Below are 56,229 nucleotides of genomic sequence, written 5' to 3'. Positions count from 1 at the left end.
GATGATGCCGACGGCCTCACCGTGCCGGACGACGAACGACACGTCCTTGACGGCGTGGACGCGTCGGACGTTGCCGACCCCCGCCGGGTTGCGACGGCGCGCGAGCACCCGCTCCACGAAGGGCTGCTCGCCCTCGGTCGACGTCGCGCGCTTCTTGGCGCCGAACACCGAGTAGACGACGTCGAGGTTGGAGCACACGACGCTGGGACGGGCCCCGCCGGTGGTGTCAGTCGCTGCCATAGCGACCCTCCCCGCGCCAGAAGAAGACGATCCCCGACGCGCAGAGCACGACGCCCCAGACAGCCGCGGCGACCCAGCTGGACCACGAGAGGGGGTACTGGTCCATGAGCGCCTCGCGGGCGGTGGTCATGCCGACGGCGAGCGGCTGGTAGAGCAGCACGGCGCTCATGAGCCCGTGGCCGGCGTAGTGCGGGATCGAGAAGAAGACCCCCGACACGTAACGGGCCAGCCGTACGACGACGGGCACGAGGTTGTTCGTGTCGCGCGCGGCGTTGACGATCCGGGCGAGGAAGAAGACGAGCCCGAGGTTGACGAGGCTCTGCAGGCCCAGCGCCACGGGGAAGAGGAACCAGTGCCACGAGAACGGCTCCCCGGTGAGCGGCACCATGACCATGAGCACGAGGAACGCCGGCACGTTGACGAGGAACTGCGTCAGCGTCACCGACACCGGCAGCACGGCCCGCGGGAAGCGCAGGGCCCGGACCAGGCCGATGTTCGCCGTGACGGCCCGCGCGCCCGCGGTCAGGGCGGAGGCGGTGTAGCCGAAGACGAAGATGCCGATCGTCAGGAAGGCGATGTAGTTCGACGTGCCGCCGCGGGTCTTGAGCAGCAGGCCGAAGATCAGGTAGTACGACCCGACGAGCAGCAGCGGGTTGAGCACCGCCCAGAGCTGGCCGAGGTGGTTGTTCTGGTTCGTCGCGTACGCCTGCGACGAGGACAGGTGCCACACGAGGTGGCGGTAGCGCCACACGTCGCGCACGTACCGGCGCATCGGCGGGCGGACGCCGAGCTCCTCGAGGCCGCCGGCGCGGGCCAGGGCCTCGGCCTGGGCTCGCGTCAGCGTCGCCGGCGCGTACGGCGTCGGTGGTGGTGCGGTGGTCACGTCGGTCATGCGCCCTCGCAGACGGATTCGTAGATGTGCTGGTAGGTGCGGGCCGCGGCGGACCACGTGCGCTCGGCGGCGACGTGGTCGCGCGCCGCGCGCCCGAGCCGGGCGCGGAGGTCGGGGTCGTCCGCGAGCCCGCGGATCGCGTCGGCGAGCGCACCGGCGTCGCCGGCCGCCACGAGCCGTCCGCGGTCCTCGCCGACGAGCTCGCGCAGCGGCGGCAGGTCGCTGGCCACGACCGGACGGGCCAGGGCCATCGCCTCGACGGGCTTGAGCGGGGGCACGAGGCGGGTGACCGCGGTGGCGCGGCGCGGCAGGCAGAAGACGTCGACGGCGGCGTGGTGGTCGCGGCTGCGGGCGTGCGGAACGCGTCCGGTGAGGACGACGCGCGTGCGGGTTCCCTTGCGGGACAGCTCGTTCGCGCGCGCCGCGAGGCGGTCTCGGGCCGGTCCGTCGCCGACGACGAGCACGACGACGCGCGGGTCGTCGAGCAGGGCGGCGGCCTCGACGAGCACGTCGACGCCCTCGTAGTCGTTGAGCGTCGTCACCGTGCCGACGACGACGGCGTCGGGGTCGATGCCGAGGCGGGTGCGCACCGCGGCGCCGTGCGCGGGGTCGGTGAGGTACGCGTCGGGCACGCAGTTGCCGACGACGTGCACGCGGTCGGCGTCGACGCCGCGCGCGAGGACGTCGGCGCGCATCGTCTGCGACAGGGTGACGACGGCGGAGGCCAGGTGCAGGCAACGGGTCTCGGTCGCGCGGGTCCAGCGGTAGAAGTCGCTGGCGGTGCTGCCACCGCGGCTGGCCCAGGTGTCCTCGAGGAAGCCGCGCGCCTCGTAGACGACGGGCACGCCGAGCCGTGCCCCGGCCACGAGCGCGGCCTGGGCGTTGTCGTGCTTGGAGTGGGCGTGCAGGACGCCCGCGCCGACACCGCGCGCGAGCGACTCGACGGCCGACGCGTACGCCTCGAGGCGACGGTCGGGCAGATCGAGGCGGCCGAGCGGCAGGCTCCGGTGGTACGGGACGCCGCCGAGCACCGACTCGCGGGCCCGGAGCACGTGGCCCTGCGCGACGGGGTAGCCCGGCGGCGTGCAGACGTGCGCGTCGATGCCGGCGCGGCGCTGGGCGGCGACGATCCCCTGGGTGCGCACCGTGTAGCCGGCCTGCACCTCGGGCAGCGAGTTCGTGACGACGTGGACGACGGCCCGCCCGCCGGTGCGGCGCGAGCGGCTCGGCTCGAGCGTCTGCACGGCGGCACCTGTCAGCACCAGCCGTTCACCCGCGAGCCACCGACGGTGCGCTCGGTCGAGCGGGCCGCGGGCGCCGTCGAGGGCCTGCTCGGCCGCGGAGAGGTCGCCCGACGCGTGGGCGACGTATGCGGCGGCGCCACCGGTCGCGGGCGCCCGGTCCGCGGTCTCGGCGTCGACCTCGGTCCACTGGCCGGTGGCCGCGGCGGCCGCGAGGAGGCGGCGGGCCCGTGCCGGCGGCGCGCCGCGGAGGCCCTCGGACAGGCGTCTGCGGGCGAGCTCGCGCTGGCCCGACGCGGCGGCCGCGATGACCGACAGCGGGCCGCGGGTGCGCTCGCCGAGCCCGCGGGCGACCGGCCCGGGCAGCAGTCGCGTGCCGACCCAGACGGCCTGCCACGGGTTGCGGGCCACGTGGCTGCGCGCGACGCACGCCGCCACCGGCAGGTTGGCGAGCATCAGCGCCGTCGTGGACGGGATGTCACCAACTGTTCGGCTGCGCGTTGCGCCGCGGGGGGCGGGGGCGCCGAGGGCGGATGCCACAGTGGCGCCGAGTCCAGGTCTCACGGGACGAACGTCGCAGCGCACGCGAAACGTCGATGGGGCCGGGGCGGAACGCCAGTCGAACAGAGAGAGAAGTTTGTGAACACGAGGCAGCGGATCCTCGGTGACCTCGGCCGCGCGCGGACGGCCGCGCGTCGAGCCCTCGGTGACCCGCAGGCGCGGGCTGACCTGCCCCGCAAGGTCCGTCGCGAGATCGAGCGTCGGCTGCCGCGGGTGCGGGCGGCCCGGCTGCGCGTCGACCTGCCCCGGCCGGAGCTGCCCGACGGGCCCGTCGCCCGGCCGGACGTCCTCGCCGCGGTGATCCTCGACGACTTCTCCGACCTCGCCTTCCGGTACGAGTGGGACCAGGTGGCGGTGCAGCCCGATACGTGGCGGGAGACATTGCGGCGCAGTCGTCCCCACCTGCTCTTCGTCGAGTCGGCGTGGAACGGCAACGGCGGCGCCTGGCGCCTCGCGATGACCGCTCCGGAGGCCCCCTCGCTCGAGCTGCGCGACCTCGTCGCCTGGTGCCGGGCCGAGGGCATCCCGACGGTCTTCTGGAACAAGGAGGACCCGCCGAACTACCACCGGTTCCTCGAGACGGCGCGGCTCTTCGACCACGTCCTCACCGTCGACGCCGGCCGCATCCCCGACTACGAGCGCGACCTCGGCCACTCACGGATCGGCCTGCTGCCGTTCGGGGCCCAGCCTCGCGTGCACACGCCGGTGCGGCACGGCGCGGGCCGCACGCGCGAGGTCGCCTTCGCCGGTAGCTACTTCGCCGACAAGCACGACGAGCGACGCCGCCAGATGGAGTACGTGCTCGAGCCGGCCCTGCCGCTCGGGCTCGAGGTGTTCTCGCGGATGGCCGGGCGCGACCCGCGCTACCAGTTCCCGCGCCGTTACGCCGGCTCGCTCGTCGGCAGCCTCCCGTACGAGCGGATGCTCGGGGCGTACACCGCCTACAAGGTGTTCCTCAACGTCAACTCGGTGACCGAGTCGCCGACGATGTGCGCCCGCCGGCTCTTCGAGCTGTCGGCGGCCCAGACGCCCGTGCTGTCCGGGCCGGCCGCGTCGATCGAGCCGTTCTTCGGCGACACGGTGCGGGTGACCCACGACGCCGAGCAGACCGACCGCGAGCTGCGGGCGCTGCTCCAGCACGAGGACCACCGCGACCGTCTCGCGCTGCGGGCCCACCGGAGGGTCCACGACGAGCACACGTACGGCCACCGCGTCGACGCCGTCCTCGCGACCGTGGGGCTGCCGGTGCCGCGGCGGGACCGCAGCGTGTCGGCGGTCGTGCCGACGATGCGTCCCGGCCAGGTCGAGCACGTCCTGCGGTTCGTCGCGGCCCAGTCGCACCCCGACGTCGAGCTCGTCCTCGTGACGCACGGGTTCGAGCTCGACCCGGGCAAGGTCGGCGTGCTGGCCGACGCTGCGGGCCTCGACGCGTCGCGCGTCGTCGTGCGAGCGGCCGACGCGTCGCTGATGCTCGGGGCGTGCATGAACCTCGGCGTCGACGCCGCGTCCGGCCGGTACGTCGCGAAGATGGACGACGACAACGTCTACGCCGAGCACTACCTCCTCGACCTCGTCCGCGCCTTCGACTACACCGACGCCGCCGTCGTGGGGAAGTGGGCGCACTACGCGCACCTGACCGCCACCGGCGCGACGCTGCTGCGGTTCCCCGACGCCGAGCACCGCTACGTCGACCTCGTCCAGGGCGGCACGCTCCTGCTCGCGCGCGACCTCGCGACGCGGCTGCGGTTCGAGGACCTGCCCCGACGCGTCGACACGACGTTCCTCGAGAAGGTGCGCGCCGAGGGCGGCCGCGTCTACTCCACCGACCGCTTCAACTTCGTCTCGGTGCGCGCCTCGACGCCGGACGGGCACACCTGGCCCGTGTCGGACGTCGAGCTGCTGGCCCGGCGCGGGGTGCTCGCCTTCCACGGCGACCCGACCGAGCACGTCACCGTCTGATGGGAACCACCGTGAGCACACCTGCCCGCCGACTCGTCACCTCGTACTGCTTCCCGCCGTACTCCGACACCGCGGCGATCGTCGCGGCCAAGCGCGTCCACGACCGCGGCGAGCCCGTCGACGTCGTGTGCAACGCGATGGACTCGATCCGCCACCAGGACGCCGGTCTCGTCCAGCTGACCGGCGGCCTGGTCCGCCGGTTCGCGGCCGTGCCGTCGAAGACCGCGTTCAGCTCGTGGGGCTCGATCGTCGACTATCAGCGGCTCGGCATCGAGACGTTCCAGCGCTGGGAGGCCCTGCAGGGCGAGTACGAGTCCGTCTACAGCAGAGCGCAGTTCGCGGCCTCGCACTTCCTGGCCGCCGAGGTCAAGCTGGCCCGGCCCGGGATCCACTGGGACGCTGAGTTCTCCGACCCGCTCTCGCACGACGTGCTCGGTGGTGTCCGGGCGGCCCCGGCCACCGACGACCGGGTCCTCGGCCGGCTGCGCGCCGCGGTCGAGGCTGCCGGGTTCCGGGCCCCCGAGGGGCTCAACGCCTTCGAGTGGTGCGAGGTCATCGCGTTCGCGCTCGCCGACGGCGTCATGTTCACCAATGAGCACCAGCGCGACTTCATGCTCGAGCACTGCCACGACCGGCGCCTTGCCGAGCGCGCCGCCCGGGTCGGCGTCGTGTCACCGCACCCGACGCCGGCGACGCGCTTCTACGAGAGCCGGCCCTCGGCGTACGAGCTCGACCCGAACCGCCGGCACGTCGGCTACTTCGGCAACTTCTACGCCAACCGTGGCGTCACCGGCGTCCTGGACGCCCTCGAGGTGGCGCCGCGTGCGGTGCGCGAGCGCGTCCTGCTCCATGTGTTCACCTCGAAGCCCGAGGAGCTGCACGACGTCGTCGTCGGCCGCGGGCTCGGCGACTGCGTCCGGGTCGGGCCGTTCGTCGGCTACCTCGAGTTCCTGTCCCTGGCCCGGCGCATGGACTGCCTCCTGGTCAACGACGCCGTGAGCCCGGCCGGGGCGCAGAACCCGTTCCTGCCGTCGAAGTGGAGCGACTACCGGGGCAGCGGCACGCCGGTCTGGGGCGTCGTCGAGGAGGGGAGCGCGCTCGATGCCCAGCCCCTCGACCACCGCTCGCCGATCGAGCACGCGAGCGCGGCCGTGCAGGTGCTCTCGCGGATCAGTCGTTCCTGAGGACGATCTCGCGCAACCGGGCGCCGGCGTCGTTGCCGCTGAAACGCTCTCGCGTCGCGGCCACGGTGTCGGCGCTCTCGTCCTCCCACGCGTCGCCGTCGGAGACGGCCAGGATCCGGGCCGCGGCCTCGGCCGGCGTCGAGACGACCCACTCGCTCGGGTAGAGCAGGCCGGCGCCGCCCTCGCGGGCGTACACGGGCCAGTCGCGCACCACGGGCACGGCACCGCTCGCGGCCATCTCGACGAGGCCGACGTGGAAGCCCTCGCGGCGGCTCGCGCTGACGGCCCAGCCGACGTCGCGCAGCCGCTCGGGCAGGCGCGAGGTGTAGCCGACGTAGTCGATGCCGTCGTGCAGGTCGGGGTCGGCGGCGAGGCGGGCGTGGAAGGCGTGGGCGAGCTCGCGCTCGACGGGGTTGCCGGCCCCCAGGTCGACGTCGGCGCCGATGAGGGCGAGGCGCCACTCGGGGTCGTGGCGCCGCAGCTCGGCCAGCACGTCGAGCGTCCACAGCGGGTCCTTGACCTGCTGGGCCCAGCCGACCATGCCGAGGCGCTTGCGGGCCGACGGGCGCTTGGGCAGGACGTACCGCTCGACGTCGACGGGGTTGGCGACGACGTGCTGGCGCACCCCGTCGAGGCGGCCCCCGAGGGCGCCCGCGGCGGCCCGGCGCAGGTGCTCGCTCGGGAAGATCGCGTCGGTGACGCGCGACCAGTCGGCCGTGTGCAGCCAGGCGCTCAAGGTGTCGACGCCGTGGAGGCGCACGACGACGCGGGTGCCCTCGGGCACGACGTCGGTGGCCCACGTCAGGCCCTTGTCGGCCCAGTCGACGAAGACGACGTCGGCGCCCAGCGCCTCGGCCGTCGCAGGGTCGAGCGCGGGCGCCCGGCCCGTGGCGGCGAGCAGCCGCGCCCGCACCGTGCGGGGGTCGATGCCGGTGTTGGTGAAGCGGGACTCGCGGGCGCCGAGGTCGAGCACCTCGACGTCGGCGGCCGGGGCGAGCTGCTCGACGACGGCCCTGGCGAACTTCGGGTAGGCGCCGGGCAGCACGGTGACGCGAGGCCGAGGCCGTGCGGCGGCCGGGGGCACCACGGCGTCGCGCCGTCGGGCGGGTGCGGCCAGCAGGCGCCCCGTGACGGTGTCGCGCAGCGGGGCGAGGAAGGTACCCGGGTCGTCGACGAGCGGCGTCGTCACCACGGCGGCGTGCAGGCGTCGGGTGAACAGGACGTCGAGGGCGACCGTGGCGAGGAAGGCGACCTCGTCGAGGGTGGCGTCGTCCGGGTCGCCGTCCTGGGCGGACAGGGCGGCGTCGGCCTCCTCGAGGGCGCCGCGGACGGCGGCGACGACGGGCTCGATGTCGCGCGAGCGCCCCGTCTGCACGTCGAGGAGCGCGCGCAGCGCCGGCACCCCGTGCCGGTCGAGCGCGTCCGCGCCGAAGACGGCGCCGAGGTCGTCGAGCACCTGCTGGGCCGCCTCGAGCCGGTTCGAGCGCAGCAGCCGGTAGCCGACCATGGCCCACAGGCGCGCGTCGAGCCCCGACCGCGTGCGCGCCGGGGCGCGGCGCAGGACCCGCGACGCGCCCCGGGCGGCGTGTGCGTCCTGCAGGTGCCCCCCGACGCGGCTCGCCGCGACCCGCATCACCGTGACGGCGAGGTCGTGGAGGTCCCCGGCCTCGGGTGCGGAACCGCCTGTGGCACAGGCTCGCAGGAGCGTCGAGCCACCGCGGTCGAGGACGACGACGCTCCCCGGCTCGGTCGCGAGGTCGATGGCGCGCTGGTCGACGCGTCGCCACGCAGGGGCCGTGACCCGGGGCGGCAGCACCTCGGGCACGACGCGTCGGCCGACGCGCAGGGCCTCCTCGGCGGCCCGGACGGCGACGCGACCCCGGCGCGACCGGGTGCCGGCGAGGCGCGCCTCGAGCCAGGCCGACGACGCGGGCAGCACCTCGACGCGGTGGGCGTCGGGAAGCCGGCGCAGCATCGGCTTGAGGCGCCCGCTGTAGTGCACGACCCGCACGCCGACCCCGTTGCGGGACAGAAACGACAGCATCCGGGCGTGCCCGTTGACCGCCCCCGCGCTGCCCGCGACGACGACGACCGAGCGCACGGCGTCGTCCGGCTCGCGGAACAGCGACCACGTGTCGTCGTGCGAGGTCGTCGTGCCGAGCCCGCGGACCCCGCGGATGCCGGCGGCGCGCAGGAGCCGGTCCGCGAGCGCGGAGGCGTCCGCGTCGCCCCAGACGTCGCGTCGCAGGTCGGCCAGCTCGGCATCGACCAGGGCGTCGGTCAGGGCCGAGCGGTCGGCGGGGTCGGCCTGGGTGCCGCCGGTGAGGGCCACGAGCGCCGCGACCCGGTCACGGACCACGTCGGCCGGTGACCGGGCGCCGTCGTCGGGGGAGACGAGGTAGGTGGCGCCGCGCAGCGCGGGCGCGGGGTCGACCGTCGTGAAGCGGTGCTCGAACCGGCTGAGCAGCGCCCCCGAGCGGACGGCATCGGCATGCTCGGCGAGGGCGTCGGCCCAGGGCACGTCGCGCAGCCAGGCGGTCGGCACGAGGAACCCGCCGCGGGCGCGGGCGAGCCCGACCGCCCGGTGGGGAGCCGTGGTCGGTCCCGCGTCGGGCGCCGGCTCGTGGCCGGCTCCCACCTGCTCGACGCGGGCCGCGGCGACCCGCTCGGTGGAGCGGGACGCGTGGAGGGCCTCGAGCAGGTCGGGGCCGGGGAGGTCGCGCCCGTCGACGAGCGTCGTCCACGTGCCCCGCGCGAGCTCGACGCCGACGTTGCGGGCGGCGGCGGAGGTGGAGGCGACCGCGTCGGCGAGGACGACCTCGTGACCGGCGAGCGGGCCTTCCAGCGTGCGCTTCAGCGCCTCGCGGGCCGCCTCGCCCGGGCCGTGCAGCACGACGACCACCTCGAACCGGTCGGCCGGCATCGTCTGCGCCGCGAGCGCCCGCAGGCATCGCTCGAGGGAGGCGCACGATCCGGGGGCGGACACGACGACGGTCAGGTCTCGCACCCGGCGAAGGTAGTGGCGCGGGTTGAATACGCTGGCCCTGGCCGGCGCCCCGGTGGTGAACGCGAGGTGAAGGCCGGGTACGACACGCACCGGACGAGTGGTCGGGAGGTGGCAGGTGCCGGAGGGCGACACCGTGTGGCGCACGGCGCAGCGGCTGCACGCCGCTCTCGCCGGACGCGTCATCGTCGAGGCCGACCTGCGCTGGCCGGAGATCTCGACGGCCGACCTCCGTGGCCGCTCGACGCTCGAGGTGGTCAGCCGTGGGAAGCACGTCCTGCACCGCATCGAGGGCGGCGTGACGCTGCACTCGCACCTGCGGATGGAGGGCCAGTGGCGCGTCGAGGCGACGCCGACGCTGGCCGAGCGGTGGCGCCGCAACCCGCAGCTGCGGGCCCTCGTGTCGGCGCCCGACTGGACGGCGCTCGGGCTGCGGCTCGGGATGCTCGACCTCGTGCCGACCGCCCGCGAGGGCGACCTCGTCGGCCACCTCGGGCCCGACGTCCTCGGCCCCGACTGGGACCGCGACCGCGCCGTCGGCAACGTCCTCGCGGCCCCCGTCCCGATCGGGGCGGCCCTGCTCGACCAGCGCAACCTCGCCGGCGTCGGGACCATGTGGTGCGCCGAGACGCTCTTCCTCGAGCGCGTCCAGCCGTGGGCGCTGCCGGCCGACCTCGGGCGCGAGGGCGTCGAGCGGGTCGTCGACCGGGCCCACCGGCTCATCGACCAGGGCCGCCACCACGCCGTGCAGTCGAGCACGGGCAGCCGACGCCTCGACGAGGCGCACTACGTCCACGCCCGGAGTGGGCGTCCGTGCCGGCGCTGCGGCACGACGGTCCGGGTGGCGCCGATCGGGGTGCCACCGCAGGAGCGCACGATGTTCTACTGCCCGACCTGCCAGGGCGGCCTGGGGCCCACCGACGACGGCCGCCGGCAGAACCCGCTCGGATCGAGCGGTGGGGCCCGGCGCTCACGGCGCTCGTACTGATGAGGGTTCCCGCCGTCGGTGCACGGTCCTAGGCTGCTGCGCGTCCCGTTCCGCACCGGAGCGACCTGCGAAGGAGCATGTGATGACCTCTCGGCTCAACCCCTACATCTCGTTCAAGGACACCGCCCGCGAGGCGATGGAGTTCTACAAGTCGGTCTTCGGCGGCGAGCTGACGCTCAGCACGTTCGGGGAGTACGGGCAGGAGGGCGAGGGCTCCGACGGCATCATGCACGCCCAGCTCGAGACCCCGTCCGGCTTCACCCTCATGGCCGCGGACACCCCGCCGCAGATGGAGTACCGCTCGGGCTCGAGCATCACGGTCAGCCTGAGCGGCGACGACGAGTCCGACCTCAAGGGCTGGTGGGACGGTCTCGCGGACGGGGGCAACGTCCAGATGCCGCTCGAGAAGCAGATGTGGGGCGACACCTTCGGCATGCTCACCGACAAGTACGGCGTCGACTGGATGGTCAACATCGCCGGCGCTGACAACGCCGGCGGCAGCCAGGGCTGAGCTCAGGCGTCGAGCCGGGCCAACTGGCGGTCGAGCTCCGCGGCGTCGACGAGGTCGGCGTGGGTGCCGGCCGTGCCGCACGCCCACGCACCGGCCACGGCGCCGGCGCGTGCGGCGTCGTGGACGCTGCCGCCCGCGAGCCACGTGCGCAGGTAGCCCGACACGTAGGCGTCGCCGGCGCCGTTCGAGTCGACGACGGTGCGCCCGGGAAGGTCGAGGGCGGGCATCGCGAAGCGGTCGCCGTCGCGGACGGTGACGCGGCTCCCGCGGGCGCCGTCCATGACGACGACGGTGTGCGCGCGACCGTGCTCGAGCACGTCGGCGACGACCTCGTCCTCCCGGCCACCGAGGGCCGAGCCGGACACGAAGACGACGTCGGCGGCCTCGGCGAAGGGGCGGTGGTGCGGGTTGCGGCCGTCCCAGTCGTGCAGGTCGGTCGAGGTGCTCAGCCCGCGCCCGGTGGCCTCGTGGAGCGCGTGCACCGTCCACGGCATGATCGACGCGTGCACGTGCCGGGCGCCCGGGCCGGCGTCGAGCGCGGCAAGGGCGTCGAGCCACAGCGACGCGTCGGGCACGAGGTCGTACGGGTGCCGCGGGTCGTAGAGCGAGAGGCGGCGACCGGTCGGGTCGACGAGGTTGACGGCCCGGCGGGTGCCGCTCGCGTGGACGACGGTGTCGAACGGGATGCCTTCTGCGGCAAGGCGACCGCGCACGAGGCGGCCCTCGTGGTCATCGCCCACGACGTCGACGATCCGCGTCGGCACGCCGAGCCGCTGCAGGCCCAGGGCGACCCCGGTGCCGGTGTGGCCGACGTGCGTGTCGATGGGCGGCACGACGTGCGAGTCGGCCACGGGGACCGGCAGCCCGGCGACGCGCACGATGGTGTCGACGCCGGTGCCGCCGACGACGAGGACGCCACCGGTCGACGCGTCGGTCACGGGACCTCCTGCGGCCGGCTGACCGGGATGCGGCGCACGTCGGGGGCGGCGAGCCGCTCCTCGTTGGCCTCGGAGTCGACGAGCTCCTTCTGCGACTCGAGCTCGGCCTCGACGCGGGCGAGGTAGGCGGCGACCTCGGCGTCGAGACGCTCGGCGTCCCAGCCGAGCACCGGGGCGACGATCTCGGCCACCGCGCGGGCGCAGTCGACGCCGCGGCTCGGGGTCTCGATCGAGATGCGGGTGCGCCGGGCCAGGAGGTCGTCGAGGTGCAGGGCGGCCTCGTGGGTGGCGGCGTAGAGCACCTCGACCTTGAGGTACTCCTCGGCGCCGGGCAGCGGCTCGTAGAGGCTGCGGTCGCCCTCGGCGAGGTCGAACAGCTCGTGGACGAGCGAGCCGTACCGCTCGAGCAGGTGGGTGACGCGCCACACCGGGAGGTCCTGGTGGCGGGCGAGCCGGTCGATCTGGTTGACGAGGGCGACGTAGCCCTCGGCGCCGGACAGCGGGATGAACTCGGTGACGCTCGGCGGAACGTCGCCGCCGACGTCCTCGGCCGCCGCGTCGACGGCGTCGGCCGCCATGACGCGGTAGGTCGTGTACTTGCCGCCGGCGATGGAGATGAGCCCCGGCTGCGGGCGGGCCACGGCGTGCTCGCGCGAGAGCTGGCTGGTGTCCTCGCTCTCGCCGGACAGCAGCGGGCGCAGGCCGGCGTAGACGCCCTGGATGTCCGCATGGGTCAGCGGCACCTTCAGGACGGCGTTGATGTGCTCGAGGATGTAGTCGATGTCGGCCTTGGTGGCGGCCGGGTGCGAGCGGTCGAGGTCCCAGTCGGTGTCGGTGGTGCCGACGATCCAGTGGGTGTTCCACGGGATGACGAAGAGCACCGACTTCTCGGTGCGCAGGATGAGGCCGGACTCGGAGTTGATCCGGTCGCGCGCGACGACGATGTGCACGCCCTTGCTCGCCCGCACGTGGAAGCGGCCGCGGCCACCGGCCATCGTCTGGATGTCGTCGGTCCACACGCCGGTGCAGTTGATGACGACGGACGCGCGGACCTCCGTGCGCTCGCCGGTCTCGACGTCCTCGACGACGGCCCCGACGACGCGCTCGCCGGCGCGAAGCAGGTCGACGACGCGGGCGCTCGAGACGACCGTGGCCCCGTAGGCGGCCGCGGTGCGCACCGTCGTCAGGGTGTGCCGGGCGTCGTCGGCCTGGGCGTCGTAGTAGAGCAGGCCGCCGGTGAGCGACTCCCGCTTGAGGGCCGGGGCCAGCTTGAGGGCCCCGGTGCGGGTCAGCTGCTTGTGCCGCGGCACCGAGCGCGCGCCGCCCATGGAGTCGTAGAGCGTCAGGCCGGCCGTGACGTACGGACGCTCCCACCCGCGGTTCGTCAGCGGGTAGAGGAAGGAGACCGGCTTGACGAGGTGCGGCGCGATGCGGCTCAGCATGAGCTCGCGCTCCTTGAGCGCCTCGCGGACGAGGTCGAAGTTCATCTGCTCGAGATAGCGCAGGCCGCCGTGGAACAGCTTCGAGGAGCGCGAGGACGTGCCGGAGCCGAAGTCGCGCTGCTCGACGAGGGCGGTGGACAGCCCGCGCGTCGCCGCGTCGAGGGCCGTGCCGGCACCGGTGACGCCACCACCGATGACGAGGACGTCGAACTGCTTGGCGGCCAGGCGCTTCCACGCCGCGGCGCGGTAGTCGGGGTCGAGGCGGACGGGGCTGGTCATCGCACCCCCTTCGAGTCGGACGGGCCCGCACCCACCCTAACCGTCACGCGCCGCGCCCGGCCGGGTCGTCCACCCTGCCCTCGAGTCGGGCAGCAGCGGCGGGTCCGCCACGTCGAACAACCGCAGGTCACCGGTGGCCACGACCGTTGCCGCGCCAGGTGTGCGTCACCCGGACAGTCTGGCGCTCTCGGTCAGTCGGGCTGCCGGGGCGTGCCCGCGACCTCGGTCGTCGTGACCGGCGCCGGGGCGTCGAGGTCGGACGGGGCCACGGTGGTCGGGGGCACCGCGGTGGGGTTCGTCGTGCCCTCGGCGTCGGTGCGCATCCCGGCGATCTCGGAGCGGAAGACGCGGATCGAGCGGCCCAGGCTGCGCGAGGCGTCCGGCAGCCGCTTCCAGCCGAAGAGGACCATCGCGGCGATGGCGATGATGAGCATCTCGGGCCATCCCAGATCGGCCATGGCGTCCTCCCCTCGACGGCGGCCGGGCACCGTGCCGCGGGCCGCTCAGCGGCAGGCTAGAACCGGAGTCTGGACGTGGCCTGTGGGCGGGCGAGGGAGTCGCTGTGACCCGTCAGGCGAAGGTCACGGGCAGCGCCAGGGCCGCCCGCAGCCGGTCGGCGTGCTCGGCGCGTTCGGACGCCGTGACCCAGCGGGGCTCCTCGTGACGCTGGTACAGCCGGTCGTCGGTGAAGCGCGGGAACACGTGGACGTGCAGGTGCCAGACGTCCTGGTTGCCGGCCGGCTCGTTGTGCTGCCGGGTCGAGGTCCCGTCGCAGCCGTAGGTGTCCCTCATCGCGACGGCGACGCGCTGGGTCAGGTCCCAGACCGCGTGGCCGTCCTCGGGCGAGATCGCGTAGAGGTTCTCGACGTGGGCGCGAGGCACCACGAGTACCGCACCCGGGTTGCCGGGCCACCACTTCGGCGCGACCCGCGCGAACGCACGGTCGGTGACGGCGACGACGTCGGAGGGCTGGTTGTGCTCGTTGACCTCGCCGCGTTGCAGCCGGCAGAACGGACACGAGTAGTCCGGGGGCTCGTGGGAGATGGCGCGCACGCCCGGGAGTCTGGCACGTGCGGGTGGCGTCTCACCCGCCCGACGATTCCTGTCAGCGTTCCCTGTCGGAGCCGGCTGTCAGAAGGGCGGCGGCTCCGGTGCCGGATTTGGATCTGGCTCCGGATCTGGCTCCGGATCTGGATCCGGGACTGGTTCGGGCGGCGGGTAGACCGGGACGGCCTCGGGTGGGTCGGCGCCCGGGTCGGTGAGGGCTTCGCGCCAGTTCCTGGGGTGGGTGACGTAGTCGCGCCCGGCCAAGGTGGTCCAGTGCACGGCGCCGCCGACGCCGACGGGGCCAGGGCCGCTCGGGCTGGTGTGGTCTGGGCCTTCGGGACGGTGGGCGGTCCAGGCTCGGGCGGTCTTGGGGTGGTGGCAGCCGCGGGACAGGGACTGCAGGTTGTCCACGTCGGTGGGGCCGGCGGGCCAGGGGGTGATGTGGTCGAGGTCGCAGCGCTCGGCGGGGACGGTGCAGCCGGGGGCGCGGCAGACGCCGTCGAGGGCGCGGACGTGCTCGACCATGGCCCGGGTCGGGGTGTAGCGGTCGGTGGAGAGCTGCAGGGCGGTGCCGGTGTCGAGGTCGACGGCCAGACGCTGCCAGGTCGACCCGGGCGCGGTCATGATCTGGCGGGCGTGGGCGGCGGTGACCCAGCCGTGCCCGGGCAGCTCGCACGCCGCGTCGGAGACCCCGGCGGCGACCTCGAACGGGACGACGATGCGCACCACCCCGGCGGGCGCGGTGGCGGTGGGGCCATCGGGCGTGGTGCCGAAGAGCGCGAGGTCGGTGAGCAGGTCGCTGCGCAGCTGGTCCAGAGTCCGCTCGTCGCCGGCGGCCCGGGCCGCGCGGGCCAGGGCCTCGACGCGGTCCAGCACGCCGACGACCCGTTCGGCCGAAGCGGTGACGGTGAGGACGCCCATCCCGTCCTCGACCAGGCGCCCGAACACGCCCCGGCGGCGCCTGGCAGTGATGTGGCGCTCGTCGGTGCCGCGATGGTCGGCGGCGGTCACACAGCGGCGCAGCCGGGCCCGGAACAGCCGCTGCGAGGCGACCGACCCGTCCGGCGCGGGTGCCAGCGCCACGGCCTCGAGGGCTGGCAGGGCGTCGTCCGGCAGGGCGCGGGCCTCGGCCACGACGGTCAGGGCCCGGTACAGGCTGACCCGACCGTGGCGCAGCGCTTCGAGCAGGACCCGGTGCCGCCGTGTCGCCAGGGCCAGCTCGAGCCGGCGGGACACCTCGGCCTCCCCGACCCCGGTGGCGCACGCGATCTCGGCCGCCACGACCCGGTCGGCACTCACGGGCACCGGCGCGGCGGTGGCCAGCCGCGCCAGCTGCTGCTCCTGGATCGTGTGCAGAGCCGCGTAGGCCTCCAGCAGCCGCGCCTCCAGTCGGGCCTTGGCCCACTCCAACCCCTCGACCTGGGCCAGCACCCGGTCACCGGCCGCATCGAGCCGCACATCACGGAACCCACCCGGAGCCGCCACGACGCTCGCCTCACGGCGCTCCCGGTCGGCCGCGAAGATGCGCCGGATGCGGGCGAGTCCACCGGGCGCGGGGGGAGAGGGCTGCGCGTCGAGATAGGGCATCGCCGCTCTCCTCTCACCAGGTGGTCTCCTACCTCAATTAGAACAGGTGTTCTGCATATCTGCTTAGGTGAAGTCCGGTACGTCGATGTGCGAGGGCTTGAGCAGGTCCTTGAGCGGGTGCGGGTCGGTGTCGACGGCCTGCTCGAGGAGGCGGTAGAAGAGCAGGCCGCGGGACTTGGCGTTGCGGCGGTTGAACCGGAAGGTGTACTCGTCCAGGTAGTAGGGCAGGTGCTGCTGCTCGACGCGGAAGTGCAGGGTGCCGATCAGCCATCGCTTGAGCAGCGAGGCGACCAGGTGCACGCCGGGCAGCACGCTGGCCTTGTCCGGGGCGCTGTAGCCGAGGGTGAACTCGTGGTGGTAGCCGAGGTCGGCGAGCCGGCGTAGGGAGCGGGCGCCGTCGGTGCGGATCGTGGACCCGGGTTCGATGACGGCGGTCGCGAAGTCGACCAGCGCGGTTGTGGCGGGACGGTCGGCGACCGCGAGCCGGACCCGGCCGAGGCGCCGGGTCTCGTTGTGTTCTATGGCGATCATGACCGCGACCTTGTCGCTGGCGCCGCCGAACCTGCCGGGTGTGACGCCGCCGACCAGGGTCTCGTCGAGCTCGACGATCCCGGACAGCTTGTCCCGTTCGGGCCGGACCATCGCGCGGCGCAGCTTGTGCATCCACGCCCAGGCGGTCTCATACGAACCGAAGCCCAGCACGCGTTGCAGCCCGAGCGCTGACATGCCGTTCTTCTGCGAGGTCACGAACCAGATCGCCGCGAACCAGGTCGACAGCGGCGTGCGCGTCCGGTCGAAGATCGTCCCGGCCGTGACCGACGTGCGCCGGCCGCACGAGCGGCACATCCACAACCCCGCGCCGGTCCGCCAGCACTCCCGCGCCTCGCACCTGGGGCAGACGAACCCGTCCGGCCACCGCAGTCCCGCGAGGTAGTCCAGGCACGACTGGTTGTCCGGGAACCACTCCAGCAGCTGCTGGTAGGTCGCCGGGTAGTCCACGCCCCGAACCGGATTCGCGGTCATCCACAGATGCTACTTCACCCAAGCAGATATGCAGAACAGGTGTTCGAATAAACATCAAGAGTGTGATCGGGCCTGTGGACACGGAAGTCCTTGTGTCGCAGGCCTGTCCACAGGCGCGATGGCAGAACCCGTCAGCACGGCATGCAGGCACGGTACGGTCGGGCTCATGCCGACCGAGCAGCGCAGCCACGTCGTCGCCATCGACCAGGGCACCACGAGCACCCGCGCCATGGTGTTCGACCGCGGGGGCCGTGTCGTGGCCGTCGACCAGCTGGAGCACGAGCAGGTCTTCCCGCGCGCCGGCTGGGTCGAGCACGACGCGTCGGAGATCTGGGCCAACACGCGTCAGGTCGTCGGCGGGGCGCTCGGCAAGGCCAACCTCAACGCCACGCACGTCGCCGCGGTGGGCATCACCAACCAGCGCGAGACGGCGGTCGTCTGGGACCGGGTCACCGGCGAGCCCGTCCACCACGCGATCGTCTGGCAGGACACCCGCACCCAGGCGATCTGCGACGAGCTCGCCGCGGCCGACGGCGCCGAGAGGTGGCGCGAGGTCACCGGCCTGCCGCTCGCCACCTACTTCGCCGGCCCCAAGGTGCGCTGGATCCTCGACCACGTCGAGGGCGCGCGCGAGCGGGCCGAGGCCGGCGAGCTGCTCGCCGGCACCATCGACACCTGGCTGCTGTGGAACCTCACGGGCGGCGCGACCGACGGTGGCATCCACGTCACCGACGTCACCAACGCGTCGCGCACGCTGCTCATGGACCTGCGCACGCTCGCCTGGGACGAGGACCTTTGTGCCGCAATGGGCGTCCCGCGCGCGATGCTCCCCGAGATCCGCTCGTCGTCGGAGGTCTACGGCACCTGCAAGCCGGGCATCCTCATCGACGTGCCCGTCGCCGGCATCCTCGGCGACCAGCAGGCTGCGACGTTCGGCCAGGCCTGCCTCGAGGTGGGCACGGCCAAGAACACGTACGGCACCGGCAACTTCATGCTGCTCAACACCGGCGAGGACATCGTCGCCTCCGAGAACGGCCTGCTGACGACCGTCTGCTACCGCCTCGGTGACGCCCCGCCCGTCTACGCCCTCGAGGGTTCCATCGCCGTCACCGGGTCGCTCGTGCAGTGGCTGCGCGACAACCTCGGGATCATCAAGGACGCCAAGGAGGTCGAGACGCTCGCCGCGAGCGTCGAGGACAACGGCGGGGCGTACTTCGTGCCCGCGTTCTCCGGCCTCTTCGCGCCGCACTGGCGCCCCGACGCGCGCGGCGCGCTCGTCGGGCTGACGCGCTACGTCAACAAGGGTCACATCGCGCGAGCGGCCTTGGAGGCCACGGCTTTCCAGACGCGTGAGGTGCTCGACGCGATGAACGCCGACTCGGGCGTGCCGCTCACCGAGCTCAAGGTCGACGGCGGCATGGTCGTCAACGACACTCTGATGCAGTTCCAGGCCGACCTGCTCGGCGTCGACGTCGTGCGGCCCGAGGTGGCCGAGACCACGGCGCTCGGCGCGGCCTACGCCGCGGGCCTGGCCGTCGGCTACTGGGAGTCGACCGACGAGATCCGCGAGAACTGGCGCGAGGGGCGGAGGTGGACGCCGCAGATGGACGACGCCGAGCGCGACCGCCTCTACCGCCAGTGGACCAAGGCCGTGCAGCGCACCCTCGACTGGGTCGACGACGACACCCGCTGACGCCGGCGCCGGCCGGGTCGCCCGAGTGGGCCGGGCGGGCCTCAGCCGCCCTCGAGGTGCAGGACCACCTTGCGCAGCAGCGTGTTGAGCGACCTCAGCTCGCCGGCGTCGAGTGCCGAGAAGGCGGCCTTCTCGCGAGCCAACCCAGCCTCGATCCCCTTCTCCCACAAGGCGCGTCCCGACGGGGTGGGGCGCACCAGGAGGCGGCGACGGTCCACCGGGTCGACCTCGCGCGTCACGTGCCCACGCTGGACGAGCCGCTCGATGCGGGAGGTCATCGCCGCGCGCGTGATGCCGCAGGCGTCGGCGAGCTGGGCCGGTGTCGCCTCCTCGGGGTAGGGCTGGATGAGCAGGGCGTGGAGGGTCCAGTAGTCCTCGATGGTGTCGTCGCTGTCGGCGTAGGCGGCGTGGTCGTCGGCGCGGATCCGCTTGGTGATGGCCTGCATCCGGGTGATGGCGCCCTCGACCTCCGGGTCCATCCCGTCGAGGAGGCCGGTCCACCGGGCGACGTGCCGGTCGACCGAGTCCTGCGCGTGCCGGGGTGCCTTCGCCATGGCGCCAGTGTCGCAGATCCGGGCGTCGGCGGGCACCGCCTGACAGTTCGTTGACAGATAGTCAGATGTTTAACTAATCTCGACCCATGTCCATCCGCGAGCTCACCTCCGTGCGCGACTTCCGCCTCCTCGTCACGGGCCAGGCCCTCTCCTGGGTCGGCGACGCGTTCCACCCGATCGCGCTGTCGGTGGCCATCGTCCTGGCCGGCGGGGGCGCCGCCGAGCTCGGCGTCATCGCCGCGTCGGCCATGGGGGCCCGGCTGCTCTGCACCCTGCTCGGCGGGGTGTGGGCCGACCGCCTCGCGCCGCACCGCATCATGGTCGTCGCCGACCTCGTGCGCGCCGCGAGCGCGGCCGCGACGGCGGTGGCCTTCCTGCTCGGCGACCCGCCGCTCGCCCTGCTCGCAAGCCTCGCGGCCGTCACCTCGGGCGCCGGGGCCTTCTTCTTCCCGGCCTTCGTGTCGCTGCGCCCGCTCGTCGTCGCGGCGGAGCGGCGCCAGGACGCCAACGCCGCCATCAGCTTCCTGCAGTCCGCGGCGCAGATCGCCGGCCCGCTGCTCGCGGGTCTCGTCGTGGCCCACGCCGGGTCGGTCGCCGGGTTCGCGACCAACGCGGCGACGTTCGTGTGGTCGGCCGTCAGCGTCGCCCTCGTGCGGGCCCGGGCCGGGCGGCGCACCGAGCGGACGTCGGTGCGCGCCGAGATCGTCGAGGGCCTGGCCGAGATCCGGCGTCACGACTGGCTCTGGACCGGCCTCGTCTCGGCGGGGATGTTCCACGTCGCCACGGGCGTGCTCGTCGTCCTCGTCGAGGTCACGGCGGTCCGCGACCTCGGCGGGGCGAAGGCGCTCGGCCTCGTCGTCGCGGCGCAGGGGGTCGGCGGCATCGTCGGCGGGCTGCTCGCGATGCGCCTGCAACCGCGCCGGATGCTCCTGTGGGCCTTCGTTGCGCTCGGGCTGTTCCCGCTCTTCCCGCTCGCCTTCGCGTGGCCAGGCAGCCTCGCGGGCATCCTCGTCTGCGGACTCGTGGCCAACGCCGGGCTCATGTTCTTCGCCGTGGGCTGGGACACCGCGCTCCAGGACGGCGTGCCCCACGACCGCCTCGCGCGGGTCGCGTCGTGGGACATCCTCATCTCGTTCAGCGCGATCCCGCTCGGCAACCTGCTCGTCGGCCCGATCAGCGACCGGTTCCCGACCGGTGCCGTCATGGCCGGGGTCGCCGTCTGGATGCTCGTCGCGGGCTGCTGGCCGGTGCTCGTGCGCGGTGTGCGGGACTTCGTCCGGGGCGGCGCCGCTCCCTCCGCCGCCCCGGCGCCCGGGGTGGGCGAGGCTCAGTCGAGCGCGGCGATCGCGGCGTCGTAGTCGGGTTCCTGGCCGATGCTCGGAACGACCTCGACGTGCGTGACGGTGCCCGACGCGTCGATGACGACGACGGTGCGCGCGAGCAGGCCGCGCATCCCGCCGTCGGCCATCGTCACGCCGTAGTCCTGCCCGAAGCTCGAGCGGAACGTCGAGGCCGTCACGACGTCCTCGATGCCCTCGGCGCCGCAGAACCGGCGCAGCGCGAACGGCAGGTCAGCCGAGACGCAGATGACGGTCGTGTTCTCCAGGCCCGCCGCGAGCTCGTTGAAGCGGCGGACGCTCGTCGCGCAGGTCTTCGTGTCGATGCTCGGGAAGATGTTGAGCACGACGCGGCGACCCTGCGGCAGCTCGACGTCGGCGAGGTCGGGGCCGGTCAGGGTGAAGGCGGGTGCCGGGCTGCCGACGGCGGGCAGGTCGCCGACGGTGTGGACGGGGGTGTCTCCGAGTGCGGTGGTGGCCATGCCGTGTTTCTAGCACTCGCGGCCGGGCGCGTAGGTTGTGGGCCATGAGTCCGACGCGTCCGCCCGAGCGCCCCACCGGGCGTGCGCCCGAGGTGCCCGCCGGCGGCGGCACCCGGTTCCTCATCAACTGCATCGGCATCATCGGGCTCGTCTTCGGGCTGCTGCCGATCGTGCGGTACGTCCTCGAGCTCGACCTCTTCGCGTTCGCGACCGCTCCCTACGACTGGTTGAAGCTCGAGGGCGCGATGCGCTACGTGCCGCCCGTCATGGTGCTCGTCGTGTGCGGCGTCGCCGCGTACCTGCTCGAGAAGCGTCTGGAGAGGCGTCTCGAGCAGGCCGGCTGACGACCGGGCAGCCCCCTCAGCGCACGACCTTGATGTTGAACGTGCCGGTGCCGAGCGCGCCCATGGTGCGCAGCCAGAGCGGCAGGAACATCTCGGTGCCGCGCGCGGTCTCGATGCCGCCGAGGTCGATGACGTCGTCGTGACCGAACGCGGTGAGCAGCTCGGTCACGGTGGCCTTGGCGGCGGCGTCGTCCCCCGACACGAAGACGGTCGTGCTCTCGCCGAGGAGCTTCGGCTCGACCATGAGTGCGGCGGTCAGGGTGTTGAGCGCCTTGACGACGCGGGCCTCGGGGAAGGCGCGCTGGAGCTGCTCGCCGAGCGAGTCGGTGTCCTTGACGAAGAGGCTGGGCGGGAAGCCGGCCGAGAAGTCGAGCGGGTTGGAGATGTCGAGCACGACCGTGCCCGCGAGGTGGTCGGCGCCGGCGGCCGTGAGCATGTCGAGGGCGGCGGAGCCGTTGCCGGCCAGCACGACGAGCTCGGCGCCCGCGGCCGCGTCGGCGAAGGTCGCCAGGGCGACGTCGGGGTGCTCGGCCTGCCAGGCCGAGAAGGGTGGGTTGCCCATGCCGTCGGGCTCGGTGCGGGCGAGGGTCTCCTGCGGGTCGCGGGTGCCGACGGCGACGGTGTGGCCGAGGCGCGAGAGCGCGCCGGCGAGGGCCTGGCCGACCATGCCGGTGCCGAGAACTGCGATGTCCATGAGGTGTCCTCCGGAGTGGGACGTACGTAGGTAGACAGGTCTGTCTAGGTGCAGTCGTGGACACTAACAGACAGGTCTGTCTATGATCAAGGGGTGCCTCCGACCGCTGCCCGTGACCGGATCCTCGAGACCGCCTTCGCCCTCTTCTACGCCCGGGGGATCCGGGCGGTCGGCGTCGACCTCATCATCGGCGAGTCCGGCGTGGCCAAGGCGACCTTCTACAAGCACTTCCCGGCCAAGGACGAGCTCGTCCTCGCCTACCTCGACAAGGTCGACGGCATCTGGACCGGCCAGCTGAAGGCCGCCGCCGAAGCCGCGGGCGACGCCCCGGCCGAGCAGCTCGTCGGGCTGTTCGACGCCCTCGGGTCGGCGTGCCGGCGCGAGAACTACCGCGGCTGCGCCTTCATCAACGCGGCGGCCGAGTCGCAGCCCGGCACCCCCGTGCACGACCGCACCGTGGCGCACAAGCAGGCCGTCCTCGCCTGGATCCGCGGCCTCGCCGTCGACGCCGGCGCCCCGGACCCCGACGCCCTGGCACGGTCGCTCGCCCTTCTGCTCGACGGCGGCCTCGCCGACGGGGCGCTCTCGGCCGACCCCGAGGTCGCGGCCTCCGCGCGCCGCACCGCGGCGGCGCTCGTCGCGCTGGCCGTGCCCGCCGCGGCCTGACGCGCGTCCTGCCGGGGTGAGGTGCCGCCGGTCGTGATGTGATGGCCCCATGCCGGTCCGGGCCCGACTCGTCGCCGCGCTCGGGGTGGTGCTCGCCGCGGGCCTCCCGACGCTGCCCGTCGCCCACGCGTCGACGGCGCTCGTGCGTCCCGCCGTGGCCCCCGCAGTGGCCCCCGCAGTGGCCCCCGCGCCCATCGCCCAACAGGTGTCGGTGCGCCCCGAGCCCGACGGCACCCCGGTGCGCCTCGACGTCTCCGTCTACCCGCAGGCCTCCGGCCGGCACCCCGTCGTGCTCCTCGCCCACGGCTTCGGCGGCAGCAAGGACTCCGTGGCCACCCAGGCGGTCGAGCTGCAGGATCGGGGCTACGTCGTGGTCACCTGGAGCGCCCGCGGCCACGGGGCCTCGGGCGGCCGGATCCACCTCGACGACCCGCAGTACGAGGTCGCCGACGCCCGCGCGATGCTCGACCTCGCGGCCGCGCGTCCCGACGTCGAGCTCGACGCGTCGGGCGACCCGCGGGCCGGCGTCATGGGCGCCTCCTACGGCGGGGCGCTCGCGCTGCTGCTCGCCGGCGCCGACCCGCGCGTCGACGGCGTCGTCGCCGCGATCACGTGGAACGACCTCGCCCAGGCGTTCTTCCCGCAGTCGGCCCTGACGCGTCCACCCACCACGGCGGCCGGCCGCGCGCCCGTCGCCGAGCCGGGCCCGTTCAAGCAGGTGTGGGCCTCGAACTTCTTCCTCGGCGCCCGTCGCGGTGCCACTCCGAAGGCGGCCTCCGAGTGTGGCCGCTTCGACCCGACGATCTGCCGCCTCTTCGTCCAGGCGTCGGCGTCGGGCACCCCCTCCCCGCAGCTGCTCGAGCTGCTCCGCGCCCACAGCCCGCGCGCCACGATGGCGAACGTCAAGGCCCCGACGTTCCTCGTGCAGGGGCAGGCCGACTCGCTCTTCGGCCTCGACCAGGCCGACGCCACGGCCGCGGCCCTCGACGCGTCGGGCACGCCCTACGCAGTGCGCTGGAGCGACGGCGGCCACGACGCCCCGAGCAGCCGCGAGCGCGAGGAGACCGACGCGTCCTACGCGTGGCTCGACCACTGGGTGCGCGACAAGGCGCCGCGCGAATCAGCCCTGCCCACAGCGGCTTTCACCTACTCGACGCCTGCAGCGCGTCGGGGCCAGGCGTCGCAGCTCTTCACTCTGCCGCACTACCCGGGCCTCGGCGGATCGACGTTGGCGACGACGACCCTGCCGCTGCGCACGACGACCGGCGTGCTCGCGCACCCGCCGGGCGGCCAACCAGCCTCGCTCATCGCCGTGCCCGGCCTCGCAGCGCTCGGCGTGACGCTCTCGACCTACCAGATCGCCGCGCTGCCCGGGCAGTCCACGGCACTCGACACCGAGCCAGTGGCCACCGGAACGACCGCCGTCGGCTCGCCGACGCTGCGGCTCACCGTGACCTCCGACCGGCCGACCGTCACGCTGTTCGCCTCGCTCTGGCGCGTCAGCGGTGGCCAGGCGACGCTGCCGCACGCGCTCGTCGCGCCCCTGTGGGTCACCGTGACGCCCGGCCGCCCGACGCCGGTCACCCTCTCACTGCCCGCCGCCACCTACCCGATGCCGGCCGGGAGCCAGTGGCGGGTGCTGCTGACGACGACCGAGTCGACGTTCTCGAACGACCGGACGCCGGCCACCGTCACGGTGCGCGCCGATGGCGGTCTCGTCGTCCCCGTCGCGACGGGCGCCCCCGCCGGCGGCTCGGGCACCGGCGTCGACACCGAGACCCGCGTCGCAGCGTCGGTGCTCGTGGCCCTTCTCCTGCTCGCCCTCGGCGGCTGGCTCGTGGGTCGGCGCCGCCGCGCGCACGTGGCCCCGCGGCCCGACCTCGCCGACGTGCCGCTCGTCGTCGACGGTCTCGTCAAGACCTACGCCGACGGGCACCGCGCCGTCGACGACGTGTCGTGGCGGGCCGAGCGCGGCCAGGTCGTGGGCCTGCTCGGCCCCAACGGCGCCGGCAAGACGACGACGATGCGCATGGTCATGGGCCTCATCTCCTCCGACGCCGGCAGCGTGCACGTGCTCGGCCAGCCGGTGAGCGCCGGGTCGGACGTGCTCGGCCGGGTCGGTGCGCTCATCGAAGGGCCGGGGTTCCTGCCGCACCTCACCGGGCGGCAGAACCTCGAGGCGTACTGGCGCGCCACCGGCCGGCCGCCCGAGGACGCCCACCTCGACGAGGCCCTCGACGTCGCGGCCCTCGGCGGTGCCGTCGACCGGCCGGTCAAGTCCTACAGCCACGGCATGAAGCAGCGGCTCGGCATCGCCCAGGCCATGCTCGGCCTGCCCGAGCTGCTCGTGCTCGACGAGCCGACCAACGGCCTCGACCCGCCGCAGATCGCCGCGATGCGCCCGATCCTGCGCCGCTACGCCGAGACCGGCCGCACCGTCGTCGTGTCGAGCCACCTGCTCGCCGAGGTGGAGATGACGTGCACCCACGTCGTCGTCATGCACGCCGGACGCGTCGTCACCCAGGGCCCGGTCGCCGACCTCGTCGACAGCCAGGACACGACGCTCGTCGACGTCGAGGACGGCGTCGAGCGACACCGCCTCCATGACCTCGCCGCAGCGCTGGAGGCCACCCCCGGCGTCGCCGAGGTGCGCGTCGACACCCCGACGCGCCTGGTCGTCGTCGCCGACCTCGACCGGGCCGCGGTCGTGCAGGCCGCGGTCGAGGCCGGGGTGCCCGTCGTCGGCGTCAGCAGCCGGCGTCACCTCGAGGAGGTGTTCCTCGGCGTCATCTCCGCGGCGGCGTCGAGCAACGGCTCCAGCGCGGGCGGCCAGTCGGGGTCGCTCGTCGACCGACTGAGGCAGGTGAGGGCCCGATGAGCGTCGAGACCGTCGAACCCGTCCGGCGGCTGCACGACCCGCTCTCGTGGCGGGCCGAGCTCGGGCGGCAGTGGGGCCGGCGCCGCACCAAGGTGGCCTTCGCGCTCGTGCTGGCGCTGCCGCTCATCCTCGTGGCCGCGTTCGCGTTCGGCGACCCGCCGCGTCCGGGCGCCGCACCCAGGTTCATCGACCTCGCCCAGGACGGCGCCGCCAACTTCACCCTCTTCACGCTCTTCGCGTCCTCCGAGCTGCTGCTCATCCTCGTCGCGGCGCTGTTCTGCGGCGACTCCGTGCCGGCGGAGGCGTCGTGGTCCTCGCTGCGCTACCTGCTCATCGCCCCGGTGCGCCGGTCGCGGCTGCTCACGAGCAAGCTCGTCATCGGGCTGGTCTCTACGGTGGCGGCGGCGGTGCTGCTCGTCGGGTGGTCGCTGCTCGTGGGCGGGCTCGCCTACGGCTGGGCGCCGCTGACGAGCCCGACCGGTGAGTCGCTGACGTGGGGGCAGCTGCTGCCGCGGCTCGCACTCGCCCTCGCCTACGTCTTCGTGACGCTCCTGCCGACGGCCGCGATCGCGTTCTGGATCGGGGTGCGCTCCGACGCGCCGCTGGCCGCCGTCGGTGGCGCCGTGCTCTTCACGATCGTGCTCAACATCCTCGACCAGATCGACGCGCTCGACCCGTGGCGCAACGCCTTCCCCGGTCACTACAACCGGGCCTGGCAGGACATCATCGCCCTCGACCCGCAGTGGACCGCGGTGATCCACGGCGCGCTGTGGTCGCTCGTGTGGGCCGTGGCGTTCACGATGCTCGGCTACCGACGCTTCCGCCGGGCCGACATCCTCAGCTGAGTCCCGCCTCGTCCCACGCGGGCTCCCCGTCGGGCATCCACGGCTGGGCACGGTCCGGGCCGCCGGGCTCGAGCCACCCCCGCTCGTCGGCCACCCCGAGGGCCACCTCGACCATCCGTGCGGTGGCCCGCGAGGCGTCGTCGGCCCGCCACGCCACCGACCACGGGTAGTACGGCTGCAGCCCCTCGGGCCAGTACATCGGCAGGCCCGCCTCCACGTACTTCTCCGCGTAGGACAGGAACTCGAGGTAGCGCGCCGGGCCGGGCGTCCGCAGGACGTGGGCCATGCAGTGGCTGAACGCGCCCGGCGTCCCCAGCCAGTGCATCGACAGGCCGAGACGCGCCTCGAGGGCGGTGAGGTACTGGCCGTGCGCGTTGTACGTGCCCGAGTCGGGCGGGTCACCGAAGACCGCGAGGGGACGCTCGTGGAAGGTGGCCCGTGCGTGCCGGTCGTCGTCCGGTGGGCCGACGAGGACGAGGGGCTCGAGCCGGAGGAGTCGGTGCCGCCAGCCGCTCGGGTGGGCGACGCGCATGCGCGGGGTGACGCGCAGGACGGCGACGTCGAGCCTGCCCTCCACGAGGGCGCCGAGCTGGGTGATGCTGTCCATCGCCTGCTCGCGCAGGGGCACGTCGGGCTCCGCGCGACCGAACGCGTCCGCCACGATGCGGCTCGTCGACAGCTCGAAGACGTGCGCCATCCGGACGCCCTCGCGCCGCGGTGCCTGCGTCATCCCGTCGGCGAGGGCGAGCAGGACCCGGGCGTCCTCGAGGAACTGCTCGCCGCGCGCGGTCAGCGTCACGTGCCGGCTGTCGCGGTGCAGCAGCGGCGCCCCGACCTGCTCCTCCAGGCGGCGCACCTGCTTGGACAGCGCCGGTTGGCTGACGTAGAGGCGGGCGGCGGCCCGGCCGAAGTGCAGCTCGTCGGCGACGACGACGAAGGACCGCACGAGCCGCAGGTCGAGGTCCACACATCCCTCCCCACACAGCGGTGAGGGGGCCGGCGCGCCCCCTCGCCCACGGTACTGACGCGCGGCCCCGCTGGCGATGCCTCGCGGTTATCGATCGGCGCCGAACGGGTCTTGGACGCGGGGCGGGTCGGGGGAGCAGCCTCGTGGGGTCCGTCCGGGGCGTCGCCCCGGGTCCCACCAGCGGGCTCGGCCCGCCCCTCGGAGGTCGTCGTGACAGCAGGTGCAGCAGGTACGGAAGGTGCGGAAGGTGCAGCAGGTCCAGCGGGTCCGGCCGGCGCGTCGGGTGGTCGCCCGGTCGTCTTCGTCCACGGCCTGTGGCTCCACGCGTCGAGCTGGGGGCCGTGGGTCGAGCTGTTCCGCGAGAAGGGCTACGACCCGGTTGCACCGGGGTGGCCGCACGAGCCCGACACGGTCGAGCAGGCGCGCGCGAACCCCGAGGGCGTGGCCGGCGTCGGCATCGACGACGTGACGAACCACGTCGCCGCCGTCGTCGACGCACTGCCCACGCCGCCCGTCATCGTCGGGCACTCGTTCGGCGGCCTCATCACCGAGAAGCTGCTCGGCATGGGCAAGGGCGCTGCGGGCGTCGCCATCGACCCGGCCCAGATCAAGGGAGTCCTGCCCCTGCCGCTCGCCCAGCTGCGGGCCGGCCTGCCCGCGCTCGGCAACCCGGCCAACCGCTCGAAGGCGGTGTCGCTGACGGCCAAGGAGTTCCGGTTCGGGTTCGGCAACGCGGTGAGCGAGGAGGAGTCGCAGCAGCTCTACGACGCGTGGACCATCCCATCGCCGGCCAAGCCGCTCTTCCAGGCGGCCGCGGCCAACTTCTCGCTGCACTCGGAGGCCGCCGTCGACACCGGGAATGCCGACCGCGGCCCGCTCCTGCTCGTCTCGGGTCTCGAGGACCACACCGTTCCGGACGTCGTCACGCGCTCGACCCTCAAGCAGTACCGGGCATCGACGGCGGTCACCGAGCTGAAGCAGTTCGAGGGACGCGGCCACTCGCTGACGATCGACAGCGGTTGGCGCGAGGTCGCCGACGCGGTGCTCGACTGGCTCGCGGACCAGGGGCTCTGAGCCGTGGACCTGCGGATGGCCGGGCAAGTCGCCGTCGTCACGGGCGCGAGCAAGGGCATCGGCCTCGCGGTGACGAGGGCGCTGCTCGCCGAGGGTGTGGCCGTCGTGGCCGGGGCGCGGGATGCCTCCGAGGAGCTCGACGCGCTCCAGGCGTGGGCCGAGGTCGACTTCGTCGCCGTCGATCTCGGGGAGCCCGATGGAGCGGCGCGCCTCGTCGACGCCGCCGCCGGGCGCGGGCGGCTCGACGTCCTCGTCAACAACGTCGGCGCCGTCACCCCACGGCTCGACGGGTTCGGGGCCGTCACCGACGACCAGTGGCTCCGGTCGTACACGCTCAACCTCATGGCCGCGGTCCGCACGACCCGAGCCGCGCTGCCGATGATGCTGGCGCAGGGGCGGGGGTCGGTCGTGGCGACCTGCTCGGTCAACGCCGTGCTCGCCGACCCCGGCGTCATCGACTACAGCGCGGCCAAGGCGGCGCTGCGAAGCTTCTGCAAGTCGTTGTCGAAGGAGCTGGGGCCCAGCGGGATCAGGGTCAACACCGTGAGCCCGGGCCCGGTCGCCACCGACCTGTGGCTCGGTGCCGGCGGTGTGGCCGACACCGTCGCGGGCCGGCAGGGGGCCGACCCGTCGGCCGTGGCGGCCGCCGCGGCTGCCGACTCCGTCACCGGGCGCTTCACCCGGCCCGAGGAGGTCGCCGCGCTCATCGCGTTCCTCGCGAGCGACGTCGCGGGCAACATCACCGGCGCCGACGTCGTGATCGACGGCGGACTCATCACCACCACCTGACGCCACCTGACGCACCGGCACCCCCCATCAGCAACCCACACCAGCACGACCCGAGGAGGTCGCATGTCCACCACGTCCGTCGCCCGGCTCACCCTCCGCCCGTTCCGGGTGCTCACCGCACTCGCCGCGCTCGTCCTCGCCCTCGTCGCGGCCGTCCTCGCGGGCGCGCCCGCGACCTCGGCGCCGTCCGCGGCCGCGGCCGGTGGTCCCCGCCCGACCGTCGTGCTCGTCCACGGCGCGTTCTCCGGGCCGTCCGCATGGGACGCCGTCGCCGCGTCGCTCGCCAAGGACGGCTACGCCACCACCGCGGTGCGGCTGCCGCTGACGGGCGTGGCCGACGACGTCGCCGCCGTGACGACGGCGCTCGACGCGATCCCCGGCCCCAAGGTGGTCGTCGGCCACTCCTACGGCGGCTTCGTCGTGTCGAACGCGGCCACCGGCCGCACCGACGTGCAGGCGCTCGTCTACACCGCGGCGTTCGTGCCCGAAGCCGGCGAGACCATCGTCGGGCTCGGCGACGGGTATGCGCCGGCCGCGTTCCTCGCGCCCGGGCACCTCGTCGTCGACGCCACGGGCAGGGCCGTCATCGCAACGGCGTTCTTCCGCGACGACTTCGCGCAGGACCTCAACCCGAAGCTCGCCGCGACGCTCGACGCCGCACAGCAGCCGACGAGCCTCGGCATCCTCTTCACGCCCTCGGGCCCGGCGGCGTGGCGCTCGATCCCGTCCTGGTACGCCGTCTCCGGTGCCGACCGCGTCATCGACCCGGCCCTCCAGCGGTTCATGGCGGCCCGGGCCGGCGCCACGACGGTGACGTTCGACGACGCGAGCCACGCCGGCGGCTTCACCCACTACGCCGCCCGCTTCGTCAAGCTGGTCGAGCAGGCGGCACAGTCGTCCTGACCGGACCGTACGGGGTGCTCAGAGCTTTCTGGCCTCGGGGATGATCCGGTCTCCGAAGACCTCGAGCCAGTCGGTGCGCGAGCCGTCGCCGGCCATCGTGTGCACGTGGGTCACGCCCAGCGCCGCGAGGCCGGCCAGGTGCTCGAGCGTCGCGTCGACCTTCGCCGGGTCGGGGTCGACCCGGGTCATGACGGTCTTCTCGATCTCGTCGTAGTCGCGGCCCAGCGCGTCGCAGTGCCCGCGCAGGACGTCGAGCTTGTGGGCGAGCTCGGGGGAGTCGAAGAGGTTGCAGGCCTGGGCGTACTGGGCCACCATCCGCAGCGTCTTCTTCTCGCCGCCGCCGCCGATGAGGATCGGCGGGTGCGGGCGCTGCACCGACTGGGGCACGTTGAGCGTGCTGCCGAGGCGGTAGTGCTTCCCGTCGTAGGGCTCGGTGCTGTCGCTCCACATCTGCAGGCAGATCTGCAGGGTCTCCTCGAGGCGCTCGAAGCGCTCGGCCGTCGGCGGGAACGACAGGCCGAGCCCGACGCACTCCTCCTCGTTCCACGCCGCCCCGATGCCGAGCCACGCCCGGCCCTTCGAGAGCACGTCGAGCGTCGTGACCTCCTTGGCCAGCAGCCCCGGCTCGCGGTACACGGCGGCCGTCACCCAGGCGAGCAGCTCGACGCGCTCGGTCACGGCGGCGAGGAAGCCCAGGGCCGTGTAGGCCTCGAGCATCTCGTGCTCCTTGGGCCCGACGCCGCGGATCTGCCAGACGTGGTCCATGACCGAGAGCTTGGTGAAGCCGACCTCCTCCGCGGCGCGCGCCGTGCGCACGAGGTCGTCGACGAACGTCGCGGAGCCGCCGCTCCACGTGAAGTTGGCGAGGTGCAGTCCGAGGTCCATGCCTCGCACACTACGTCCGGACCACCCTCGTGCGGCCCGAGCGGGCGGTCAGTCCTGGTCGACCTCGGGGAAGCCGGCGGTCACCGGGGGCTCGGCCGACCACGGGAAGACGATCCACTGGTCGGTGACGCGCCACACGTAGTCGGGCGTGACCTCCGAGCGCGGCTTGCCGTAGAGCACCGCGCTGCGGGCCTCGGCGCCGTGCTGGTGGAGCAGGTCCATGACGAGGGCCAGGGTGCGGCCGGAGTCGGCGACGTCGTCGACGACGAGGATGCGGCGACCCTTGAGGCTCGCGGTGTCGAGGTGCGGGGCGAGCAGGACCGGGTCGGGGAGGGTCTCGTCGACGTCGGTGTAGAACTCGACGTTGATGGCGTCGGTCAGCTTGAGGCCGAGGGCGTAGGCGAGGCCGCCACCGGGCAGGAGGCCACCGCGCGCCACGGCGACGAGGATCTCCGGGCGGAAGCTCGAGGACGCGACGAGCTCACCGAGCTCGCGGCAGGCCTGGCCGAAGCCCTCCCACGTCAGCACCTCCTTGTCGGCGAGCGTGGAGGAGTCGGCGTGGTAGGCGAGCGTCATGGCGACCAGCGTAGCGAGGTCGTGTGACCGACTTGTTACCTGCCGGTCTCGTCGGGTGGACGGTGGGGGAGACTGGGCCGGGTGAACCACGCTCCCCGCCCGCTCGGTCCGTCGCGACGCTCCCAGGTGCCGCCGTTCGAGGTCATGGACGTGCTCGACCGCGTGGCCGTGCTGCGCGCGCAGGGCCGAGACGTCGTGTCGTTGTGCGCCGGGGAGCCCTCCGGCGGGGCCCCGACGCTCGTGTCGGAGGCGGCGGCGCGGATCCATGCCTCGGGCCGCGCCCTGACCTACACCTCGGCCCTCGGCACGCACGAGCTGCGGGCCGAGATCGCGGCGCACTACGGCCGCTGGTACGGCGTCGACGTCGACCCGGCGCGGGTCGCGGTGACGACCGGCTCCTCGGGCGGGTTCGTGCTGTCGTTCCTCGCCGCGTTCGAGGCCGGTGACCGGGTGGCCCTCGCCCGCCCCGGCTACCCGGCCTACCGCAACATCCTGCGGGCGCTCGGCTGCGAGGTCGTCGAGATCGACTGCGGCGCGGACACCCGCTACCAGCCGACGCCCGAGCTGCTCGACGCCGTGCAGGGGGAGGGCGCGCTCGCGGGGCTCGTCCTCGCCTCGCCGGCCAACCCGACCGGCACGATGGTCGACCGCGCCGAGCTCGCCGCCATCACCGGCTGGTGTGCCGCCAACGGGGTGCGCCTCGTCAGCGACGAGATCTACCAAGGCGTAACCTATCCCGAGCCCGGTGCCGAGGACCCGCGCGGGGTCTGCGCGTGGGAGCTCGACGACTCCGCGGTCGTCGTGTCCTCGTTCAGCAAGTACTGGGGCATGACCGGCTGGCGCCTCGGCTGGCTGCTGCTGCCCGCCGACCTCGCCCGGACCGTCGACGCGCTCGCCGGCAACGTCGCGCTCTGCCCTCCGGCGCCGGCCCAGTACGCGGCGGTCTCCGCGTTCGCCGAGGAGTCGTACGCCGAGTGCGACGAAGCCGTCGCCGAGTTCGCGCGCACCCGGAAGCTCCTGCTGGACAACGCAACCCGCCTCGGCTGGGGTGAGTCCGCGCCGCCCGACGGCGCCTTCTACTACTGGGCCGACCTCGGCCCGCAGCTGGACCGGTGGGGCGGCTCGCGGGCCTACGCGTCCGCGCTCCTCGAGGAGGCCGGCGTCGCCATCACCCCCGGCGTCGACTTCGACGACCGCGCCGGCGAGCGGTCGGTCCGGCTCAGCTTCGCCGCGGGCAGCACCGCCGTCGGCGAGGCGATCGACCGGGTCGCGGCCTTCCACGCCCGCTGAGCTCACATCCCGGGCACCTGACGCGTCTACCGGGTGTGAGCAGCCACGTCACCATCGACCCCGCGATCCTCTACCTCGGCACCCCTGTCGTCCTCGTGTCGACGACGAACGCGGACGGCAGCGCCAACCTCGCGCCGTTCTCGTCGGCCTTCTGGCTCGGCCACACCGCGACGCTCGGGCTCGGGCTCGCCTCCCACACCCTGGCCAACCTCCGGCGCACCCGCGAGCTGGTCATCAACCTGCCGAGCCAGCACCAGGTCGACGCCGTCGACCGGCTCGCCCTGACGACCGGCGCCGAGCGGCTCTCGGAGTGGAAGGCGGCGGCCGGCTACCGCCACCGCCGCGACAAGTTCGGGCTCGCCGGCCTGACGCCCGTGACCTCCGACGTCGTCACCGCGCCCTTTGCGGCCGAGTGCCCGGTGGCGCTCGAGGCCTGCGTCGAGTCGGTGCACGAGACCGACCACGCGCTCGTCGTGGCGCAGGTGGTCCGAGTCCACGTGCACCCGTCGGTCCGCTCGGAGGGTTACCCGAACCGCATCGACCCCGACCGGTGGCGTCCCCTCGTCATGAGCTTCCAGCGGTTCTACGGCCTCGGCGGGCAGCTCCGCCCCTCCCGCCTCGCCACCGTCGACGAGGAGCACTACCGCTGACGCAGTCGGAGGCCCCCGGTCCGGGGGCCTCCTCCTCCATCACCTCTTCTCACGAGGTCAGATGATCAGCAGGACCGCAGCGACCACCGCTCCAGCGAGGCACAGGGTGCCGAGCACGAAGCTCACGATCGCACCGGCCGTCCAGTAGCCGGCGCGGTCGCGGATGCTCGCGCCGTACATGCCGAAGCCGGCGGTGAGCAGGACGCCGCCGACGATCCAGCTACCGAGGTACCAAGCCGCGCTCAGGCCGGCCAGGACCCAGTCGGACGGCACCCAGTAGGTGTAGGCACCGAACGCTGCGACGAGGGCCCCGAGGACCATCAGCGTGTAGTCGACCGTGCGGTTGCGGAACAACCGGGGAAGGAGCTGATCGCTCTCCGTCTGTTGCTTCTCAAGGAGCTGCGACATCGTCTTCACCTCCTTCCTGATCTCACCTCCAGCCTCGCGCCGGGCCGTATGTCAGCGGAAGAGGCGTTGGTCCCGAAATCCCGCCTCGCGACCGTCGACGAGGAGCGCCACCGCTGATCCGTGCCACGCCGCTGCCGGTTCGGTCTACCGTCCGGACATGGGCTGGTTCTCCGACGTCCTCGGGGCGGTGCGCACCCGCCTCGGCCTCGACCGACCCGATCCGGTCCCGCCCGGGCAGCTCCCGACCGTCGACGCGCTCGTGGCGCGGATGCGCGAGGTCGACGCCGGTCTGCCCGCCGGCGACGGCGTGCGCGCCTTCAGCGGCATGTACCTGCGGGTGACCGAGCTCGTGCGCGACCGCCTCGGCGAGGGGTGGTTCCGCGACGCTGCGACGATGACGCGGCTCGACCTCGTCTTCGCCGGCCTGTGGCTCGAGGCCGTCGCGGCCCCCACGCCGACCGACGCGTGGCTACCGCTCTTCGAGTCCCGGTCGCGCTCTGACGTGCTCGCCATCCAGTTCGCCGTGGCCGGCATGAACGCCCACATCAACCACGACCTGCCGATCGCCGTCGTGCGCACGTGCCGCCAGCTCGGCCTGCGCCCCGACAGTCCCGGCCTCGAGGAGGACTACCAGCGCGTCACCGACCTGCTCGCCGAGGTGCAGGACGACGTGCGGCGTTCCTTCTTCGACGGGATCGCCCTCGAGGTCGACGAGCGGGTTGCCGGACCCGTCGCCGACCTCGTCGGCACGTGGAGCATCGGCCGGGCCCGCGACGCCGCGTGGACGAACGCCGGTGTGCTCTGGTCGCTGGAGGGTGTCGAGCCGCTGCGCACCCAGTACCTCGCGACGCTCTCGCGCACCGTGGGCCTGGCGAGCCGGCAGCTGCTGACGCCGCTCGCCGGCTCTCAGGCCGTGGCGGGCGCCACGACCTGAGGCGGTTCGACCGACGCCTCCGCCGGCGACTCGACCGGCGACTCGACCGTGGCCGCCACCGGCGTCCGGCGCATGACGGCCCGGAGGCGCCAGGCGCCGTACACGGCGAGCAGGCTCAGGCCCAGGTGCAGCGCGAGGAACCCGTTCGCCAGGCCGAGCCCGAGCAGCGCGCCCGCGACGAGCGGCCCGAGGGCCGAGAACGTCGTCTGGATCGCGGTGAACGTGCCGAGCGTCGTGCCGACGAGGCCGGCCGGGGCCAGGCTCGCGGTGAGCGGGTTGAGCACCGGGGCGTACATCGTCTCGCCGACGGCGAAGATGCCGAACGTCGTGACGAAGAGGGCCGAGGCCACCTCGGGCGCGACGAGCTGGGCGCTGGAGAGCACGACCCACGACAGCGTCCAAATGCCGCCGACGACCATGAGCAGGGAGCCCGCCGCGCGCTTCGCGGTCAGGCGCACGACGACGACCTGGAGCGCCACGATGACGATGCAGTTGACCGCGGCCGCGAGGCCGATGGCCGACTCGTCGGCGTCGAGCACGGTGAGGGCGTAGGCCGGCAGGCCGGACTCGAACTGGGCGTAGAAGCCGAGCGCGAGGGTGACGGTGACGACGGCGACCCAGCGCAGCGCGGGCACGGCGAAGACGCGTCGGAGCGCCTCGAGGGTGCTGACGCGGGTCTCGGCCTCGCCCGGTGCGACGTCGGTGTCGACCTCCGTGGGGGCGCCGATGCCGGCGACGCGGATGATCGCCGCGGACAGCGCGAACCCGACGCCGGCGGCGACGAACGCGAGGGTCATGCCGTCGGTGCGGTGCAGGTCGACGAGCTGGCCGGCGACGAACGCGCCGACCGCCATGCCGATGGCCTCGCCCGTGAACTTGTAGGCGAAGACCTTGCGCCGGTCGGCGTGGCCGGCCCAGCGCAGCACGAGGACCGAGGCGGCCGGGGTCGCGGCGGTGAGGCCGAAGCCGAAGACGAACATGCCGACGAGGAACGACGGCGCGGTGTCGGCCCAGACGAGGCTGCCGACGCCGGCGGCCGCGAGCAGCTTGGCGAGCACGGCGACGAGGACCGGGTCGAAGCGGTCGCTGAGGCGGCCGGCGAACGGCGCGGCGACGAGCGCCCCGACGGAGAAGAGCGTGCTGGCCAGCGCCGCCGCGAGGGGTCCCCAGCCTCGGGTGTTCGCGGCGTAGGCGTACTGGTAGGGCAGCACCGTGCCCCAACCGAGCATGCCGACGGACGAGGCGAGGACGAGCAGGCGGGTACGCATGGTTCTCACACCCTTTCGGGGGGTCGGTGGATCGAGGGCAGGCGGCGGTGCCCCGGGGGTCCGTGCGGTCGCGGACGCACGAGGGCGTACAACGCGACTTCGGACTCGAATATTTCGAACTAGAAGTTCGACGTCGAAACTCTAGCACCAGCCAGGGGGGATGGAACAATGCCTTTCCATGGCGACACGACGACGCAGGACCGCGGCGCAGGAGCATGCGGCCGACGTCGCCCTCTACACCGCCGCCGGCGGCGAGGAGTCGGTGCAGCGCGTCATCACCGGCGTCTACGCCGTGACGAAGAAGCTCGACCAGTGGTACGTGCGCCAGTTCGCCGACCTCGACCTCACCCAGGGCGAGTGGGCGGTGCTCGCGGGCCTGGCCCGCGCCGGTGACGCCTGCCTCACCCCGAGCCAGCTGGCCGACCTCGCGAACGTCGCGCCGTCCTCGATGACCCACCGCCTCGACAAGATGGAGACGCGCGGCCTCGTCCAGCGCCGTCCCGACGAGTCCAACCGCACCCGCACCCTCGTGTCGCTCACCACCGACGGCTGGACCCTCTTCCGGGCCGCCGTGCGCGAGTCGAACGTCGTCGAGAGCGACACGCTCCAGCGCCTCAGCGCTGCCGAGCGGCACGAGCTCGGCCGGCTGCTCGAGATCGTCATCGAGGGCCTCGACGACGTCGACGAGTAATACGTCGCGGGCGTAGCGTCGCGGCATGAGCCAGATCGCCCTCGTCACCGGCACGTCGTCCGGGATGGGTCTGCACACCGCCGTCGAGCTGGCCCGCCGTGGCCTCACCGTCGTCGCCACGATGCGCGACACGGGTCGCCGTGGGGCGCTCGAGACCGCCGCAGGCGAGGCCGGCGTCACCGTCGACGTCCGGCCCCTCGACGTCACCGACCACGACGCCGCCCGCCGCTGCGTCGAGGGCGTCCTCGCCGACCACGGCGCGCTCGACGTCCTGCTCAACAACGCCGGTCGTGGCGCCGTCGCCACGGCCGAGCAGCTGAGCCTCGACGACGTCCGGGCCCAGCTCGAGGTCAACTACCTCGCGCCCGTCGCCCTGACCAAGCTCGTCCTGCCGCACATGCGCGAGCGTGGGTCGGGTCGCGTGCTCACGGTGACGAGCGTCGGGGGCGCCGTCGGCCAGCCGTTCGCCGACGCGTACTGCGGCGCGAAGTTCGCCGTCGAGGGCTTCATGCAGTCGCTGGCGCCGGTCGCCCTCGCCCACGGCGTCCGGGTGTCGGTCGTCGAGCCGGCCGCGGTCGCCAGCGACTTCGTGGCGAACGTCGCCCGGCCCGAGGTCGCCGACGACGCGTACGCGCCCCAGCTGCGGGCCTACCTCGCCCGCACGGAGGGCGCGTTCGCCGCCGCCCAGAGCTCGGTCGAGGCCTCGAACGCCATCGCCGACGCGGTGCTGTCGGAGGAGTACCGCTTCCGGTGGCAGACCTCCGCCGGGGCGTCGGCCTTCGTCGGCGCCTCGCTCGCCGACCTCGACGGGTCGCGGGTGCTCGGCGTCACCCGCGGGTGGATCGAGGCGGCCCCGACCGGAGCCCCGCCCGGAAACTAGGCTCGGGGCCGTGAGCTACCGCAGGCCCGTCCCGACCATCGGCGACCGCACCTCGGCGGCCGAGCGTGCCCAGGCGCCCGACGCGTGGGCCCTGCGCGACGACCTCGCCTCGCTCGAGCGCGTCGTCGCGGCGCGCCGCGACATCCGGCGGTTCCGGCCCGATCCCGTGCCCGAGGACGTGCTGGAGGCCGTCCTGCTCGCCGGCCACCGCGGCCCGAGCGTCGGCCACAGCCAGCCGTGGCGGTTCGTCGTCGTCACCGAGCCGGCCACCCGCGACACCGCCGCCCTCATGGCCGACCGGGCCCGGCTGGCCCAGGCGTCCGGAATGTCCGAGGAGTCCGCCCGCGGGCTGCTCGACCTGCGCCTCGAGGGGATCCGCGAGGCCCCCGTCGGCGTCGTCGTCGCCTGCGACCGGCGCACCCCGGCCGCCGGCGTCCTCGGCCGGGCCACCTTCCCCGACGCCGACCTGTGGTCGTGCGCGGCGGCCATCGAGAACATGTGGCTGACGGCGCGGGCCCACGGCCTGGGCCTCGGCTGGGTCACCCTGTTCGAGCCGGCCGAGCTCGCGGCGCTGCTCGGGCTGCCCGAGGGCGTCGAGACGCTCGGCTGGCTCTGCCTCGGCTGGCCCGACGAGCGACCGCCCGAGCCGGGCCTCGAGCGGGCCGGCTGGTCGAGGCGGGTGCCGCTCGAGCAGGTCGTCATGCGCGAGCGCTGGACCGAGACCGACGCCCCGGTGTCGCACCTGCGCGCACCCGCCCAGGCCGACGTCGTCGGCGCGCGCGACCGGGCCGACGACCTGCTCACCGCCCCCGGGTCGCTCGGCGTGCTCGACTCCGTCCTCGACCGCGTCGAGGCGCTGCCCGCACCACGCGACTGGACCGGGCGCGGCACCCTCGTCGTCGCCGCGGCCGACCACGCCGTCACCGCCCACGGTGTCAGCGCCTTCGACGCGTCGGTCACCGCCGACGTCGCCGACGCGACGCGTGCCGGCACCTCGATGGGTGCCGTGGCCGCCCGCTCCAGCGGCCTCGACGTGCTGCTGGTCGATGCCGGGATCGGCTGCGCCAGAGGCGATCTCGTCGACTCCGACGCTCTCGACGCCCGCACGTTCGAGAGCCTCGTCGCCCTCGGCCGCGAGCACGGCGAACGGCTCGCCGGGACCGGTCCGGTCGCCCTCGGCGAGATCGGCGTCGGCAACACCACCGTCGCGGCGGCGCTCGCGGCAGCCCTGCTGCGGCTGCCCGCGTCGGAGGTCGTCGGGCGCGGGTCGTCGGCCGACACCGCGATGGTCGAGCGCAAGCGCTCCGTCGTCGACCGGGCGCTGGCCCGCGTCCTCCCGGAGGGCGGCACGCTCGACGCGTCGGAGGCCCTCCGGCGTCTGGGCGGGGGAGAGCTCGCGGTCCTGCACGGCGTCGTCCTCGGCGCGTGCGCGTCCGGTGGCGCCGTCGTGCTCGACGGGCTCGCGACCTCGGTCGCCGCGCTCGCGGCGGCGCGGGTCGAGCCGGCGGTCGCCGCGCACCTCGTCGCCGGGCAGCGCTCGCGTGAGAAAGCCCATGCCGCCGTGCTCCGCGAGCTCGGCCTCGAGCCCCTCCTCGACCTCCGGATCCGTGCGGGGGAAGGCGTCGGGGCGGCCCTCGCGACGGGCCTGCTGCACACCGGCCTGGACCTGCGCCGAGGGGTCGCCCGCACGCGCGCGGTTTGAGTCCGACGCGGTTCGCGGCCTACTTTGGGTGGCTGTCCGACCACCGACCGCCCCGTGACCCGGGGCCGGGAGACACGCATGACAACCCAGATCCAGGACCGCCCGCCCACCCCTGCCGGCGCCCCAGACCCCGACGACCGGGCCTTCCTCGGCCACCCGAAGGGTCTCTCGACGCTCTTCTTCGTCGAGCTGTGGGAGCGCTTCTCGTACTACGGGATGCGGGCCATCCTCCTCTACTTCCTCACCGACACCCTGGCCAACGGCGGCCTCGGCATCGACGAGAACACCGGCACCGCCGTCGTCGCCGTCTACGGCGCCTCGGTGTACCTGCTGTCGGTCATCGGCGGGTTCGCCGCCGACCGCCTCATCGGCGCCCGACGCTCGACCCTCTACGGCGGCATCGTCATCATGGCCGGCCACCTCTGCCTCGCGATCCCCGCGGCCGGCAGCGCCTGGGCCGGCATCGCCCTCGTCGCCCTCGGCACGGGCCTGCTCAAGCCGAACGTGTCCGCGATGGTCGGCTCGCTCTACAGCGAGCAGGACCCGCGCCGCGACGCCGGCTTCTCGATCTTCTACATGTCGATCAACATCGGCTCGTTCTTCTCGCCGCTCGTCGTCGGGTTCCTCCGCGACCACTACGGCTACCACGCGGGCTTCGCCGCCGCCGCCGTCGGCATGGCCATCGCCATCGTCTGGTTCGTCCTCGGCCGCAAGGCGCTCAAGGGCGCCGGCGACGACGTGCCGAACCCGCTCTCCGCTCAGGAGCGCCCCAAGGTCGTGGGCCTGGCCCTCGGCTCGGTCGTCCTCTTCGTCGCGCTGCTGCTGCTCGCCGGCCTCTGGCGCGACACGGTCCTCGACCAGGTCATCGACGCCATCTCGATCCTCGCGATCGCGGTGCCGATCGGCTACTTCACGATGATGTTCCGCAGCCCCAAGGTGGCGCCCCAGGAGAAGCGGCACGTGCTCGCCTACCTGCCCCTGTGGATCGGCGCGATGCTCTTCTGGATGATCTTCGAGCAGGCCGCCGGCAAGATGGCGCTCTTCGCCGAGAACAACACGGTCAAGACGTTCGCCGGCGTCACGGTCAACCCCGAGTGGTTCCAGTCGGTCAACCCGCTCGCCATCATCCTGCTCGCGCCGGTCTTCGGCTGGATCTGGACGCGTCGGGCGGGCAAGTTCCCGTCGACGCCGTTCAAGATGGCGCTCGGCGTGGGGCTCATCGGCCTGTCGGCGCTGGGCATGGCATGGGCGTTCGCGACCTACCAGGGCAACACGGCCCCGGTGTACGTGCTGACCGCGATCTTCCTGCTCCAGACCGTCGCCGAGCTGTGCCTGTCGCCGGTCGGCCTGTCGGCCACGACGCGTCTGGCGCCGAAGGCGTTCGCGAGCCAGTCGATGGCGCTGTGGTTCCTCGCCGTCGCGGCGGGCCAGGCGCTCGCCGCCCAGCTCATCAAGGCGATGGACGGCCTGCCCGACTCGCAGTACTACGTCGTCAACGGCGTCATGACGCTCGCCTTCACGGCCGTGCTCATGGCCCTCGTGCCGTGGATCCGTCGCCGCATGGCGTCGGCGGAGGTCGGCGGCCACGAGTGAGTGGCGACTGAGGCACACTGGCCTCGATTCCTGACCCGCGGCCGTCGCACCCAACCGGTGCGGCGGCCGTCGGGCCGCCCGCACGAGCCGCAGCCAGATCGAGCCCCAGGAGGACGCATGATCTACTCCCTCGGAGACCGGACCCCGACCGTCCACGACACGGCGTGGATCGCCTCGAGCGCCGAGGTGCTCGGCGCCGTCGAGCTCCGTGAGGGCTCGAGCGTCTGGTACACCGCCGTGCTGCGCGCCGACTTCGAGCCGATCGTGCTCGGCGAGCGGAGCAACCTGCAGGACGGTGTCGTCGTGCACACCGACGCCGACCACCCCACGACGATCGGTGCCGGCGTCTCGGTCGGCCACAAGGCCGTGCTGCACGGCTGCACCATCGAGGACGACGTCCTCGTCGGCATGGGGGCCGTCGTGCTCAACGGCGCGCGGATCGGCGCGGGCAGCCTCGTCGCCGCCGGGGCCGTCGTGCCCGAGGGCATGGTCGTGCCGCCCCGCTCGCTCGTGGCCGGCGTGCCCGGCACGGTCCGTCGCGAGATCGACGAGGTGGGGGTGCTGCGGATCAAGGCCAACGCCGAGGTCTACGTCGGCCTCGCCGAGCTGCACCGCTCGGCCCGCGTCATCGGCTGACGCGGCCCCGCCGCCGTCAGCGCAGGAGCAGGACCGACGCGACGACGCCGGCGAGGACGACGAGCACGCGGAAGAGCGTGGGTGGCAGCCGGCGCCCGACCCGCGCGCCGACGTACCCGCCGACGACCGACCCGGCCGCCAGCAGCGCGACCACCCGCCAGTCGAGGTCGGCCACGACGACGAAGATGACGCTCGCGACGACGTTTCCGGCGAGCACCGCGAGGGTCTTGAGGGCGTTGACGACGCGCAGGGGCAGGTCGAGCCCGAGCCCGAGCACCGCGACCATCATGACGCCCGACCCCGCGCCGAAGTAGCCGCCGTAGACCCCCGTGAGCAGGGCGAACACCGAGGTGACCGGGCCCATCCGGGTGCGGTCGGGACCGTCGGCGCCGTGCCGCGCGCGCAGCCGGCGCGACAGCCACGGCTGGGCGCCGACGAGCAGGCAGGTGCCGAGGATGAGCCACGGCACGACGGCCTCGAAGACGCCGGGCGGCAGCGCGAGCAGCAGCCACGCGCCGGCGACGGCGCCGACCGCGCACGTCGCGACGACGGCCCAGGTGACGCGCGGGTGCTCGCGCAGCTCGTCGCGGTAGCCGAAGGACCCGCTGAGCCCGGCGGGCACGAGGCCGACGGTGTTCGAGGCGTTGGCGACGACCGGCGGCAGGCCGACGGCGAGCAGGACGGGGAAGCTGAGGAGGGAGGCGACGCCCACGGTCGAGGTGAGCACCCCGGCCCCCAGCCCCGCGCCGAGGACGGCGAGGACCTCGCCGCCCGTCACGGCTCCTCGGGCCCGCGCAGCAGCGCGACGTCGCTGACCATGACGACGTGGGCGTGCATCGCGGCCGCGGCGGCCTCCGGGTCGCGGGCCCGGATCGCCTCGGCGATGGCCCGGTGGCCGGCGAGGGAGTCGCTGGGCCGGCCGGGCTGGGAGAGCGACTCGATGCGGGTCTCGCGGACGAGGTCGCGGATCTCGTCCATGAGCCGGGCGAGCAGCAGCGAGTGGGCTGCCGCCGTGACGGCCCCGTGGAAGCGCTCGTCGCCGTCGACCCCGCGGTGACCGTCCTCGACCTCGTCGGCCATCTGGGCCAGGGCGTCGTCGATGCGGGCGAGGTCGTCGTCGGTGCGGCGCTCGGCCGCGAGGGCGGCGATCTTCGTCTCGAGGGCGTCGCGGGTGTCGATGACCTCGGGCAGGCGGGTGGCGTGCGCGCGGATGGCCTCGACGATGCGGCGCCGGCCCGGCGCGTCGGACAGCACCGTGCCGTCGCCGTGCCGGACGGTGACGACGCCGATGACCTCGAGGGCGACGAGCGCCTGGCTCAGGGTGGCCCGGCTGACCCCGAGCCGCTGGGCCAGCTCGCGCTCGGGCGGCAGGCGGTCCCCGGCCCGCAGGCCGTTGTGCTCGATCCAGGCCGTGATCTGCTCGGCGACCTGCTCGTAGAGGCGCGTCCGGGGGAGTCGGCCGAGGGGGCCGGACGCGTCGGGGGGCGTCGACATGGGGGTCATCCTATTGACATTCCGGACCATTGACCTATTGGCTAGGCCACTGAGCCAGCCATGAGCCTCGTCACAAGGGCGTGGAACCAGGCGTGCTGGCCGGGACCGACGGAGGACGCCAATGGGACCGGAATGGGTCTCCATCATCGCGCTCGTCGCACTCTTCGTGATCGGCACGCTGCTGCCGATCAACATGGGTGCCCTCGCCTACGTGGCCGCCTGGCTCGTCGGCGTGTACGCCCTCGACCTCAGTGAGAAGGAGATCCTCGCCGGCGTCAGCGGCGACCTGGTGCTCACCCTCATCGGCGTCACCTACCTGTTCGCCATCGCGCGCAACAACGGCACGGTCGACCTCATCGTCAGATCGGCGGTGCGCGCCGTCGGCGGACGCGTCGCCCTCATCCCGTGGGTCATGTTCGCCGTCACCGCGCTGCTCACGGCCATCGGCGCGGCCAGCCCCGCCGCGTGCGCCATCATCGGCCCCGTCGCCCTCGGCTTCGCCGGCCGCTACAAGATCAACCCGCTGCTCATGGGCATGTTCGTCGTGCACGGCGCCCAGGGCGGCGGCTTCTCGCCGATCAGCATCTACGGCACCATCACCAACTCCGTGATGCGCGAGAACAACCTGCCCGGCAGCGAGATGACCGTGTTCCTGGCCAGCCTCGGCGTCAACCTCGCCATGGCCACCGTCCTCTTCTTCGTCCTCGGCGGCCGCCGCCTCATGTCGATGCGGGCCGACGACCTCGACGAGGTGCCCGGCTCCGGCGGCACGCCCGTCGACGACACCCCGCGCGGCGCGCCGGTCACCGAGCAGCTGCACCGCGGCGGCGTCGCCGTGGCCCAGCGCGGCACCGGCACGGTCACGACCTCGCAGACCCGGGCGCTCGGCGTCCGCCGCGACCAGGTCATCACGCTCGTGGCCTTCGTCGCCGTCGCCGTCGTGGCGCTCGCCTTCGACAAGAACATCGGTTTCGTGTCGATCACCGCCGCCGTCGTGCTCGCGATGCTCTCGCCGAACCAGCACAAGGACGCCGTCAAGCAGGTCGCGTGGCCCACGGTCCTGCTCGTGGCCGGTGTCAGCACCTACGCGGCGGTGCTCACCGAGGCCAAGGCTCCCGAGTTCGTCGGCACGTGGGCGGCCGGGCTCGGCGCGGCCGTCGTGGGCGCCCTCGTGCTCTGCTACGTCGGCGGTGTCGTGTCGGCCTTCGCGTCCTCCACCGCGCTGCTGCCGGTCATCATCCCCATCGCCGTGCCACTCATCGCGAACGGCGGGATCGGCGCGGCCACGTTCGTCGCGGCGCTCGCCATCGCCTCGACCATTGTCGACGTCAGCCCGTTCTCGACGAACGGCGCCCTCATGCTCGCGAACCGACCCGACAGCATCAGCGAACCGGTGTACTACAAGCAGATCCTCACCTACAGCGTCATCGTCGTGCTCGCCGGTCCGCTGCTCGTGTGGGCCTCCCTGATCCTCCCTGGATGGTGAACGAATGACCCAGACCGGACCCCTCTCCGGCCCTCTCTCCGACGTCCTCGTCGTCGACCTGACGCGCGCCCTCGCCGGCCCGCACGCGACGATGATGCTCGGCGACCTCGGCGCCCGCGTCATCAAGGTGGAGGCGCCCGGCCGCGGCGACGACACCCGCGGCTGGGGCCCGCCGTTCGTCGGCCCCGACGGGCAGCGGGAGGCCACGTACTACCTGTCGGCCAACCGCAACAAGGAGTCGATCACCCTCGACCTCAAGGACGCCGCCGACAAGGACGTGCTCCTCGCGCTCGTCGACCGCGCCGACGTGCTCGTCGAGAACTTCCGCACGGGCGTCCTCGAGCGGCTCGGCCTCGGCATCGAGTCGCTCATGGAGCGCAACCCGCGCCTCGTCGTGCTGTCGATCACCGGCTTCGGCCACGACGGGCCCGAGGGCGGGCGGGCCGGCTATGACCAGATCGCCCAGGGCGAGGCCGGCCTCATGTCGCTGACCGGCTCGGGGCCCGAGGACCCGCAGCGCGTCGGCGTCCCGATCGCCGACCTGCTCTCGGGGATGTACGGCGCGTACGGCATCGTCGCCGCGCTCAACGAGCGCCACCGCACCGGACGCGGCACCGTCGTGCGCACGTCGCTGCTCGCGTCGGTCGTCGGCGTGCACGCGTTCCAGGGCACCCGGTGGACCGTCGCGGGGGAGGTCGGCCGCTCGGCCGGCAACCACCACCCGTCCATCGCGCCGTACGGGCTCTTCCACTGCCGCGACGGCTCGGTGCAGATCGCCGTCGGCAGCGAGGGCCTCTGGCAGCGGCTGTGCGCCGCCTTCGGGCTCGACGCGTCGGGCGAGGGCGTGGCCACCAACGCCGAGCGCGTCGCCCACCGCGACCACGTCATCGCCCTCGTCGAGACCGCCTTCGCCGACTGGGACGCCGAGCCGCTGCTGGCCCGGCTCGCCGAGGTGGGCGTGCCCGCGGGCAAGGTGCGCACGCTCGACGAGGTGTACGCCTGGGACCAGACCGCGAGCCAGGGCCTGCTCGTCGACGTCGAGCACCCGACGCTCGGGCGGATCACGCTGCCCGGGCCGCCGCTGCGGTTCTTCGACGCCGGGGGCACCGAGGTGACGCGGCGCGAGCACGCGGCGCCGCCCACCCTCGACGAGGACGGCGCGGCCATCCGCGCCTGGCTGCAGGAGGGCTGATGGGGCGCCGCCCGTGGACCGCCCACGAGCTGCTCGACCTCGTCCTCGACCGGGGGTCGTTCGAGTCGTGGGACGAGCCGATCGACGTCTCGGGGCAGCCGGAGGAGTACCGGCGCCAGCTCGAGGAGGCCGCCGCGAAGGCCGGCACCGACGAGTCGGTGCTGACCGGGCGCGGCCTCGTGCGCGGCCGACCGGTCGTCGTGGTCGTCAACGAGTTCAGGTTCCTCGCCGGGTCGATCGGCAAGGCCGCGGCGGGGCGCATCATCTCGGCCGTCCGCCGCGCCACGGCCGAGGGCCTGCCGGTGCTGGCCTCGACGGCGTCCGGCGGCACCCGGATGCAGGAGGGCACGCCGGCGTTCGTCGAGATGGTCGAGATCTGTCGCGCCCTCATGGCCCACCGGGCCGCCCGGCTGCCCTACCTCGTCCACCTGCGCCACCCGACGACCGGGGGCGTCTACGCGTCGTGGGGCTCGCTCGGCCACGTCACCGTCGCCGAGCCGGGCGCCCTAGTCGGGTTCCTCGGGCCCAAGGTCTTCGAGGCGCTCAACAACGCCCCCTTCCCGACCGGCGTGCAGACCGCCGAGAACCTCGCCGCCAAGGGCGTGCTCGACGCCGTCGTCGCGGCCGAGGACCTCCCCGTCCTCGTCGACCGGGCGCTCCACGTGCTCGTCGACCCGCCGACGCAGCCGCGCCTCGAGCGCCGCGACGGCGAGCCCGCGCGGCACGCGTCGGTGTGGGAGTCGATCGAGCTGACGCGCCGGGCCGACCGCGTCGGCGTCCGCGAGCTGCTGCGCCACGGCGCCACCGGCACGCTGCGGCTCAACGGCACCGACGAGGGCGAGCGCGACGCGACGATGCTCGTCGCGCTGACCCGCGTCGACGGCCAGCCGTGCGTGCTCGTCGGCCAGGACCGCGCCCGGCAGTCGGCGGCCTCGCCGATGGGGCCGGGAGCGCTGCGCGAGGCGCGTCGGGCCATGCGCCTGGCCGAGGAGCTGGGCCTGCCGCTCGTCACGGTCATCGACACCCCGGGTGCCGAGCTGTCGGCGCACGCGGAGGAGGGTGCCATCGCCGGCGAGATCGCCCGCTGCATCGCGACGCTGACGACGATGACGGTGCCGACGGTGTCGGTCGTGCTCGGGCAGGGTTGCGGTGGAGGGGCGCTCGCGCTGCTGCCCGCCCGCGAGGTCATCGCCGCCGAGCACGCGTGGCTGTCGCCGCTGCCGCCGGAGGGCGCCAGCGTCATCGTCCACGGCGACGTGTCGCACGCCGCCGAGATGGCCGAGCAGCAGCGCGTCGGCGTGCCCGACCTGCACGCCGCGGGTGTCGTCTCGCGCGTCGTGCCCGAACCCGCGGGCGACGACCCGGTCGCCTTCGCGTCGGCCGTCGCCGCCGAGTGCGCCGCCGCCCTGCGGCGCGTCACCGGAAGCGAGCCGCGAACTCTCCGGGCGTGAGCCCCGTGGCGCGGCGGAAGTCGCGCGTGAAGTGGGCCTGGTCGGCGTAGCCGAGGTCGGCGGCGATGGCGGCCAGGCCGCCGGAGTCGTCGCGCAGCCGCTCGGCCGCCTCCTGGAGCCGGCGCCGACGGATGAGCCACTTGGGCCCGAGCCCGATCCGCTTGTGCAGCAAGCGTTGCAGGGTCCGCTCGGCGATGTCGAAGCGAGCGCAGAGGTCGTCGACGCGGAGCAGGTCGGGGGAGGTCTCGACGGCGTCGACGAGTGCGTTGACGAGCAGGCCCTCGTCGTCGACGGGTAGCAGCGGCCGCAGGGCGCCCTCGACCGACGCGCGGGCGGCGGCCTGGGCGTCGTGGCTCGCGGGGTCCTCGGCCATCGCCTGCCGCACGACGGCGGTCAGTGCCGGGCCGTCGAGGGTGTCAAGGGAGTGGAGGTCGACCGTCCGGTCGGTGAGCCGCCGCACCGGGCGCCCGGTGAGCAGCCAGCCCGCGGCGGGGCGCAGCATGAGGCCGACGGCCCAGCCCCGACCCTCGAGCACCTGCTGCGACAGACCCGAGGCCACCCCGTAGAGCCGGGCGTACGTCGGCGTCACGACGAGCTGGCACACCGGGTACTGCAGCACGCGCTGGGTCGAGCTCGACCCGGTGGGCACGTCCCACACCGGCACCCAGAACCGCTGGGCGAGGTCGGCGAGGTCGTCGGTGACCGGCACGCGGTCGATGGTGACGGTGCGGTCGGCCGGGTCGACGAGGTGGGCGCGCTCGGTGTCCGCCCGCAGGTCCGCCCGCGTGCCCCTCACCGCGCCCACAGGTACTCCACCTCGGGCCGGCCCGCGCCGGAGTAGCGGGACCGTCGCACGGCCAGACGCGTGTCGCAGAGGTGCTCGAGGTAGCGGCGGGCCGTGACGCGGGCGACGCCGAGCTCGTCGGCCACCTCGCTCGCCGACCGAGCGCCGTCGGCGTCGCGCAGGGCCCGTGAGACCCGCGTGAGCAGCTCCTCGCCCATCCCCTTCGGCAGCCGCGTCTCCGCGCCGCCGCGCACGCCGGCGAACACCTCGTCGACCTCGGCCTGCGTGGCTACCTCCGCGCCCCTGGTCAGCTGGTCCCGGTAGGCGCGGTAGGCCACGAGCCGGTCGCGGAGCGTCGCGAAGACGAACGGCTTGAGCACGTACTGGACGACGCCGAGCGACACCGCCGAGCGGACGACGTCGAGGTCGCGGGCCGAGGTCACGGCGATGACGTCGGCCCGGTGCCCGGCCGCGCGCATGGCCCGGACGACGTCGAGCCCGTGCCGGTCGGGCAGGTTCATGTCGAGCAGCACCACGTCGACCTGCTTGTCCTGCAGGGCTTTCAGGGCGGCCTGAGTGGTGCCGACGGTGGCGACGACGACGAAGCCGGGCACCCGCTCGACGTACGCGGTGTGGGCCTCGGCCGCGATCGGCTCGTCCTCGACGACGAGCACCCGCAGGGCCGCCGGGCCCGCAGGCGCGGTCACCGGGCCACCTCGTCCACCGCGGTCACGGGCAGGCGCACCGTGAACGTCGCCCCGGGTGGCCCGTCGACCTCGAGCGTGCCGCCGAGGCGCTCGACGGTCTGGGCCACGAGCGCCAGCCCGATGCCGCGCCGGCCCGCACTGCCCTGCTCCTTGGTCGACCACCCCCGGCGGAACGCGTCGGCGACCCCACCCGGTGGCAGGCCCGGGCCGTCGTCGCTCACTTCGAGCACGGCCTGCCCGTCCACGACGCGCGAGCCGAACGCCACGTGCCGGGCGGCACCCGGCGCGCCGGTGGCCGACACGGCGTCGAGGGCGTTGTCGATGAGGTTGCCGACGATCGTCACGACGTCGCGCGTCGGGGCGACGTCGCGCGGGAACCGCGCGCCCGGTTCGATGTCGAAGACGATGCCGCGCTCGTGCGCCTCGGCGGCCTTGCCGAGCAGCAGTGCCGTGAGGGCCGGTTCGTCGACGGCACCGACGACCTTGTCGGTGAGCAGCTGCGACACCTGCAGCTCCTCGGTGGCGAAGGCGAGGGCGCGGTCGGTGTGGCCGAGCTCGATGAGGCTGACGATGGTGTGCAGCCGGTTGGCCGACTCGTGCGCCTGCGAGCGCAGCGCCTCGGTGAGGCCCCGGGCGGAGTCGAGCTCGCCGGTCAGGGCCTCGAGGTCGGTGCGGTCGCGCAGCGTCGCGACGTGGCCGAGGAGCCGACCGCGCCAGCGCGCCGGGGCCCGGTTGAGGACGAGGACGCGGGCCGCCGTCACGTGCAGCTCGTCCTCGTGGACGGCGTCGTCGGTCAGGGCGGTGACGAGCGCAGGCGCGAGGTCGAGGTCGGCGACGCGTCGACCGACGGCATCGGGCGGCAGGCCGAGCAGCCGGACCGCCTCGTCGTTGGCCAGGCGCAGCGTGCCGTCGAGGTCGGTGATGACGAGGCCCTCGCTCACCGCGTGGAGCACGGCGTCGTAGTACTCGTACATCTCGCGCAGCTGCTGCTCGCCGAGGCCGTGGGTCTGCCGGCGGATGCGCCGCGACACGAGGGCCATGCCGAGGCCCGACAGCAGGGCCGCGCCGAGGCCGGCCAGCAGGATGCCGGGCAGCTGCGCCCGCACCTGCTCGCCGACGGCCGACTTGCGGATGCCGACCGACACGAGGGCAACGACCGGTGAGCCGCTGCGAGTGGTGTCGCGGACGGGCACGACGACGCGCGCCGAGGGCCCGAGCGTGCCGGTGTAGTCCTCCTCGACGACGCCGCCCGCGCGGGCCGCCTCGGTGTGGCCGATGAAGCGCTTGCCGATCTGGGTCGGGTCGGGGTGGGTCCAGCGGATCGCGTCGGTGCTCATGACGACGACGAAGTCGGTCGCGGTGTCCCTGCGGACCTGCTCGGCGAAGGGCTGCAGGCGCGCCGTCGGGTCGGGAGCCTGGACGGCCGAGACGACCTCCGGCGTCGAGGCGATGGTCTCGGCCACGGCGAGGGCCCGCGCCATCGCCTCCTGGTCGCCCGCGCGCTGGGCCTGCACGAACGTGCCGGCCAGCCCGGCCGCCACGACGAGGACGGCGACGAGCACCTGGAGCGCAAAGGTCTGCGCCGCGACGCTCCACCGCCGCGGCGAGAACTCAATGAACACAATCGTGACCCTAGTCACTGGCGCGGCCACCCTCGATGTCATCCACCGGTCCGGGTCCATCCGCACCCGGCCCACGCCAACGGAGGTCACCGTGAGTTACACCGCCGACAGCGCCGTCGACGCCGCACCGGGCTCGGCCCCGAAGCGCGACCGCACCCACTTCCTCTACATCGCCGTCATCGTCGCGATGGTGCTCGGCGTCGCCGTCGGGTACTTCTTCCCCGAGGTGGGCAAGAGCCTCAAGCCGCTCGGCACAGGGTTCGTCAACCTCATCAAGATGATGATCACGCCGATCATCTTCTGCACGATCGTGCTCGGCATCGGCTCGGTCCGGAAGGCCGCCCAGGTCGGCAAGGTCGGCGGTCTCGCGCTCGGCTACTTCATCGTCATGTCGACCGTCGCCCTCGGCATCGGCCTCGTCGTCGGCAACATCGTCCACCCCGGTGACGGCCTCAACCTCACCGCGGCCGTCGCCCAGTCCGGCACGTCGCAGGTCGCCGGCGAGGCCGAGGGGGCCGTCGACTTCGTCCTCGGGCTCATCCCCGACACGCTCGTGTCGGCGCTGACCTCGGGCTCGGTGCTCCAGGCCCTGCTCATCGCGCTCCTCGTCGGCTTCGCCCTGCAGAAGATGGGCAAGCAGGGCGAGCCGATCCTGGCCGGCATCAAGCACCTCGAGCGGCTCGTCTTCCGCCTCATGGCGATGATCATGTGGGCCGCCCCGATCGGCGCGTTCGGCGCGATGGCCGCCCTCGTCGGCGCGACCGGCATCGGCTCGCTCAAGAGCCTCGGCCTGCTCATGGGCGCCTTCTACCTCACGTGCGCGATCTTCGTGTTCGCCTTCCTCGGCTCGATCCTCAAGCTCGTCACCGGGATGAACGTCTTCTCGCTGCTCAAGTACCTCGCCCGCGAGTTCCTCCTCATCCTGTCGACGTCGTCGTCCGAGTCGGCCCTGCCGCGCCTCATCGCCAAGATGGAGCACCTCGGCGTTTCCCGCCCGGTCGTCGGCATCACCGTGCCCACCGGCTACTCGTTCAACCTCGACGGCACGGCCATCTACCTGACGATGGCGAGCCTGTTCATCGCCGAGGCCATGGACAAGCCGTTCAGCATCGGCCAGCAGATCGGCCTGCTCGTCTTCATGATCATCGCGAGCAAGGGTGCGGCCGGCGTCAGCGGCGCGGGCCTGGCCACCCTCGCCGGCGGCCTGCAGTCGCACCGCCCCGACCTCGTGCCGGGCGTCGGCTTCATCGTCGGCATCGACCGCCTCATGAGCGAGGCGCGCGCCCTGACGAACTTCGCCGGCAACGCCATCGCGACCGTCATCATCGGCACGTGGGTCGGCGAGATCGACCGTGAGAGGGCCGGCCGGGTCCTGTCCGGGCAGCTGCCGTTCGACGAGGCCCGGATGGTCGACTCCGACGAGCCGGCGCCGCACACGTCGGTGCCCGACCCGACGCACGACCGCACGACCGAGGGCGAGCTCGTCGGCACCCGCTGACCCGACCGCCTCCTCACCGACGCGCACCGGCGCGGCCGTCCAGGCCGCGCCGGTGCTGCCACGTCCCGGACGTGACGAGCCTCACCGTCTCGTCCGGAACTGCGAAGGTCGTTGCCGGGTATGGGTTTTCCCGGTGCCCGCGGCGGATCCCCCTGTGCCGTCGCGGGCACCGTTTTGCGTATCACGGAATCCTTCGGCACAGTTGAAGGTCGAACGAAAGCTCAGAGAAACCGAAACGTGAGGAGACTGGCGGCACCCCTCGTCGGGTGCCGTCGACGACGTATGGCCTTGATGACCGAACCCACCGACGAGACCACGCAGGAGCAGCGCGACGCGCTGCACCCCGCGCTCGAACCACCACCCGTCAACCACGACGACGCGGCACCGTCGCGGCTCGACAAGCCGGTCTTCTGGGTGTCGGCCGCCGTCGCCATCGGCTTCGTCGTGTGGGGCGCGCTCGGCACCGACAGCCTGAGCACGAGCGCCTCGAGCGGGCTCGACTTCGTCGTGCACAACACGGGCTGGCTCTTCTCCCTCGTCGCCTCCGGCTTCGTCGTCTTCGTCATCTGGCTCGCCGCGAGCCGCTACGGCAACATCCCCCTCGGCGGCGACGGCGAGGCGCCGGAGTTCCGCACCTCCTCGTGGGTGGCGATGATGTTCTCCGCCGGCATGGGCATCGGCCTGATGTTCTACGGCGTGACCGAGCCGGTGAGCCACCTCGTCACGCCCCCGCCGGGCACCGGCGCCGCGGGCAACCCCGCCGCCGTCCAGCACGCGATGGCCACGACGATGTTCCACTGGTCGCTGCACCCGTGGGCCATCTACGCGGTCGTCGGCCTCGCGGTCGCCTACGGCGTGTTCCGCAAGGGTCGCCTGCTGCTCATCAGCTCGGCCTTCGCCCCGCTCTTCGGCGAGAAGCGCGCGAACGGCACGGCCGGCAAGGTCATCGACATCTTCGCGATCTTCGCGACCCTCTTCGGCTCGGCCACCTCGCTGGGCCTCGGCGCCCTGCAGATCGGCTCCGGCCTCGAGATCGTCGCCGGCATCGGCACGGTCGGCAACGGCCTGCTCATCGGCATCATCGTCGTGCTGACGATCGCCTTCATCCTGTCGGCCGTCTCGGGTGTCGCCAAGGGCATCCAGTGGCTCTCGAACATCAACATGGTGCTCGCCGTCGCGCTCGCCCTGTTCGTCTTCGTCGTCGGCCCGACGATCTTCATCCTCAACCTGCTGCCGACGACGATCGGCTCCTACGTGCAGGACCTCGCGATGATGTCGGCCCGCACCGACGCCGCGGGTGGCGCCGGCATGAAGGACTGGCTGGCCAGCTGGACGATCTTCTACTGGGCCTGGTGGGTCAGCTGGACGCCGTTCGTCGGCATGTTCATCGCCCGCATCTCGCGCGGCCGCACCATCCGCCAGTTCGTCACCGGCGTGCTGCTCGTCCCGTCCGTCGTCTCGCTCGTCTGGTTTGCCATCTTCGGCGGCGCCGGCATCTGGCAGCAGCAGCACGGCCAGGACATCGGCGGCCAGTCGACGCCCGAGGGCTCGCTCTTCACGATGCTCGGCAACCTGCCCTGGCCGACGGTCACGGCGATCGTCGTCATGGTTCTCGTCGCGATCTTCTTCGTGTCGGGCGCCGACGCCGCGTCGATCGTCATGGGCACGCTCTCGGAGAAGGGCACGCTCGAGCCGTCGAAGAAGACCGTCATCTTCTGGGGTGCGGCCACCGGTGCCGTCGCCGCGATCATGCTGCTGCTCGGCGGTGAGGACGCGCTGGCGGGCCTGCAGAACGTCACGATCGTCGCGGCCCTGCCGTTCCTCGTCATCATGATCGGGCTCGCCGCGGCCCTCGTGAAGGACCTGTCGCGCGACCCGCAGGTCGTGCGTCGCCAGTACGCGGTGGCCGCCGTCGAGCACGCCGTCGTCACCGGCGTCAGCGAGCACGGCGACGACTTCACCCTCAGCGTGCAGGAGTCCGCACCCGGTGAGGGCGTCGGCGAGCTCGTGCCGACCGAGTGGTCCGAGGACGCCACCGCGGCCACGGGCACCGACGCCGACGTCGCGAAGGACATCGACGAGAACACCGAGCGCGTCGGAGGGTCGATGCGCCTCTGAGGCGGACGCCTCCCGACACCGCCCCGGTGGATGCTGCCCCGCAGCGCCCACCGGGGCGGTTCGTCGTTCCAGGACGGAGTCGGCGCGGTGCGCTCAGCCGCCCGGGCGGATGATGCGGCGCTCGATGGCGGCGGCCACCGCACCGGCGCGGGTGTCGACGCCGAGCTTGGTGTACACGTGGCTCAGGTGCGACTTGACCGTGGCCTCGGACACGAGCAGCTCGCGGGCCATCTCGCGGTTGCCGAGCCCGCGCGAGAGCAGCTCGAGCACCTCGACCTCGCGCTCGGTGACGACGGGCCCCGGTGACGCGGTGCGCCGCACGAGCCGGGCGGCGACCGAGGGCGCGAGCACCGTCTCGCCGCGCGCTGCCGACCGGATGCCGGCGAAGAGCCGGTCGGGCGGGGCGTCCTTGAGCAGGTAGCCGACGGCGCCGGCCTCGAGGGCGCGCGTGATGTCGGCCTCGGTGTCGAACGTCGTGAGGACGAGCACCTGCGGCGGGTGGGGGAGGGCCCGGAGGCGGGCCGTGGCCACAGCCCCGCCCGGGCCGTCGCCGAGGTCGAGGTCCATGAGGACGACGTCGGGCCGCTCGGCCGTGACGACGCTCTCGGCCGCCCCGGCGCCGCTCGCCTCGCCGACGACCTCGAGGCCCTCCTGCCCGTCGAGGAGGGCGCGCAGCCCCGCCCGCACGACCGGGTGGTCGTCGACGAGCACGACGCGGATCCCCGGGTCAGCCACGACGCCCCTCCCTCGGGTCGAGCGGCAGGCGGACCGACAGCGTCGTGCCGTCACCCGGGGCGCTCTCCACGGTCGCCTCACCGTCCAGGCCGGCGGCGCGGCGGTGGATGCCGGCGAGCCCGTGCCCGCGGTCACCGGGCCGCTCGGCGGCCGGCCCGACGCGTGCCGGGTCGAAACCGCGTCCGTCGTCGCGGACGTCGAGGAGCACCTCGTCGGGCAGGTAGGTCAGGCTGACGACGACGCGGGTCGCGCGGGCGTGCTCGACGACGTTGGCGACCGCCCCGCGCGCCGAGCGCACGAGGGCGGCCGCGAGCGGGGCCGGCACGGGCGTCGGGTCGCCGTGGACGACGACGCGCACCTCGAGCCCGGGAGCCGCCGCGGCCGCGCCGGTCGACGCGCGTCGGAGCGCCTCGACGAGCGACTCACCCGTGGCGTCGACGCCCAGGTCCTCGGGCGCGAGGTCGCGCACGACGCGTCGTACCTCCACGAGGGCGTCGCGCGCCGCGGCCCCCGCGGCTGCCACGTGCGCGCGTGCCGCGTCGGGTCGGCGGTCCCAGTCCTGCTCGGCGGCGCCCAGCAGCAGGCTGATGCTCGACAGGCCCTGGCCCACCGAGTCGTGGATCTCGTGGGATAACCTGGCCCGCTCGGCCAGCGCCCCCGAACGACGTTGGGCCGCAGCCAGATCGGCCTGTGCCTCGGTGAGCTCGTCGATGAGGGCCTGTCGGGTGCGGGCCTCGCGGTCGAGGGCCCGGTACGACAGCACCGTCACGAGGGCGATGCCGACGGGACCCACGAAGACCGTCGGGTCGAGGTCGTCGGTGAGGCGGCTCCACGCGGTGCTGACGACGGCGGTCATGACGACGACGACCCCGACGGCCACCCCGAAGGGCAGCACCTGGAGCACCGCGAAGGCGACCGGCACCGCGGTCCACGCGAACGACGGTGCGACGAGCGTCAGCACCGCCCACAGCACGACGACGACGGTGATCCAGACGAACGACCACGGTGACCGCCCGGCCACGCGCCGACGCGTCGCGTAGGCGACCCCCAGCGCGAGCGCGCCGACGAGGACGAGCACGCCCGACGCGTCGAGGCCGTGGCGCTGCAGGTAGCGGGCCGCGCACGTCACGAGCAGCGCGAGGAGCACGCCGTCGAGCCAGCGGTCGAGCCGCGCCACGGGCGCGAGGATGCCCTCCTCCATGCACGGCAGCCTAGGCAGGCGTGGGCGGGGCCGGCATCATCCGATCGGCTATCCACGCGTGGACGGTCGGCCGACGCGTGCCGGTACGCCCGGCGGCGACAGTGGTGGGGAACCACCACCGACCAGCGCCGACCACCACCGGAGACCACCATGAAGCGCACCCTCGCCGCCGCCGCGGCCCTCGCCGCCGCCGTCACGCTGCCCCTCGTCGCCGGCCCGTCCGCCACCGCGGCAGGCCGGCCGGACACCTACGAGCTGCAGGGCGACGCCGGCGGCTCGAAGTTCGAGGGGATCGGCGCCGACGAG

Annotated in this window: 51 protein-coding genes (1 of these 51 only partly in view); 26 read left to right on the top strand and 25 right to left on the bottom strand. The window is 73.7% G+C overall.

The features are described from left to right. The 3 genes in view from BIV28_RS14845 to BIV28_RS14835 are tightly spaced (each overlapping or abutting the next) and all read right to left on the bottom strand, a layout consistent with a single transcriptional unit that may run on beyond the window. A protein-coding gene (locus tag BIV28_RS14845; RefSeq protein WP_076263098.1) for an ABC transporter ATP-binding protein crosses the window boundary here: on the bottom strand, positions 1-240 show its beginning. Its footprint begins 564 nt before the window's first position; only the first 240 of its 804 coding nucleotides appear in the window; its start codon is at positions 238-240; the stop codon falls past the left edge of the window. Next, complete coding sequence (locus tag BIV28_RS14840; protein WP_076263096.1) at positions 227-1,132, bottom strand: ABC transporter permease; 906 nt, start codon at positions 1,130-1,132, stop codon at positions 227-229. The genes BIV28_RS14845 and BIV28_RS14840 overlap by 14 nt, the downstream gene beginning before the upstream one ends. Then, positions 1,129-2,829 (bottom strand): glycosyltransferase family 4 protein, encoded by a 1,701-nt coding sequence (locus BIV28_RS14835; RefSeq protein WP_076263095.1) that lies wholly within the window; start codon positions 2,827-2,829, stop codon positions 1,129-1,131. The genes BIV28_RS14840 and BIV28_RS14835 overlap by 4 nt, the downstream gene beginning before the upstream one ends. 183 nt (positions 2,830-3,012) lie before the next feature. Between BIV28_RS14835 and BIV28_RS14830 the strand changes: the two genes are divergently transcribed. Then, positions 3,013-4,893, top strand: a complete 1,881-nt coding sequence (locus BIV28_RS14830) for a glycosyltransferase family protein (RefSeq protein WP_242653068.1) — start codon at positions 3,013-3,015, stop codon at positions 4,891-4,893. A gap of 11 nt (positions 4,894-4,904) precedes the next feature. Continuing rightward, on the top strand, positions 4,905-6,077 hold the full coding sequence (locus BIV28_RS14825) for a glycosyltransferase family protein (RefSeq protein ID WP_076263113.1): 1,173 nt from the start codon (positions 4,905-4,907) through the stop codon (positions 6,075-6,077). Here BIV28_RS14825 and BIV28_RS14820 read toward each other — a convergent pair. Beyond that, positions 6,064-9,084, bottom strand: coding sequence for a glycosyltransferase (locus BIV28_RS14820; protein WP_076263093.1), 3,021 nt, complete (start codon positions 9,082-9,084; stop codon positions 6,064-6,066). The genes BIV28_RS14825 and BIV28_RS14820 overlap by 14 nt on opposite strands. 115 nt (positions 9,085-9,199) lie before the next feature. Between BIV28_RS14820 and BIV28_RS14815 the strand changes: the two genes are divergently transcribed. Both BIV28_RS14815 and BIV28_RS14810 read left to right on the top strand, forming a co-directional pair. After that, positions 9,200-10,069, top strand: coding sequence for a DNA-formamidopyrimidine glycosylase family protein (locus BIV28_RS14815; RefSeq protein WP_076263091.1), 870 nt, complete (start codon positions 9,200-9,202; stop codon positions 10,067-10,069). A gap of 82 nt (positions 10,070-10,151) precedes the next feature. After that, complete coding sequence (locus BIV28_RS14810; protein ID WP_076263089.1) at positions 10,152-10,580, top strand: VOC family protein; 429 nt, start codon at positions 10,152-10,154, stop codon at positions 10,578-10,580. Positions 10,581-10,582: 2 nt separating this feature from the next. On the opposite strand, the gene BIV28_RS14805 is transcribed toward BIV28_RS14810, so the two are convergent. From BIV28_RS14805 to BIV28_RS14780, 6 genes are all read right to left on the bottom strand, one after another. After that, positions 10,583-11,518: a carbohydrate kinase family protein gene (locus BIV28_RS14805; RefSeq protein ID WP_076263088.1), complete on the bottom strand. Its 936-nt coding sequence runs from the start codon at positions 11,516-11,518 to the stop codon at positions 10,583-10,585. After that, on the bottom strand, positions 11,515-13,239 hold the full coding sequence (locus BIV28_RS14800; protein ID WP_076263086.1) for a glycerol-3-phosphate dehydrogenase/oxidase: 1,725 nt from the start codon (positions 13,237-13,239) through the stop codon (positions 11,515-11,517). The genes BIV28_RS14805 and BIV28_RS14800 overlap by 4 nt, the downstream gene beginning before the upstream one ends. A gap of 191 nt (positions 13,240-13,430) precedes the next feature. Then, on the bottom strand, positions 13,431-13,697 hold the full coding sequence (locus tag BIV28_RS14795; RefSeq protein ID WP_076263085.1) for a twin-arginine translocase TatA/TatE family subunit: 267 nt from the start codon (positions 13,695-13,697) through the stop codon (positions 13,431-13,433). A 112-nt stretch (positions 13,698-13,809) separates the two neighbouring features. After that, positions 13,810-14,292, bottom strand: coding sequence for an HIT family protein (locus BIV28_RS14790; RefSeq protein ID WP_076263083.1), 483 nt, complete (start codon positions 14,290-14,292; stop codon positions 13,810-13,812). A 78-nt stretch (positions 14,293-14,370) separates the two neighbouring features. Next, positions 14,371-15,873 carry an HNH endonuclease signature motif containing protein gene (locus BIV28_RS20070; protein WP_207556008.1) on the bottom strand — a complete coding sequence of 501 codons (1,503 nt, stop codon included), beginning with the start codon at positions 15,871-15,873 and terminating at the stop codon, positions 14,371-14,373. A 63-nt stretch (positions 15,874-15,936) separates the two neighbouring features. Then, positions 15,937-16,896 (bottom strand): IS1595 family transposase, encoded by a 960-nt coding sequence (locus tag BIV28_RS14780; protein WP_076263079.1) that lies wholly within the window; start codon positions 16,894-16,896, stop codon positions 15,937-15,939. A gap of 166 nt (positions 16,897-17,062) precedes the next feature. Here BIV28_RS14780 and glpK point away from each other — a divergent pair, with 166 nt between their 5' ends. Beyond that, positions 17,063-18,589 carry a glycerol kinase GlpK gene (gene glpK, locus BIV28_RS14775; RefSeq protein WP_076263078.1) on the top strand — a complete coding sequence of 509 codons (1,527 nt, stop codon included), beginning with the start codon at positions 17,063-17,065 and terminating at the stop codon, positions 18,587-18,589. Between the two features lie 41 nt (positions 18,590-18,630). On the opposite strand, the gene BIV28_RS14770 is transcribed toward glpK, so the two are convergent. Beyond that, positions 18,631-19,143: a MarR family winged helix-turn-helix transcriptional regulator gene (locus BIV28_RS14770; protein ID WP_076263112.1), complete on the bottom strand. Its 513-nt coding sequence runs from the start codon at positions 19,141-19,143 to the stop codon at positions 18,631-18,633. A gap of 86 nt (positions 19,144-19,229) precedes the next feature. Here BIV28_RS14770 and BIV28_RS14765 point away from each other — a divergent pair, with 86 nt between their 5' ends. Beyond that, on the top strand, positions 19,230-20,501 hold the full coding sequence (locus BIV28_RS14765) for an MFS transporter (RefSeq protein ID WP_076263076.1): 1,272 nt from the start codon (positions 19,230-19,232) through the stop codon (positions 20,499-20,501). On the opposite strand, the gene tpx is transcribed toward BIV28_RS14765, so the two are convergent. Next, positions 20,471-20,962: a thiol peroxidase gene (tpx, locus tag BIV28_RS14760; RefSeq protein WP_076263074.1), complete on the bottom strand. Its 492-nt coding sequence runs from the start codon at positions 20,960-20,962 to the stop codon at positions 20,471-20,473. The two genes, BIV28_RS14765 and tpx, sit on opposite strands and share 31 nt — an antisense overlap. A gap of 44 nt (positions 20,963-21,006) precedes the next feature. Between tpx and BIV28_RS14755 the strand changes: the two genes are divergently transcribed. Continuing rightward, positions 21,007-21,306, top strand: coding sequence for a hypothetical protein (locus BIV28_RS14755; protein WP_242653066.1), 300 nt, complete (start codon positions 21,007-21,009; stop codon positions 21,304-21,306). A 16-nt stretch (positions 21,307-21,322) separates the two neighbouring features. Here the strand turns inward: BIV28_RS14755 and BIV28_RS14750 are convergent, their stop codons facing one another. Continuing rightward, positions 21,323-22,000: an NADPH-dependent F420 reductase gene (locus BIV28_RS14750; protein ID WP_076263072.1), complete on the bottom strand. Its 678-nt coding sequence runs from the start codon at positions 21,998-22,000 to the stop codon at positions 21,323-21,325. A 93-nt stretch (positions 22,001-22,093) separates the two neighbouring features. Between BIV28_RS14750 and BIV28_RS14745 the strand changes: the two genes are divergently transcribed. From BIV28_RS14745 to BIV28_RS14735, 3 genes are read left to right on the top strand one after another with little or no spacing between them, the layout of a single operon-like run. After that, the gene (locus BIV28_RS14745) at positions 22,094-22,666 is read left to right on the top strand and encodes a TetR/AcrR family transcriptional regulator (RefSeq protein WP_076263070.1); all 573 of its coding nucleotides are present in this window, start codon (positions 22,094-22,096) and stop codon (positions 22,664-22,666) included. Positions 22,667-22,715: 49 nt separating this feature from the next. Next, entirely contained in the window at positions 22,716-25,544 is a 2,829-nt protein-coding gene (locus BIV28_RS14740; protein ID WP_076263069.1) for an alpha/beta fold hydrolase, read from the top strand. Continuing rightward, positions 25,541-26,389, top strand: coding sequence for an ABC transporter permease (locus tag BIV28_RS14735; protein WP_076263067.1), 849 nt, complete (start codon positions 25,541-25,543; stop codon positions 26,387-26,389). Before BIV28_RS14740 ends, BIV28_RS14735 begins: the two co-directional genes overlap by 4 nt. Here BIV28_RS14735 and BIV28_RS14730 read toward each other — a convergent pair. Beyond that, positions 26,382-27,356 (bottom strand): LysR family transcriptional regulator, encoded by a 975-nt coding sequence (locus tag BIV28_RS14730; protein WP_076263066.1) that lies wholly within the window; start codon positions 27,354-27,356, stop codon positions 26,382-26,384. The two genes, BIV28_RS14735 and BIV28_RS14730, sit on opposite strands and share 8 nt — an antisense overlap. Before the next feature lie 210 nt (positions 27,357-27,566). Here BIV28_RS14730 and BIV28_RS14725 point away from each other — a divergent pair, with 210 nt between their 5' ends. The 3 genes from BIV28_RS14725 to BIV28_RS14715 all read left to right on the top strand — a co-directional run bounded on the left by BIV28_RS14725 (position 27,567) and on the right by BIV28_RS14715 (position 30,122). Then, positions 27,567-28,430, top strand: a complete 864-nt coding sequence (locus BIV28_RS14725; RefSeq protein WP_076263064.1) for an alpha/beta hydrolase — start codon at positions 27,567-27,569, stop codon at positions 28,428-28,430. A 15-nt stretch (positions 28,431-28,445) separates the two neighbouring features. After that, positions 28,446-29,219 carry an SDR family NAD(P)-dependent oxidoreductase gene (locus tag BIV28_RS14720; RefSeq protein ID WP_242653064.1) on the top strand — a complete coding sequence of 258 codons (774 nt, stop codon included), beginning with the start codon at positions 28,446-28,448 and terminating at the stop codon, positions 29,217-29,219. A gap of 63 nt (positions 29,220-29,282) precedes the next feature. Then, entirely contained in the window at positions 29,283-30,122 is an 840-nt protein-coding gene (locus BIV28_RS14715; RefSeq protein WP_076263060.1) for an alpha/beta fold hydrolase, read from the top strand. 18 nt (positions 30,123-30,140) lie between these two features. On the opposite strand, the gene BIV28_RS14710 is transcribed toward BIV28_RS14715, so the two are convergent. Both BIV28_RS14710 and BIV28_RS14705 read right to left on the bottom strand, forming a co-directional pair. Further along, positions 30,141-31,007: an LLM class F420-dependent oxidoreductase gene (locus BIV28_RS14710; RefSeq protein WP_076263059.1), complete on the bottom strand. Its 867-nt coding sequence runs from the start codon at positions 31,005-31,007 to the stop codon at positions 30,141-30,143. Between the two features lie 48 nt (positions 31,008-31,055). Then, positions 31,056-31,583, bottom strand: a complete 528-nt coding sequence (locus BIV28_RS14705; protein WP_076263057.1) for a phosphoribosyltransferase — start codon at positions 31,581-31,583, stop codon at positions 31,056-31,058. 144 nt (positions 31,584-31,727) lie between these two features. On the opposite strand from BIV28_RS14705, the gene BIV28_RS14700 reads away from it, so the two are divergent. After that, entirely contained in the window at positions 31,728-32,873 is a 1,146-nt protein-coding gene (locus tag BIV28_RS14700; protein WP_083707375.1) for an aminotransferase class I/II-fold pyridoxal phosphate-dependent enzyme, read from the top strand. Positions 32,874-32,908: 35 nt separating this feature from the next. Beyond that, positions 32,909-33,523, top strand: coding sequence for a flavin reductase family protein (locus tag BIV28_RS14695; RefSeq protein WP_076263054.1), 615 nt, complete (start codon positions 32,909-32,911; stop codon positions 33,521-33,523). Positions 33,524-33,580: 57 nt separating this feature from the next. Here the strand turns inward: BIV28_RS14695 and BIV28_RS14690 are convergent, their stop codons facing one another. Then, entirely contained in the window at positions 33,581-33,931 is a 351-nt protein-coding gene (locus tag BIV28_RS14690) for a hypothetical protein (RefSeq protein WP_207556007.1), read from the bottom strand. 157 nt (positions 33,932-34,088) lie between these two features. On the opposite strand from BIV28_RS14690, the gene BIV28_RS14685 reads away from it, so the two are divergent. Beyond that, on the top strand, positions 34,089-34,865 hold the full coding sequence (locus BIV28_RS14685) for a DUF5995 family protein (protein WP_083707370.1): 777 nt from the start codon (positions 34,089-34,091) through the stop codon (positions 34,863-34,865). Here BIV28_RS14685 and BIV28_RS14680 read toward each other — a convergent pair. Further along, positions 34,838-36,133 (bottom strand): MFS transporter, encoded by a 1,296-nt coding sequence (locus BIV28_RS14680; RefSeq protein WP_076263050.1) that lies wholly within the window; start codon positions 36,131-36,133, stop codon positions 34,838-34,840. The genes BIV28_RS14685 and BIV28_RS14680 overlap by 28 nt on opposite strands. Positions 36,134-36,311: 178 nt before the next feature. Here BIV28_RS14680 and BIV28_RS14675 point away from each other — a divergent pair, with 178 nt between their 5' ends. The 5 genes from BIV28_RS14675 (at position 36,312) to BIV28_RS14655 (ending at position 41,635) form a co-directional block, all read left to right on the top strand. Next, on the top strand, positions 36,312-36,824 hold the full coding sequence (locus BIV28_RS14675; protein WP_076263049.1) for a MarR family winged helix-turn-helix transcriptional regulator: 513 nt from the start codon (positions 36,312-36,314) through the stop codon (positions 36,822-36,824). A 25-nt stretch (positions 36,825-36,849) separates the two neighbouring features. Next, the gene (locus BIV28_RS14670; protein ID WP_076263047.1) at positions 36,850-37,704 is read left to right on the top strand and encodes an SDR family NAD(P)-dependent oxidoreductase; all 855 of its coding nucleotides are present in this window, start codon (positions 36,850-36,852) and stop codon (positions 37,702-37,704) included. A gap of 10 nt (positions 37,705-37,714) precedes the next feature. Beyond that, positions 37,715-39,406, top strand: a complete 1,692-nt coding sequence (gene bluB / locus BIV28_RS14665) for a 5,6-dimethylbenzimidazole synthase (protein WP_076263045.1) — start codon at positions 37,715-37,717, stop codon at positions 39,404-39,406. Positions 39,407-39,484: 78 nt separating this feature from the next. Beyond that, positions 39,485-40,999, top strand: coding sequence for a peptide MFS transporter (locus BIV28_RS14660; RefSeq protein WP_076263043.1), 1,515 nt, complete (start codon positions 39,485-39,487; stop codon positions 40,997-40,999). 117 nt (positions 41,000-41,116) lie between these two features. Continuing rightward, positions 41,117-41,635 (top strand): gamma carbonic anhydrase family protein, encoded by a 519-nt coding sequence (locus tag BIV28_RS14655; protein WP_076263041.1) that lies wholly within the window; start codon positions 41,117-41,119, stop codon positions 41,633-41,635. A gap of 16 nt (positions 41,636-41,651) precedes the next feature. Here BIV28_RS14655 and BIV28_RS14650 read toward each other — a convergent pair whose 3' ends face one another. Both BIV28_RS14650 and BIV28_RS14645 read right to left on the bottom strand, forming a co-directional pair. Continuing rightward, positions 41,652-42,413, bottom strand: coding sequence for a sulfite exporter TauE/SafE family protein (locus tag BIV28_RS14650; RefSeq protein ID WP_076263039.1), 762 nt, complete (start codon positions 42,411-42,413; stop codon positions 41,652-41,654). Then, on the bottom strand, positions 42,410-43,129 hold the full coding sequence (locus BIV28_RS14645) for a FadR/GntR family transcriptional regulator (protein WP_076263038.1): 720 nt from the start codon (positions 43,127-43,129) through the stop codon (positions 42,410-42,412). The genes BIV28_RS14650 and BIV28_RS14645 overlap by 4 nt, the downstream gene beginning before the upstream one ends. 121 nt (positions 43,130-43,250) lie before the next feature. On the opposite strand from BIV28_RS14645, the gene BIV28_RS14640 reads away from it, so the two are divergent. Genes BIV28_RS14640 through BIV28_RS14630 form a run of 3 tightly spaced genes read left to right on the top strand, consistent with a single transcriptional unit; the run spans position 43,251 to position 47,258 of the window. After that, positions 43,251-44,615 carry an SLC13 family permease gene (locus BIV28_RS14640; protein WP_076263037.1) on the top strand — a complete coding sequence of 455 codons (1,365 nt, stop codon included), beginning with the start codon at positions 43,251-43,253 and terminating at the stop codon, positions 44,613-44,615. A 4-nt stretch (positions 44,616-44,619) separates the two neighbouring features. Then, positions 44,620-45,807 carry a CaiB/BaiF CoA transferase family protein gene (locus BIV28_RS14635; RefSeq protein WP_076263035.1) on the top strand — a complete coding sequence of 396 codons (1,188 nt, stop codon included), beginning with the start codon at positions 44,620-44,622 and terminating at the stop codon, positions 45,805-45,807. Further along, the gene (locus tag BIV28_RS14630; protein WP_076263033.1) at positions 45,807-47,258 is read left to right on the top strand and encodes a carboxyl transferase domain-containing protein; all 1,452 of its coding nucleotides are present in this window, start codon (positions 45,807-45,809) and stop codon (positions 47,256-47,258) included. The genes BIV28_RS14635 and BIV28_RS14630 overlap by 1 nt, the downstream gene beginning before the upstream one ends. On the opposite strand, the gene BIV28_RS14625 is transcribed toward BIV28_RS14630, so the two are convergent. From BIV28_RS14625 to BIV28_RS14615, 3 genes are read right to left on the bottom strand one after another with little or no spacing between them, the layout of a single operon-like run. Beyond that, on the bottom strand, positions 47,224-48,063 hold the full coding sequence (locus tag BIV28_RS14625; RefSeq protein WP_076263032.1) for a helix-turn-helix domain-containing protein: 840 nt from the start codon (positions 48,061-48,063) through the stop codon (positions 47,224-47,226). The two genes, BIV28_RS14630 and BIV28_RS14625, sit on opposite strands and share 35 nt — an antisense overlap. After that, positions 48,051-48,749 carry a response regulator gene (locus BIV28_RS14620; protein ID WP_076263030.1) on the bottom strand — a complete coding sequence of 233 codons (699 nt, stop codon included), beginning with the start codon at positions 48,747-48,749 and terminating at the stop codon, positions 48,051-48,053. Before BIV28_RS14620 ends, BIV28_RS14625 begins: the two co-directional genes overlap by 13 nt. Beyond that, positions 48,746-50,371 carry a sensor histidine kinase gene (locus BIV28_RS14615; protein ID WP_242653062.1) on the bottom strand — a complete coding sequence of 542 codons (1,626 nt, stop codon included), beginning with the start codon at positions 50,369-50,371 and terminating at the stop codon, positions 48,746-48,748. The genes BIV28_RS14620 and BIV28_RS14615 overlap by 4 nt, the downstream gene beginning before the upstream one ends. A 91-nt stretch (positions 50,372-50,462) precedes the next feature. Here BIV28_RS14615 and BIV28_RS14610 point away from each other — a divergent pair, with 91 nt between their 5' ends. Beyond that, complete coding sequence (locus tag BIV28_RS14610; protein ID WP_076263029.1) at positions 50,463-51,869, top strand: cation:dicarboxylate symporter family transporter; 1,407 nt, start codon at positions 50,463-50,465, stop codon at positions 51,867-51,869. Between the two features lie 291 nt (positions 51,870-52,160). Further along, complete coding sequence (locus tag BIV28_RS14605) at positions 52,161-53,987, top strand: BCCT family transporter (protein ID WP_207556006.1); 1,827 nt, start codon at positions 52,161-52,163, stop codon at positions 53,985-53,987. Positions 53,988-54,080: 93 nt separating this feature from the next. Here the strand turns inward: BIV28_RS14605 and BIV28_RS14600 are convergent, their stop codons facing one another. Then, the gene (locus tag BIV28_RS14600) at positions 54,081-54,722 is read right to left on the bottom strand and encodes a response regulator (RefSeq protein WP_076263026.1); all 642 of its coding nucleotides are present in this window, start codon (positions 54,720-54,722) and stop codon (positions 54,081-54,083) included. Then, positions 54,715-55,923, bottom strand: a complete 1,209-nt coding sequence (locus BIV28_RS14595; protein ID WP_076263024.1) for a sensor histidine kinase — start codon at positions 55,921-55,923, stop codon at positions 54,715-54,717. The genes BIV28_RS14600 and BIV28_RS14595 overlap by 8 nt, the downstream gene beginning before the upstream one ends. Positions 55,924-56,229 lie beyond the last annotated feature (306 nt).

This window comes from Intrasporangium flavum, from assembly GCF_001956915.1.
Lineage (GTDB): Bacteria > Actinomycetota > Actinomycetes > Actinomycetales > Dermatophilaceae > Monashia > Monashia flava.
Note: the sequence above shows the minus strand (reverse complement) of the source record. Positions and strands in the feature narration are given on the sequence as shown.

What these genes read in the sequence shown, in the direction of transcription:
- BIV28_RS14840 (WP_076263096.1), bottom strand. Translation starts at nt 1,132, where the DNA reads ATGACCGACGTGACCACCGCACCACCACCGACGCCGTACGCGCCGGCG.
- BIV28_RS14835 (WP_076263095.1), bottom strand. Translation starts at nt 2,829, where the DNA reads ATGCTCGCCAACCTGCCGGTGGCGGCGTGCGTCGCGCGCAGCCACGTG.
- BIV28_RS14810 (WP_076263089.1), top strand. Translation starts at nt 10,152, where the DNA reads ATGACCTCTCGGCTCAACCCCTACATCTCGTTCAAGGACACCGCCCGC.
- BIV28_RS14800 (WP_076263086.1), bottom strand. Translation starts at nt 13,239, where the DNA reads ATGACCAGCCCCGTCCGCCTCGACCCCGACTACCGCGCCGCGGCGTGG.
- BIV28_RS14795 (WP_076263085.1), bottom strand. Translation starts at nt 13,697, where the DNA reads ATGGCCGATCTGGGATGGCCCGAGATGCTCATCATCGCCATCGCCGCG.
- BIV28_RS20070 (WP_207556008.1), bottom strand. Translation starts at nt 15,873, where the DNA reads ATGCCCTATCTCGACGCGCAGCCCTCTCCCCCCGCGCCCGGTGGACTC.
- BIV28_RS14780 (WP_076263079.1), bottom strand. Translation starts at nt 16,896, where the DNA reads ATGACCGCGAATCCGGTTCGGGGCGTGGACTACCCGGCGACCTACCAG.
- glpK (WP_076263078.1), top strand. Translation starts at nt 17,063, where the DNA reads ATGCCGACCGAGCAGCGCAGCCACGTCGTCGCCATCGACCAGGGCACC.
- BIV28_RS14770 (WP_076263112.1), bottom strand. Translation starts at nt 19,143, where the DNA reads ATGGCGAAGGCACCCCGGCACGCGCAGGACTCGGTCGACCGGCACGTC.
- BIV28_RS14765 (WP_076263076.1), top strand. Translation starts at nt 19,230, where the DNA reads ATGTCCATCCGCGAGCTCACCTCCGTGCGCGACTTCCGCCTCCTCGTC.
- tpx (WP_076263074.1), bottom strand. Translation starts at nt 20,962, where the DNA reads ATGGCCACCACCGCACTCGGAGACACCCCCGTCCACACCGTCGGCGAC.
- BIV28_RS14755 (WP_242653066.1), top strand. Translation starts at nt 21,007, where the DNA reads ATGAGTCCGACGCGTCCGCCCGAGCGCCCCACCGGGCGTGCGCCCGAG.
- BIV28_RS14750 (WP_076263072.1), bottom strand. Translation starts at nt 22,000, where the DNA reads ATGGACATCGCAGTTCTCGGCACCGGCATGGTCGGCCAGGCCCTCGCC.
- BIV28_RS14740 (WP_076263069.1), top strand. Translation starts at nt 22,716, where the DNA reads ATGCCGGTCCGGGCCCGACTCGTCGCCGCGCTCGGGGTGGTGCTCGCC.
- BIV28_RS14735 (WP_076263067.1), top strand. Translation starts at nt 25,541, where the DNA reads ATGAGCGTCGAGACCGTCGAACCCGTCCGGCGGCTGCACGACCCGCTC.
- BIV28_RS14720 (WP_242653064.1), top strand. Translation starts at nt 28,446, where the DNA reads ATGGCCGGGCAAGTCGCCGTCGTCACGGGCGCGAGCAAGGGCATCGGC.
- BIV28_RS14715 (WP_076263060.1), top strand. Translation starts at nt 29,283, where the DNA reads ATGTCCACCACGTCCGTCGCCCGGCTCACCCTCCGCCCGTTCCGGGTG.
- BIV28_RS14710 (WP_076263059.1), bottom strand. Translation starts at nt 31,007, where the DNA reads ATGGACCTCGGACTGCACCTCGCCAACTTCACGTGGAGCGGCGGCTCC.
- BIV28_RS14705 (WP_076263057.1), bottom strand. Translation starts at nt 31,583, where the DNA reads ATGACGCTCGCCTACCACGCCGACTCCTCCACGCTCGCCGACAAGGAG.
- BIV28_RS14700 (WP_083707375.1), top strand. Translation starts at nt 31,728, where the DNA reads ATGGACGTGCTCGACCGCGTGGCCGTGCTGCGCGCGCAGGGCCGAGAC.
- BIV28_RS14690 (WP_207556007.1), bottom strand. Translation starts at nt 33,931, where the DNA reads ATGTCGCAGCTCCTTGAGAAGCAACAGACGGAGAGCGATCAGCTCCTT.
- BIV28_RS14685 (WP_083707370.1), top strand. Translation starts at nt 34,089, where the DNA reads ATGGGCTGGTTCTCCGACGTCCTCGGGGCGGTGCGCACCCGCCTCGGC.
- BIV28_RS14680 (WP_076263050.1), bottom strand. Translation starts at nt 36,133, where the DNA reads ATGCGTACCCGCCTGCTCGTCCTCGCCTCGTCCGTCGGCATGCTCGGT.
- BIV28_RS14675 (WP_076263049.1), top strand. Translation starts at nt 36,312, where the DNA reads ATGGCGACACGACGACGCAGGACCGCGGCGCAGGAGCATGCGGCCGAC.
- BIV28_RS14670 (WP_076263047.1), top strand. Translation starts at nt 36,850, where the DNA reads ATGAGCCAGATCGCCCTCGTCACCGGCACGTCGTCCGGGATGGGTCTG.
- BIV28_RS14660 (WP_076263043.1), top strand. Translation starts at nt 39,485, where the DNA reads ATGACAACCCAGATCCAGGACCGCCCGCCCACCCCTGCCGGCGCCCCA.
- BIV28_RS14655 (WP_076263041.1), top strand. Translation starts at nt 41,117, where the DNA reads ATGATCTACTCCCTCGGAGACCGGACCCCGACCGTCCACGACACGGCG.
- BIV28_RS14645 (WP_076263038.1), bottom strand. Translation starts at nt 43,129, where the DNA reads ATGTCGACGCCCCCCGACGCGTCCGGCCCCCTCGGCCGACTCCCCCGG.
- BIV28_RS14640 (WP_076263037.1), top strand. Translation starts at nt 43,251, where the DNA reads ATGGGACCGGAATGGGTCTCCATCATCGCGCTCGTCGCACTCTTCGTG.
- BIV28_RS14635 (WP_076263035.1), top strand. Translation starts at nt 44,620, where the DNA reads ATGACCCAGACCGGACCCCTCTCCGGCCCTCTCTCCGACGTCCTCGTC.
- BIV28_RS14630 (WP_076263033.1), top strand. Translation starts at nt 45,807, where the DNA reads ATGGGGCGCCGCCCGTGGACCGCCCACGAGCTGCTCGACCTCGTCCTC.
- BIV28_RS14605 (WP_207556006.1), top strand. Translation starts at nt 52,161, where the DNA reads ATGACCGAACCCACCGACGAGACCACGCAGGAGCAGCGCGACGCGCTG.
- BIV28_RS14595 (WP_076263024.1), bottom strand. Translation starts at nt 55,923, where the DNA reads ATGGAGGAGGGCATCCTCGCGCCCGTGGCGCGGCTCGACCGCTGGCTC.